This window comes from Marinomonas lutimaris (assembly GCF_019426345.1).
GTDB lineage: Bacteria > Pseudomonadota > Gammaproteobacteria > Pseudomonadales > Marinomonadaceae > Marinomonas > Marinomonas lutimaris.
Genome location: NZ_JAHLLW010000014.1, coordinates 57672 through 108387 on the forward strand (window position 1 = coordinate 57672; position 50716 = coordinate 108387).

Annotated in this window: 53 protein-coding genes; 30 read left to right on the top strand and 23 right to left on the bottom strand. The window is 41.6% G+C overall.

All coding sequences use genetic code 11. The annotated features are described in order from the left end of the window. Positions 1-73 precede the first annotated feature (73 nt). The 3 genes from KPL72_RS15240 to KPL72_RS15250 all read right to left on the bottom strand — a co-directional run bounded on the left by KPL72_RS15240 (position 74) and on the right by KPL72_RS15250 (position 4080). A complete protein-coding gene (locus tag KPL72_RS15240; protein ID WP_249422288.1) occupies positions 74-394 on the bottom strand; it encodes a DUF5329 family protein in 321 nt (106 codons plus the stop codon). A 38-nt stretch (positions 395-432) separates the two neighbouring features. Beyond that, a complete protein-coding gene (locus tag KPL72_RS15245; RefSeq protein ID WP_219703527.1) occupies positions 433-1500 on the bottom strand; it encodes an MBL fold metallo-hydrolase in 1068 nt (355 codons plus the stop codon). A gap of 159 nt (positions 1501-1659) precedes the next feature. Further along, positions 1660-4080, bottom strand: coding sequence for a sensor domain-containing protein (locus tag KPL72_RS15250; RefSeq protein WP_219703529.1), 2421 nt, complete (start codon positions 4078-4080; stop codon positions 1660-1662). A 278-nt stretch (positions 4081-4358) separates the two neighbouring features. Here KPL72_RS15250 and KPL72_RS15255 point away from each other — a divergent pair, with 278 nt between their 5' ends. Together KPL72_RS15255 and KPL72_RS15260 are read left to right on the top strand one after the other, a co-directional pair. Beyond that, a complete protein-coding gene (locus KPL72_RS15255) occupies positions 4359-4574 on the top strand; it encodes a YgaP family membrane protein (RefSeq protein WP_219703530.1) in 216 nt (71 codons plus the stop codon). Between the two features lie 80 nt (positions 4575-4654). Beyond that, positions 4655-6568, top strand: coding sequence for a putative bifunctional diguanylate cyclase/phosphodiesterase (locus KPL72_RS15260; protein WP_219703531.1), 1914 nt, complete (start codon positions 4655-4657; stop codon positions 6566-6568). A gap of 206 nt (positions 6569-6774) precedes the next feature. On the opposite strand, the gene KPL72_RS15265 is transcribed toward KPL72_RS15260, so the two are convergent. From KPL72_RS15265 to KPL72_RS15280, 4 genes are all read right to left on the bottom strand, one after another. Beyond that, a complete protein-coding gene (locus tag KPL72_RS15265; RefSeq protein ID WP_219703533.1) occupies positions 6775-7947 on the bottom strand; it encodes an EAL domain-containing protein in 1173 nt (390 codons plus the stop codon). 352 nt (positions 7948-8299) lie between these two features. Next, positions 8300-9094, bottom strand: a complete 795-nt coding sequence (locus KPL72_RS15270) for an SHOCT domain-containing protein (protein ID WP_219703534.1) — start codon at positions 9092-9094, stop codon at positions 8300-8302. A 302-nt stretch (positions 9095-9396) separates the two neighbouring features. Continuing rightward, positions 9397-10260 carry a glutathione-dependent disulfide-bond oxidoreductase gene (yghU, locus tag KPL72_RS15275; RefSeq protein WP_219703536.1) on the bottom strand — a complete coding sequence of 288 codons (864 nt, stop codon included), beginning with the start codon at positions 10258-10260 and terminating at the stop codon, positions 9397-9399. A 67-nt stretch (positions 10261-10327) separates the two neighbouring features. Next, complete coding sequence (locus tag KPL72_RS15280) at positions 10328-11104, bottom strand: ferredoxin--NADP reductase (protein ID WP_219703538.1); 777 nt, start codon at positions 11102-11104, stop codon at positions 10328-10330. Positions 11105-11579: 475 nt separating this feature from the next. Here KPL72_RS15280 and msrA point away from each other — a divergent pair, with 475 nt between their 5' ends. Beyond that, on the top strand, positions 11580-12206 hold the full coding sequence (gene msrA / locus KPL72_RS15285; RefSeq protein WP_219703540.1) for a peptide-methionine (S)-S-oxide reductase MsrA: 627 nt from the start codon (positions 11580-11582) through the stop codon (positions 12204-12206). A gap of 288 nt (positions 12207-12494) precedes the next feature. Beyond that, positions 12495-13067, top strand: a complete 573-nt coding sequence (locus KPL72_RS15290; RefSeq protein WP_212916545.1) for a porin family protein — start codon at positions 12495-12497, stop codon at positions 13065-13067. A gap of 68 nt (positions 13068-13135) precedes the next feature. Here KPL72_RS15290 and KPL72_RS15295 read toward each other — a convergent pair whose 3' ends face one another. Both KPL72_RS15295 and KPL72_RS15300 read right to left on the bottom strand, forming a co-directional pair. Further along, entirely contained in the window at positions 13136-13813 is a 678-nt protein-coding gene (locus KPL72_RS15295) for a 4'-phosphopantetheinyl transferase family protein (RefSeq protein WP_219703541.1), read from the bottom strand. Between the two features lie 184 nt (positions 13814-13997). Then, positions 13998-14435 carry an excinuclease gene (locus KPL72_RS15300; RefSeq protein WP_249422284.1) on the bottom strand — a complete coding sequence of 146 codons (438 nt, stop codon included), beginning with the start codon at positions 14433-14435 and terminating at the stop codon, positions 13998-14000. A 383-nt stretch (positions 14436-14818) separates the two neighbouring features. Between KPL72_RS15300 and KPL72_RS15305 the strand changes: the two genes are divergently transcribed. The 19 genes from KPL72_RS15305 to KPL72_RS15395 all read left to right on the top strand — a co-directional run bounded on the left by KPL72_RS15305 (position 14819) and on the right by KPL72_RS15395 (position 30960). Continuing rightward, positions 14819-15535, top strand: a complete 717-nt coding sequence (locus KPL72_RS15305) for a beta-ketoacyl synthase chain length factor (RefSeq protein ID WP_219703544.1) — start codon at positions 14819-14821, stop codon at positions 15533-15535. Between the two features lie 6 nt (positions 15536-15541). Beyond that, positions 15542-16309 carry a lysophospholipid acyltransferase family protein gene (locus KPL72_RS15310; protein WP_219703546.1) on the top strand — a complete coding sequence of 256 codons (768 nt, stop codon included), beginning with the start codon at positions 15542-15544 and terminating at the stop codon, positions 16307-16309. Beyond that, positions 16302-16565, top strand: coding sequence for a phosphopantetheine-binding protein (locus tag KPL72_RS15315; protein WP_219703547.1), 264 nt, complete (start codon positions 16302-16304; stop codon positions 16563-16565). The genes KPL72_RS15310 and KPL72_RS15315 overlap by 8 nt, the downstream gene beginning before the upstream one ends. 9 nt (positions 16566-16574) lie before the next feature. Then, positions 16575-16823: an acyl carrier protein gene (locus KPL72_RS15320; RefSeq protein ID WP_219703549.1), complete on the top strand. Its 249-nt coding sequence runs from the start codon at positions 16575-16577 to the stop codon at positions 16821-16823. Positions 16824-16835: 12 nt separating this feature from the next. Next, entirely contained in the window at positions 16836-17375 is a 540-nt protein-coding gene (locus KPL72_RS15325; RefSeq protein ID WP_219703550.1) for a COG4648 family protein, read from the top strand. Next, on the top strand, positions 17372-19069 hold the full coding sequence (locus KPL72_RS15330; protein ID WP_219703552.1) for an ApeI family dehydratase: 1698 nt from the start codon (positions 17372-17374) through the stop codon (positions 19067-19069). The genes KPL72_RS15325 and KPL72_RS15330 overlap by 4 nt, the downstream gene beginning before the upstream one ends. Next, entirely contained in the window at positions 19047-19811 is a 765-nt protein-coding gene (locus KPL72_RS15335) for a glycosyltransferase family 2 protein (protein ID WP_219703554.1), read from the top strand. The genes KPL72_RS15330 and KPL72_RS15335 overlap by 23 nt, the downstream gene beginning before the upstream one ends. Beyond that, a complete protein-coding gene (locus KPL72_RS15340) occupies positions 19804-20766 on the top strand; it encodes a lysophospholipid acyltransferase family protein (RefSeq protein WP_219703556.1) in 963 nt (320 codons plus the stop codon). The genes KPL72_RS15335 and KPL72_RS15340 overlap by 8 nt, the downstream gene beginning before the upstream one ends. 30 nt (positions 20767-20796) lie before the next feature. Next, on the top strand, positions 20797-21204 hold the full coding sequence (locus KPL72_RS15345; RefSeq protein ID WP_219703559.1) for an acyl-CoA thioesterase: 408 nt from the start codon (positions 20797-20799) through the stop codon (positions 21202-21204). Continuing rightward, positions 21201-21764 carry a LolA family protein gene (locus KPL72_RS15350; RefSeq protein WP_219703561.1) on the top strand — a complete coding sequence of 188 codons (564 nt, stop codon included), beginning with the start codon at positions 21201-21203 and terminating at the stop codon, positions 21762-21764. Before KPL72_RS15345 ends, KPL72_RS15350 begins: the two co-directional genes overlap by 4 nt. Beyond that, positions 21761-24079 carry an MMPL family transporter gene (locus KPL72_RS15355; RefSeq protein ID WP_219703562.1) on the top strand — a complete coding sequence of 773 codons (2319 nt, stop codon included), beginning with the start codon at positions 21761-21763 and terminating at the stop codon, positions 24077-24079. The genes KPL72_RS15350 and KPL72_RS15355 overlap by 4 nt, the downstream gene beginning before the upstream one ends. Then, positions 24080-25309: an NAD(P)/FAD-dependent oxidoreductase gene (locus KPL72_RS15360; protein WP_219703563.1), complete on the top strand. Its 1230-nt coding sequence runs from the start codon at positions 24080-24082 to the stop codon at positions 25307-25309. Next, positions 25297-25851 (top strand): DUF3261 domain-containing protein, encoded by a 555-nt coding sequence (locus KPL72_RS15365; RefSeq protein ID WP_219703564.1) that lies wholly within the window; start codon positions 25297-25299, stop codon positions 25849-25851. Before KPL72_RS15360 ends, KPL72_RS15365 begins: the two co-directional genes overlap by 13 nt. Continuing rightward, positions 25848-27014: a beta-ketoacyl-[acyl-carrier-protein] synthase family protein gene (locus tag KPL72_RS15370; RefSeq protein ID WP_219703565.1), complete on the top strand. Its 1167-nt coding sequence runs from the start codon at positions 25848-25850 to the stop codon at positions 27012-27014. The genes KPL72_RS15365 and KPL72_RS15370 overlap by 4 nt, the downstream gene beginning before the upstream one ends. Next, complete coding sequence (locus KPL72_RS15375; RefSeq protein ID WP_219703569.1) at positions 27014-27472, top strand: hotdog family protein; 459 nt, start codon at positions 27014-27016, stop codon at positions 27470-27472. The genes KPL72_RS15370 and KPL72_RS15375 overlap by 1 nt, the downstream gene beginning before the upstream one ends. Then, a complete protein-coding gene (fabG, locus tag KPL72_RS15380; RefSeq protein WP_219703570.1) occupies positions 27465-28190 on the top strand; it encodes a 3-oxoacyl-ACP reductase FabG in 726 nt (241 codons plus the stop codon). Before KPL72_RS15375 ends, fabG begins: the two co-directional genes overlap by 8 nt. Then, positions 28190-29419 (top strand): beta-ketoacyl-ACP synthase, encoded by a 1230-nt coding sequence (locus tag KPL72_RS15385; protein ID WP_219703571.1) that lies wholly within the window; start codon positions 28190-28192, stop codon positions 29417-29419. Before fabG ends, KPL72_RS15385 begins: the two co-directional genes overlap by 1 nt. Positions 29420-29654: 235 nt before the next feature. Beyond that, positions 29655-30392: an oxygen-insensitive NADPH nitroreductase gene (gene nfsA / locus KPL72_RS15390; protein ID WP_249422285.1), complete on the top strand. Its 738-nt coding sequence runs from the start codon at positions 29655-29657 to the stop codon at positions 30390-30392. A gap of 43 nt (positions 30393-30435) precedes the next feature. Next, positions 30436-30960: a peroxiredoxin gene (locus KPL72_RS15395; RefSeq protein WP_212916547.1), complete on the top strand. Its 525-nt coding sequence runs from the start codon at positions 30436-30438 to the stop codon at positions 30958-30960. A 121-nt stretch (positions 30961-31081) separates the two neighbouring features. Here the strand turns inward: KPL72_RS15395 and KPL72_RS15400 are convergent, their stop codons facing one another. Both KPL72_RS15400 and KPL72_RS15405 read right to left on the bottom strand, forming a co-directional pair. Then, positions 31082-32314 carry an NAD(P)/FAD-dependent oxidoreductase gene (locus KPL72_RS15400; RefSeq protein ID WP_219703573.1) on the bottom strand — a complete coding sequence of 411 codons (1233 nt, stop codon included), beginning with the start codon at positions 32312-32314 and terminating at the stop codon, positions 31082-31084. Positions 32315-32362: 48 nt separating this feature from the next. Further along, positions 32363-33235 (bottom strand): LysR substrate-binding domain-containing protein, encoded by an 873-nt coding sequence (locus tag KPL72_RS15405; RefSeq protein WP_219703574.1) that lies wholly within the window; start codon positions 33233-33235, stop codon positions 32363-32365. 104 nt (positions 33236-33339) lie between these two features. Here KPL72_RS15405 and KPL72_RS15410 point away from each other — a divergent pair, with 104 nt between their 5' ends. Continuing rightward, positions 33340-33765, top strand: a complete 426-nt coding sequence (locus tag KPL72_RS15410; RefSeq protein WP_212916550.1) for a VOC family protein — start codon at positions 33340-33342, stop codon at positions 33763-33765. A gap of 74 nt (positions 33766-33839) precedes the next feature. Here KPL72_RS15410 and KPL72_RS15415 read toward each other — a convergent pair whose 3' ends face one another. Continuing rightward, positions 33840-34322, bottom strand: a complete 483-nt coding sequence (locus KPL72_RS15415; RefSeq protein WP_219703575.1) for an Hsp20 family protein — start codon at positions 34320-34322, stop codon at positions 33840-33842. A 188-nt stretch (positions 34323-34510) separates the two neighbouring features. Further along, positions 34511-35473 carry a LysR family transcriptional regulator gene (locus tag KPL72_RS15420; RefSeq protein WP_212916552.1) on the bottom strand — a complete coding sequence of 321 codons (963 nt, stop codon included), beginning with the start codon at positions 35471-35473 and terminating at the stop codon, positions 34511-34513. A 175-nt stretch (positions 35474-35648) separates the two neighbouring features. Between KPL72_RS15420 and KPL72_RS15425 the strand changes: the two genes are divergently transcribed. Beyond that, positions 35649-36305 carry an NAD(P)H-dependent oxidoreductase gene (locus KPL72_RS15425; RefSeq protein ID WP_212916553.1) on the top strand — a complete coding sequence of 219 codons (657 nt, stop codon included), beginning with the start codon at positions 35649-35651 and terminating at the stop codon, positions 36303-36305. Between the two features lie 59 nt (positions 36306-36364). Here KPL72_RS15425 and KPL72_RS15430 read toward each other — a convergent pair whose 3' ends face one another. Continuing rightward, positions 36365-37372 (bottom strand): LacI family DNA-binding transcriptional regulator, encoded by a 1008-nt coding sequence (locus KPL72_RS15430; RefSeq protein ID WP_219703576.1) that lies wholly within the window; start codon positions 37370-37372, stop codon positions 36365-36367. Between the two features lie 218 nt (positions 37373-37590). On the opposite strand from KPL72_RS15430, the gene KPL72_RS15435 reads away from it, so the two are divergent. From KPL72_RS15435 to KPL72_RS15445, 3 genes are all read left to right on the top strand, one after another. Continuing rightward, positions 37591-38544: a sugar ABC transporter substrate-binding protein gene (locus KPL72_RS15435; protein WP_219703577.1), complete on the top strand. Its 954-nt coding sequence runs from the start codon at positions 37591-37593 to the stop codon at positions 38542-38544. Positions 38545-38742: 198 nt separating this feature from the next. Further along, entirely contained in the window at positions 38743-39522 is a 780-nt protein-coding gene (locus tag KPL72_RS15440; RefSeq protein WP_219703578.1) for a TIM barrel protein, read from the top strand. A 16-nt stretch (positions 39523-39538) separates the two neighbouring features. Beyond that, positions 39539-40555, top strand: a complete 1017-nt coding sequence (locus KPL72_RS15445; protein WP_212916557.1) for a Gfo/Idh/MocA family oxidoreductase — start codon at positions 39539-39541, stop codon at positions 40553-40555. Between the two features lie 78 nt (positions 40556-40633). On the opposite strand, the gene KPL72_RS15450 is transcribed toward KPL72_RS15445, so the two are convergent. The 9 genes from KPL72_RS15450 to hutU form a co-directional block, all read right to left on the bottom strand. Next, positions 40634-41167, bottom strand: a complete 534-nt coding sequence (locus KPL72_RS15450) for a cysteine hydrolase family protein (protein ID WP_219703579.1) — start codon at positions 41165-41167, stop codon at positions 40634-40636. Positions 41168-41175: 8 nt separating this feature from the next. Then, positions 41176-41418, bottom strand: a complete 243-nt coding sequence (locus tag KPL72_RS15455) for a DUF2442 domain-containing protein (RefSeq protein WP_219703580.1) — start codon at positions 41416-41418, stop codon at positions 41176-41178. A gap of 9 nt (positions 41419-41427) precedes the next feature. Beyond that, positions 41428-41964, bottom strand: a complete 537-nt coding sequence (locus tag KPL72_RS15460) for a DUF924 family protein (protein ID WP_219703589.1) — start codon at positions 41962-41964, stop codon at positions 41428-41430. A gap of 39 nt (positions 41965-42003) precedes the next feature. After that, positions 42004-42294, bottom strand: coding sequence for a NadS family protein (gene nadS, locus KPL72_RS15465; RefSeq protein ID WP_219703581.1), 291 nt, complete (start codon positions 42292-42294; stop codon positions 42004-42006). Beyond that, complete coding sequence (locus KPL72_RS15470) at positions 42291-42608, bottom strand: type II toxin-antitoxin system RelE/ParE family toxin (RefSeq protein WP_212916562.1); 318 nt, start codon at positions 42606-42608, stop codon at positions 42291-42293. The genes nadS and KPL72_RS15470 overlap by 4 nt, the downstream gene beginning before the upstream one ends. Before the next feature lie 256 nt (positions 42609-42864). Next, the gene (gene hutG, locus KPL72_RS15475) at positions 42865-43680 is read right to left on the bottom strand and encodes an N-formylglutamate deformylase (RefSeq protein ID WP_219703582.1); all 816 of its coding nucleotides are present in this window, start codon (positions 43678-43680) and stop codon (positions 42865-42867) included. A gap of 11 nt (positions 43681-43691) precedes the next feature. Beyond that, entirely contained in the window at positions 43692-44912 is a 1221-nt protein-coding gene (gene hutI, locus KPL72_RS15480; RefSeq protein WP_219703583.1) for an imidazolonepropionase, read from the bottom strand. Between the two features lie 32 nt (positions 44913-44944). Then, complete coding sequence (gene hutH / locus KPL72_RS15485) at positions 44945-46480, bottom strand: histidine ammonia-lyase (protein WP_219703584.1); 1536 nt, start codon at positions 46478-46480, stop codon at positions 44945-44947. A 155-nt stretch (positions 46481-46635) separates the two neighbouring features. Then, the gene (gene hutU, locus KPL72_RS15490) at positions 46636-48324 is read right to left on the bottom strand and encodes a urocanate hydratase (RefSeq protein WP_219703585.1); all 1689 of its coding nucleotides are present in this window, start codon (positions 48322-48324) and stop codon (positions 46636-46638) included. Between the two features lie 303 nt (positions 48325-48627). On the opposite strand from hutU, the gene KPL72_RS15495 reads away from it, so the two are divergent. Continuing rightward, complete coding sequence (locus tag KPL72_RS15495) at positions 48628-50028, top strand: formimidoylglutamate deiminase (RefSeq protein WP_219703586.1); 1401 nt, start codon at positions 48628-48630, stop codon at positions 50026-50028. Further along, positions 50021-50620: a HutD/Ves family protein gene (locus tag KPL72_RS15500; protein ID WP_219703587.1), complete on the top strand. Its 600-nt coding sequence runs from the start codon at positions 50021-50023 to the stop codon at positions 50618-50620. Before KPL72_RS15495 ends, KPL72_RS15500 begins: the two co-directional genes overlap by 8 nt. Positions 50621-50716: the final 96 nt, after the last annotated feature.

Below are 50716 nucleotides of genomic sequence, written 5' to 3' on the forward strand. Positions count from 1 at the left end.
CCAACTCGTCGAGAGGTGTGAAGAAATCTCGACGAGTTGGCTTTTCAAGAAAGCATGTGACAGTTTGCCCATTCTATTTATACTCGGCTCTAAAACGCTTGAGTTCAGCAGCTAACCAGTCACTGCTTTTCACTACCTTGTTCCCCTCACAATGAATGAGATACTGCTTTCCAGATATCGCGCTTTTGCTAGCAGAATAATCGATAAAATCCTCTGCCGATTTGATTTTATCCTGATAATAATCGTACTTGCGTTGTATATGATCAAACGCCTCCTTACCATTATACATGGAACCATTTCTTTCATATTGGCAATTTGTTTTTTCGACATACTCCAATAGATGATTTATTTCATCTTGTGTCGAAGCAAAGACACTTGTTGTTAATATAGTCATAATTAGAAAAAATAGTATTTTCAATAGTACATTTCCTCTTATTGATTATCAGATTTAACATTATTAAAAAAAATAGTTTGACCATTTTTCTGCGCTATAAATTCTTTTGGATCAAGTTTTTCAGCAGCCAGTTCCTTGGCTAAATCCATCACGGGATCATCAATACCCTCATCGGTCAATTGAAACGTACCAAAATGCATTCCCACGCTTAATTTAGACTTAAGATCTAGGTGAGCCTGAATCGCTTCTGCAGGATTCATATGCTGATTTTTCATAAACCAACGTGGCTCATAAGCACCAATAGGCAAAATACTCAGATCCATCGGCCCTATTTTTTCTTGCACTTCTTTAAACTGACGATTGTAAGCGGTGTCCCCTGCAAATAAGACTTTTAAATCTGAGGACTCAATGACATATCCTCCCCAAAGCGCTTCAAAGCGATCGAATAGCCCTCGGGTAGACCAGTGCTGCATTGGAATAAGTGTAATAATAGAACCATCTTTTGATGAATAGTTTTGCCACCAGTCGAGCTCTACAACATTTTTAATGCCTTTATCTTCGAGGTATTTTTTATTCCCTAAAGGCACAATAAAGGTGGGATGATCTTTCTTGTTGATAGCGACTAATGAATCAAGATCCATATGGTCGTAATGATTATGGCTAATAATAACGACATCCACTTTTGGCAATGCTTCTATAGAAGCCCCCGGACTTCTGTGTCGTTTCGGCCCTATCCATGAAAATGGACTGGCTCTCTCGGAAAAAATAGGATCAGTTAATACGGTAAGACGTTCAAATTGAACAAGCTCTGTTGCATGATTAATAAAAGTAACCATGCCTTCACCCGGCATAAGGGGCTGAGTAAAATTAGGTTTCCAATTATCATCAACGAATTCAGGCCATGGCTCGGCATCGCCCCATAGTTTCCACTTAATTACGTCAAAAAGACTCTTCCCGACCTCAGCCGTACGGTCTTCATTATAGAAAATCTTTCCATCGCTATGATCCGATACAGGAATACGATTACCGGAGCATGCTGCAAGGGATATTCCGCTTATTATGAATAACAGAACCTTTGATAATGATATAGGCATGCAGTTCAGCATAGAATCCTCACCATGATATAAATAGAAACCTTTATATCAGCAGAATAAGATTGGAGACACTGATCAAGCAAGACGCAAATAAGGTTATTCAAATCAAATTTTGCGTTTCTCAATAAAAACTAATTAGCCCTTTATCTATTTATAAAGGGCTGATGTTTTTTATAACTCTTCATCTCTGACAAATATCGAACGATTTGTCGGGAAAATAATTTTATCGGCTGGCACAGCAGGAGAAAAATAGTAGCCTTGTATGATCTCGCACCCTTTTGATTGTAAATAATCAAATTGAGCTTGAGTTTCCACACCCTCAACCACGATGACTAAATCCATATTGCTAGCGAGCTGTAGAATTGTATCTGTCATTTGGCGTTGTGCTTTGTCTTCGGGTAGACGATTGATAAAGCTGCGATCAATTTTTAACGTATCCCAAGGCAATATAGCAACATAGGAAAGTGAAGAATATCCTGTACCAAAGTCATCGATTGCTAACTGAATACCCAAGGCTTTTAGCGCAACAAGTTGAGGAATGACGTCTTGCTCACGCTCAATAAACGAGGACTCCGTTAACTCAAGTTGTAACATCGAAGCAGGTAAGCGACTTTTTAACAAAGTATGTTTGACCGTATTCATAAATTGACCAAAACGCAGCTGATGAGCGGACACATTCACCGACATTTTAATATCCTTTATACCGCTATCAAGCCAAGCTTTACCCTGCTTACAGGCGGTCAACAAAACCCATTCACCAAGCTTTTCAATTAAGCCCATTTCTTCTGCGACTGGGATAAACTCATCCGGTCCAATCCACCCTAGCTCGGCATCATACCAACGCACTAAAGCCTCAACACCAACAATTTTTTTCGTGGCGCTGGCGTATTGAGGTTGGTAGAAAACTTGTAATTGTTCGGCTTCAAGTGCCTGCTTTAGCTTCACACTCAACTGTATTTTTCTCTGGCTCACACTAGTTAACTTTTCTTCATAATAGCCAATACTGCCTCGCCCCTCACTTTTAGCTGCATACAAAGCAGAATCAGCTTTTTGTAATATATCTCCTTTATCACTAGGGCCTTGAAAACTAACGCCTAAGGTTGCAGATACATAAATTTCACTTCCTTGTGGAAGCGTTATCACTGACTTGCAAGCACCTTGAATAGTTTGGCTTAATTGATCAATCACCTCTTTATCTGATGTAACAATCAAGACCGCAAATTCATCACCACCTGTTCGGCACACATGAGCCGTAAATGTCGGAATGCTACTTAACGTGCCCAACAATCGCTGGCCAACCACAGACAACACCATGTCACCTGCACCATGCCCATAACTGTCATTTACATCTTTAAAATGATCGAGATCGACAACAATCAAACATATGCTCTCTGCAGAAAGGTCGGTGATTATCTCATCCAATACACGCCTATTCTCTAAGCCTGTTAATGGGTCATGGCGCGCTAAGTAAAAAAGTTCATTTTGTGTTTCCTTCAGCTCATCTATGTTTACTAATGAATAAACATAGGTTTCAGCCTGACTAGATTCAGCGCCAACAGGTGTAATTGTCAATAATCCTTGAGAAGCCTTACCAAACTTAACCTCGCCACGCCAATGACCACTTTTATCAATAGGGAGCATATCTGAATCTGCGGATGAAAAGAGTGTATGAATAGGTGTCACGCCAGGAATTAACCCTTTAGATAGACCAACCATAGAGCAAAACGCAGGATTCGCCTTGATAATCAGACCACTTGTATCAACAACTGCAAGACCTTCTTTTACGTTATTAAACACGGTAGCGGCTTGCTTCAGGCCATAATTTTTCTCGGATAATTCACGTTTCAGCTGACGGTTAATCGTAAATAATGAAGACCATTTTACCGTGTCGTTTGCTAGGTAAGCAGACAAAGAACGATGGCCTATGATGGCAAAAAAGATGAGAGGAATACTAAAGGAACAAGCCATGACTATTTTGCCACTCAATCCGCCGATAACAATATCAAGCACGACAGGATTGATGCCGAAAGCAATAAATGGGAACAGCACACCATCTAGACACAAGGTAAAAATAAACAGCAAAATATAAACAGCAGTCGTCACTGGATAAGACCATTGACGTTTTTTCACTGCATCAAAGCAATAAAACAGAAACAGCAGCTCCGCAATAATCAGCGAGCCACCTAATATAATAAAAGCAATAGAGACATCAAATAATGCTGCAGAAATACTGTGAGGGTTGATGATGCCTGGTGTCGTAAGAATTTTGCCCACCAGCAAGGACAGCGATACATTGAACACATTAACCAACACAACAAGGCGTACTAAATGGCGAAGTATAAAAATGTCTCGTTCAACAAACACAAACAGAACAGATGCCATCATAAAAGCACCGTAACAAAGATTTCCGCCAGAAATATTAATCTTTTCTGTAATTGGAAGGCTGTACACATTGCCAAAAAAGCCACCAATTAGCAGTACTAAAGCAATGTAAGTATAAAAAGATGTGCGCCGTAAGCTACCGCTAAGAAAAGAAAAATACAGAGGAAAAATAGAAAATAGAATTACCTGAGCAAGAAGCAGTACGACCATAAAAGCATAACCTTGTATTAGAACGGTAAAGTCTATCCTAAAACCATAGAAGTGATTAGCACGTATAACGAAAAACAACCTACACCTGAAAAAGCATAGTCTATGAGCTTCTAAAAAAACATTGCTCACAATAAATTATCAAAGGAGTTTAATAAAATTAAACTGCTCAGACTTACATTGCGATGCAATTCCTTACAGTCTTAATCTTGTTTCTTATCTGCCCAAAGTCGACTATCTCATAGTAGTCGATATATTAATCAATAAGAGGCCGTCCCAAAATGAAGAAAAACTTACACCCTTTAGATAGAGCGATTCGAGGTGTTGTTGGGATTGTGTTTACTGGTTTTGCTGTTTTCAACGGCGACTATCTACAGGAACCCATTTTAGAGGTACTCATAGGTATATTTGGCGCCCTCAATTTAATATCTCTACTGTTTGGATGGTGTCCCGTCTACCATTTTGCAGGTATTAGTACTGAGAAAAGTAAAAAATAAAAATACGCTTATCTTTCAAGGTTTTTATGCCACCACTATCAGAATTGCAAAGGGATAAATCTTTTCGCTTAAAGTTGATAATGATTTGTCTGAGTGTTGCGTTATCTGTCTCTACAATTTATGTGGTTGTATCTTATCGCCTTGCCGCTGACTTAGGATTAAAAACAGAACTGGATTCACTGCACCGCCAAGCCATGCTACTGCAAGGCGAACTTCTATTAACAGATAAAGAAGATTCAAAAGAACGGGTATCTGAGCTTATCGAACTGGTGTATTTCAATGATAATTTAGACTCATCAGAATTTTACTTAAACCTCTCCGGCCCGAATTTACAGTGGTCTATTACTAATAAAATATCCCCCTTTCAGTTAGAACGTTTGATGCCAGCATTAGCATCACATACCTACAAGCGTATGCCTATGAAAGATATGCCGAACGGTGTGGAAGTATTGGACGATAAGCAATTTATTTGGCAGATGATTCTAGGAGAGCAATACCAAATCACCATTATTAAGACCTCGAAAAATATCGATGACACGCTAAATTTTGTCATGAAACGCCTAATCATTACCTCCATTATCGTCTTCTGGTTAGCAACTTGGTTCGCCCTCACCCTATCATCGTGGATGAATAAACGTGTTCAGGGTAAAAACGATGCACTTGCTCATTTGGCCACTCATGATTCGTTAACAGGCCTACCTAACAGACTATTTCTGACCAATATGATGCAAAACGTCATCCCCAACCCAATAGACACAAAACCGTTAAAATCAGGTTATATTGACAAATTAGCGCTTCAGCAAGCTAGCCTCTTCGTTATTGATTTGGATAAATTCAAAGAAGTAAACGACTCATTTGGGCATGCGGCGGGGGACACGCTATTGATAAAAGTAGCGCAGAAACTAAAGCAAGCGCTAAATGAAACACAAACTCTTGTTCGTATTGGCGGCGATGAATTTATTATTTGGTCTCCTGAATTAAGCATAGAAGAAGCCTATAAATTGGTTCAGAAGTTAATACTTATCTGCAATGAGCCGGTTATGGTAAACAATCTTTCAATCAGTACAGGAGCCAGCATAGGTTTTTCACACTACCCAAGCCACGCAATAGATGCTGAATCCCTAATCATTTGCGCGGATACCGCCATGCATGAAGCAAAGCAAAAACGCAGTGGTTGGAGTATGTTTAGTGAAAGTAATAAAAAGTGCGGTCGCCAACGTTTAAAATTGCGTGCGGATCTCGATAATGCATTATCAGACAGACAAATTAAACTGCACTATCAGCCAAAAGTGTCACTTAGAAATGGCCATATTATTGGCGTAGAAGCATTAGCTCGTTGGCATCATCCCACCGATGGACTTCTTGCTCCAATACACTTTATTGACCTTATAGAGCAAAGTGGACGCGTTCAAGAGTTTGGACGCTATGTAATTCTAAATGCCATTGAACAACTTGATATTTGGCACACTCAGGGCATATTGACACCAATCGCGATCAACCTATCACCATACAACTTACTTGACCCAAGTCTATTAGAATTCACCATTACGCTGCTTAAAAAGCATAAAATTGATCCAAGTAAACTAGAAATAGAACTAATCGAATCTTCTACCAGCATTAACATAGATGACATATCGAGTCGTTTAAGTGACTTTAAAAATGCTGGAATCAAATTGGCCATAGACGATTTTGGGACAGGTATGAGCTCTCTGTCTTATATCAGCAATCTCAATGTAAACCACATAAAAATTGATCGCTCTTTTACCAATGGCATCGAACAAGATTCTAAAAAACAAGCTGTTGTGTCTACTGCCATCATGCTGGCGAATTCTTTTGGCAGCGAAGCTATTGCAGAAGGCATCGAGAATAAAACTCAAGCCGATATGCTGATCAAAATGGGTTGTCTTTACGGACAGGGCTATTATTACGCCAAACCAATGACGGCAGATAACATACAAGCCATGTTACAGGTTGATGCTATTCTACCGCTCTAACTTGGTCCCATCTTTTTTAGTCTCCAATAATTCCAAAGCTACACTGGTCTGTCTTACGCTATTATTCTAATGCCCACCTCCGCCCTAAAGAACAAGACATCAGTGTGCCATTCACACAATGCTAAACTTTGTTAATAGCTCATTCCTTCAAATGCAAGAATCGGGATAAATTCAAGCCGCCTTTAACCACTAAAAAAATTAGCGGATTAAGCATAAGCTGAATTTTGAAAAGACAGTCCCTTCAAAAGACCATATTGACATTCTCTCGAATAGACGTGTTGTAATAACGTATTAACAGCACTACTTTTTTCAAAAAAATCAGGTAATAACTTATCAATAAGAGCCTGATCACCGACGCTTTTTGCATTTAACATCATCTTTGCTAATTCATAGCTGCGGTTATATTGTGTATTCAGCTCATCGTACACATCAACATCGACACTGCTGATAATCTCCAACAAGAACTTCCCTGTCGGGGCATATTCTGCTTCAAATGGTACGATTCTATTGTTACTTGTCATGTATAGGGAAGAATGGACTTTCCTCACCCATTCAATATAGTCGATCATCGCCTTGTAGATATACCCATGGAGAAAAGTTGACCATACGTGCTTTTCATTTATAAATTCGATAAAAGAAGATAACGCTAATGGCTTGCTTATGTAATAACCTTGTACATGCTCGCATCCGATCCCCATCAAATATCCTATAATATCTGGGTTTTCTACGCCTTCAGCAATAGAGTCCATGTTAAGTTGATGTGCTAGTTTCACGCTGTGGTCCAAAAGAGTCAGTCCATCTGGCGTGGCCATAGCATTGCTTGTAATACTAAAGTCTATTTTTAACGCTGTGAAAGGTAGGTTTCTCAACTGCGCGAACGTAGCATAACCCGTACCAAAATCGTCAATAGCTAACCCTATATTATTGGCTTTCAACTCAGCAATTTGTTGTAAACCAGTATCGCTAAGCGATAAGACAGAACTCTCTGTCAATTCAATTTTTATTTTTGAATGTTTCACACCAGAATCATGGATAAGATGAAATAATGTAGGCAGGAAGGTATTGTCACTTAGGTCTTTAGCAGAAATATTCAGCGATGAGACAATCGAATCATCCGTCTCAAAAATCTTTTTTTGATCCGCTAAAAAACGTGGGATCATGGCTTTGGTTATCTCAGTTATAAAACCTGTTTCTTCAGCAAAAGGGATAAAATCACCAGCGAAAACAAGCTCTCCATTGCTTCTTTGCCATCGAATAAGCGCTTCTGCGCCATCTATTTTTCCAGATCTTAACGACAGGATAGGCTGATAATGAAAGATAAATTCATTGTTTTTTAATGCATCAGATAAACATTTAACCGTTAATTCATCGCTAACCATACAATAATCCTTGATATCTCATCAGCCTAATACTTTAAGTGCACACATACCCGAACATATTCAATCGCTACGCATTGTCACCAAAGCAGAGCCGATAAAACTCCATCGCCAAACATATTAGAATCCTTTTTCATTTTTCACCAGAACAAAAAGTACCCTGCCTATAAATTCAGTAATCTGACTCACTGGGCTTTTGTAATTGTTCTTACTTAAGCCATCGACCAAACCATGGTAATACCTAAGACGATAAAGAGAGAAAATGACACATTAAAGTTAAGAGCTCATATTAAGACCAAAAAAAAGAGAGGCTCATCGTGAGCCTCTCTTTTCATATTAGTAACAATCTATTCAATCAAATGCGATTCAGTAGATCGGTCTTTTTTGAATTATATTCGTTATCCGAAATTGCGCCCATATCTCGCAATTTCGCTAATTTTTCAATCAACTGGATAACTTCATCGACCGATGCTGTATTCGTCAAGTTCTGAGGCGTTTGCATTGCAGGAGCCTGCGTAAACGCCATTGGCGCAGGCGCAGCCACAAAGTTGTTTTGTGGTGCTGGTTGTTGTGGCGCTTGAATATGGGCATTTGAATTAGATGAACCTGGCCCCGAAACAATGGGTAAGGTATTCACAGGAATCGTGCCGTATTGGCTGGAAAAAGTCAGTGAAGAATTACCGCCCTGCTGCTGGCTAATGCCACCGATGTTATTGTCTAACGTATCGTAAACCGTCACATTGCCGTTCACTTCAACCGCAAGGCGATTCGGAAAAATAGCATAACGAGTGCTGTTTTGTGCACCGCTGCTAAAAGGCTGGCCAAGATCGCCCGGCCACCATTGATTACTGGATTTCGATCCCTTTGGTAACGGCATGAATACTTGCATATTGGCAAGGCCATTAGCCAATTCATTACACAAGTTATCCACTGTCGATTTCAAACCATAGTTGAACATATCTCCAACCATGGTCATTCCGCCACGCATCCACTGACCGCCACCGCCTAGCTCAGGGCAGTTGAACTGCGCCATCGAACCACTACCGTTGTTTACGGCAATCAGCATGTGCATCACTGCATCAAAGCTTAGGTTGTAACGACGGGAAAGGGAATTAACTAGGTTTTGTCCATCTTGCGTTAAATTTTGCATGGTAAAGCTCTCTAAATAAGACGTAGAGCTGTTCTCTTTTATCTAGCCGCTGCAAAAAAAGGCAAACATCGCCTAGTACATGGACACAAACAAAGAGTAGGTTGCAGCATCATGCTGGCCAACAGGTTTCGTAGACCTCTACTCTAACACAGACACGTCTTACAAAATCGTGACAAGCAGCAGAATAGACGCAAATAACTGTTTATTTTTCGAACACATCTTATTTGTCGCCAATAAAAAAAAGAGGCAAGTCATTTGATGACTTGTCTCTTAGTATAAATGCGCCATTACAGGTTTATATTTTATTCAATAAGACCGTCGAAATCAGTGGCATCGTGACGCTCTTGAAGCTTAACTCCATCACCAAAAGCTTTATTTACAATTCGACCGCGCTGTACCGCTGGGCGCTGCTCAATCGCTTTTGCCCAACGTAAGACATTCTTATAACTAGCAACGTCTAAGAACTCAGCCGCGCTGTACAAATTACCTAATACTAAACTGCCATACCAAGGCCAAATCGCGATATCAGCGATAGAATACTCTTCGCCTGCTATGTATGTATTATTCGCTAACTGCTTATCTAACACATCTAATTGGCGCTTGATCTCCATGGTAAAACGGTCAATAGGATACTGCATCTTGGTCGGTGCATAGGCGTAGAAGTGCCCAAATCCACCGCCTAAATATGGCGCAGAACCCATTTGCCAGAACAACCAGTTACGACACTCCGTTTTTGCAGCTAAGTCTTTTGGCACCAAGGCATCAAATTTTTCAGCTAAATATTGCAGGATAGAACCAGACTCAAATACACGAGTCGGTGGCGTGGTACTGTGATCCATCAAAGCAGGGATTTTGGAGTTAGGATTGATCTCAACAAACCCTGAACCAAACTGATCGCCTTCACCAATGTTAATCAAGTAAGCATCGTATTCTGCTGCACTGATTCCCATAGCCAAAAGTTCTTCCAGCATGATAGTAACTTTTTGGCCATTCGGTGTCGCCAAGGAGTGTAGCTGTAATGAATGCTTACCCACTGGCAGGACTTTTTCGTGTGTCGCACCTGCTATTGGACGGTTAGTACTGGCAAATTTACCGCCATTTTCAGCATCCCATGTCCAAACCTTCGGAGGAACGTAATCTTGATTCGATTTGGTATCAGAACTCATAAAATCTCCTAAAATTATTTGTCAACGAGAACATCTCTCGCTATTAATGTTCGACAAACGCTCGCTATTAATGTTCGACAAACGCTCGCTCAATAACATAATCCCCTGGCACACCGATTTTTGGTGATTCTTTAAAACCAAGCTCATCAAGCAAAGCGGACGTGTCTTTTAACATACTTGGACTACCGCAAATCATGGCTCTGTCATGAGCAGGATTTAATTGAGGCAAACCAATATCTTCGGCCAATTTGCCACTGCGAATCAAATCGGTCAGGCGGCCTTGATTGCGGAACGGTTCACGCGTCACAGTTGGGTAATAGATTAGCTTGTCTCTTACTTGCTCGCCAAAAAATTCATTTTCAGACAGTTCTTTTTCAATAAAGTCTGCATAAGCCAATTCACTCACATGGCGAACACCGTGAACCAGCACAATTTTTTCGTATTGCTCGTAGGCATCAAAGTCTTGGATCACACTTAAAAAAGGCGCTAAACCTGTGCCAGTAGATAACAAATACAAGTTTTTGCCTGGGTGTAAATCACGAGTTACCAAAGTGCCAGTCGGTTTACGGCTTACTAAAACATCGTCGCCAACTTTTAAATGCTGCAAACGCGACGTTAACGGACCATTAGGTACTTTTATACTAAAAAACTCTAAATGCTCTTCATAGTTAGGGCTAGCAATACTGTAAGCACGCATCAAAGGACGAGTTTCCGTTTCCAAGCCAATCATAACAAATTGACCATTATCGAAACGTAAGCTTGGATTGCGTGTGGTTTTGAAGCTGAATAAATTTTCATCCCAGTGGTGAACGCTTAAAACGCGCTCAGTAACAAATGCACTCATGACTACCCCATAAAAATTTGTAACAAAGAATATTTCTTTTCAAACCTCAAACCGCACAGCGGTAAAACTAGCTTACCTATCAGTACTAGCTAGCAGTGATCGTATCCATGAACAGGAGAGTTGAATTGACTGATAAACATACTATAAGACAACTCTATATTTGTTTAATTGATTATCTAGATGTCTTTAATATGCTCAGCATATATACAGTCGAACAGCGACTAACCTTAGATGCCCAACTAGTCTGACATTCAAATGTACAAAAAATAGGTCATTAAGTAGGAAGATAACGTATTAAATTGGCTATTGCCTTAACTAGCATTCGAAATCTTCATATCCTTAACTGTTTACTTCTACTATATAAGCGTAAGAAAAATAGAAATAAGAAATAAGAAATACATAAGTGTAAGAAAAGCATTCCCCAGAACGTCAAAGTACGACGTAACATCTTTCTTATGACCAAAGGACATACTAAATGATTATCCGAAACGCACTCAGCAGCGCCTTAGGTTTGCTACTTCTTTCTGGAGTAACAGCTTTTAGTAGCGCGTCGCAAGCCGCACCACAAACCATGATCGTCGCTGGTGGTTGTTTTTGGTGTGTAGAATCTGATTTTGAATTGGTTCAAGGCGTCAGCGATGTTATCTCTGGCTATACAGGAGGTCACACTGAAAATCCCACTTACAAACAAGTCTCTTCAGGAAAAACTGGACACTTCGAGGCTGTCGAAATTCACTTTGATGATGACGTGGTTTCATTAAAAGCGTTAGCAGACTATTACTGGAGAACCATCGACCCTACGGACGCTGAAGGCCAATTTTGTGATAAAGGCTCTCCTTATAAAACAGCAATGTTTTACCAAAACGATCAACAAAAAGCGGTTTTTGAAGCATCGTTAGCCAAGGTCAAAGAAACAAAGCCCTTTAAGAAAGACGTTGTAACCGAGATTATCCCTGCCACTCCCTTTTACCCTGCCGAGGAATATCATCAAAGTTACTATACAAAAAATCCCATTCGTTACGCTTACTATCGCGCCAGCTGCGGTCGAGATAATCGAATAGAAAGTCTATGGGGAGAAATTGCTAGTCATCAATATCATTAAACGCCACCAATAAAGACCGCTTAACGGCTCTTAAGCGACAAAGCATAAGAGACTAAAAAAATGCCAGCCCTACTTTCAAAGCTGGCATTTTTCGTTTTTGAAGAACACTTTCTTTCAAGTGATCTCCATCTGAAGTATCAGTAAAGCGTCTTATATCTAGGCTTAACGCATAGAAAATGAAGCAAATAGGTAACTCACACCGAAAACCTAGCCATTCTGAAATCGATGTACCAGAGTAGTAACTCAACTCGCGAAGTTCTCAATTAAGTAACTAAAAGGAGTTATACAATGAAAAAGTTTATTCCAGTAATCGCAGGTAGTATCGCTATAGCCTCATTCAGCGCAGCAGTAAAAGCAGAAGACATGGCAGCTGAAAACAACAGTGGCTTTTATGTTGGCGGTAATTACGGTTACCTTAAAGTGGAAAACGATGATGACTTTGATGACGACAACGATGTAGCACAAGGGATTGTCGGTTACCGATTCAACTCTTTTCTTGCCTTAGAAGGTAGCTACATTGACTTTGGTAGCTATGGCAACAGTGCTGCCAGTGCAGAAACAACGGGTTACACCGCTGCGCTGAAAGGTACGATTCCTATCACGCAAACAGTTGAGATCTTTGCGAAAGCAGGTCAACTTTGGCACGACACCGACTATAACATCGCTTCCGTTAAAGGCAGTTCAGACGACAAAAGTTTATTTGCAGGCGCAGGTGTTAACTTTAAAGTTACAGAAAACTTACTTGTTAATGCTCAGTACACCTGGTACGACGTTGATCTAGACGCAGACAATGTGGATTCTGATTCAGACTTCGACTCTGACTTCCAACAAGCCAGTGTCGGTGCAGAATATCGTTTCTAAGTTATTGCGTTTCCCTTACTAGAAAGACTTAGCCTGCTTGGCTAAGTCTTTCGTTTCTATTTACAGATTCAACATCCAACTATCGCGACACTATGAATAAGATCAACAGAAATTAACCGAACCTGTCGCTCTCCCCCTCCGTAAGCGAGAGATAAATGGTAGTTATCTATCTCTTGTTGAAAGAGTGACCACTTCCCCTTTATGAAGAAATCAGGGAAATGAATAGACATCAAGGTTGTCTTTTTTTGCTCAGAAAAATCCAATGCTTTAAATGCTGCCTCTTTTGCACACCAAACCTGATAAAAATATTCTTTTTGGCTACCTTCTTGTACCAATTTCTTTAGTTCTTCTAGTTCTTCTCGGCTCATAAAAAAGCCGCTTTTTTCAACAATATTTTGTCTCGATTTCTTATATTCAATATCAATCCCAATAGAATATTTGTGTAATACACAACAGACAATGTCATTACTATGAGAAATTGAAAGATAAATGTCATTAAAACCGCTTATAGAAGGCGCTTTATCAGGTTGTTCTAATATAGAAGAAAGAGTCGAAAGCGGATAGTTTTTTAGTAAGGCATGAATAAGGAGTGTTCGGCCAACAATAAAGTCTTTTTTTTTCTTTTTACTTTTAAGTTCCAATGCCTTAGCTTTTTGAGCGGCAGGAAGTACATCTAAAAGACGCTGTTGAAGCTCATCAGATAACATTTCAGTATTGGCAAAAAAAACATGTATATCACTCTGCATAAAAACTCATATAAATCTCGATATTAGTTTTTGACCACAACACTAAGACTTACTTGGCGGAGGTGCAAACATGGTTCATATACACACTAGCTCCTGAAACAAAAAAACCGTTTTACACGGCTTTTCATTTGAAAAATATCACGCTATAACATCGTCAGACACTAACCATTCAATTAAGTATGAATTATTTTAATGTTACAACCTTACCTGTCAAGGCAACACCAGCCATAACAGCACCTGCGCCACATTGAAACGTTTCGGGGTTGGAAGTCAGGTTATTTTTATAATTCGATTTGATATCCACTACAGCATTACCGCCTTCTTTTATGGCTCTTTCTTTAAGTGCAATCATTGCTGACAAGAAAACCCAATTGCAGGCTTCTTCATCACTTTTTCCAAAAGCATTCGTTTTTTTATTGGTCTTAAACTCACCAAAACTTTTAAGAGCTTTACCGTAAGACTGGTCACCAAAATAAAATGATACATCTGTTCCTAACTTTGACTTAGCTAAATCAGAACTCATTATATTAGGGATGGAATAAGCCCGAACGTCATCGCGAGCAAAGGTGTGAGATGAACATAGTACAAGAGCTGAAAGAGCTATAATTCCGACTGTCTTCATAATAGTAATTTCCATTTAAATATTAATATAGCCGAATGATAACCCTCAATGAATCTAGCAGCAATACACGGACAGTAACCTCATTTAGCAGACTAGGTAGATCACAAAATACATAAGTTTAGTAGATATAATCTGATCGTTATAAATGACTGGGATAAGTTACTAACATACGAGAATCAAGCGTATTTTCCATCATTTTCTGGGCATCAAAATTGTCATCGAACATTTTTGACGACAAAAGTTCCCATCTACGAATATTTTTTATTACACAAGCCCTTAAGTGAGTAAATTCTATGTAAATAACACTGGAAATCCAGTATCCTTATCTCGGTTAAAGTTCAGGGTAGCAGTGTAAAACACAACGAAATTAGGGAATGGTATAAGTGTTAAGCTTTAAATTACGCGGGTGGAATACCTATACTCCAGGCTTAGAATCTGCAGAGTCCTGGAAGGATTGGCTGCTTAGCCAATACGAATTGTCCACTGACGCCGTCAAACCTGAATTGAAAAACATTCCAGCAATGCTCCGCAGGCGTTTTACTGCTATCGGCAAGTGCTCAGTCGAAGCTGCAACGCCACTTTTAAATGAAAACGAAAAAATCCCCCTAGTTTTTGCTTCTCGCCATGGCGATGTGGATTTAACACTGTCGTTACTCAAATCAATTGCAAACAATGAACCTCTTTCCCCTACAAGTTTTAGTCTAGCTGTCCATAACGCAATCAGCGGGTTATTTTCAATAGCACGTAAAGACAGATGTGAAACAACTGCAATATCAGCAACAGAAAACTTAATACCATTTGCTGTGCTAGAAGCTGCGACTCAGTTACAAGAAAGTAAACATGTGCTATGTATCATTTGCGAGTCCGTCTTACCTGACCTCTATAAACCATTTGCTTCTTCCCCTCCATTTACTTACGCCATTGCAATGGTGTTAAGTCGAGAAGAAGGCGATACATTTTATTTAAATAACACACATTCAAAGAAAACTACGCTAAATACAAAAAATGAGTTTGAAGAGCTAATTTCTTTACTTTTATATCAAAGTGATTGCGCACACTTCCCTAGTACTAAGAATATCGAATGGTCCATTCAAAGGTAAGATATTATGTTCGATATAATCAAATATTCTTGGCGCTGGGCGGCAACAGCCTTTAGTTTTTTCATTTTTGGTATTGGGGGGATTTTACTCCCTTTTATTGCGCTGCCCATTTTATATTGTATCCCTGCAACCACATTAGTCAGGGAAGGCAAAGCTCAAGCAGTTATTCATAACACTTTTCGTTTTTATATAGGAATGATGAAACGCTTAGGGGTTTTAAGTTATGAAATTGAAGGTGAATCCAAACTAAAAGATGCCCAATTAATTCTGGCAAATCATCCATCACTTATTGATGTAGTATTTTTGATTGCATTAGTCCCGAATGCAAACTGCGTTGTGAAAGGACGTTTAGCTAAGAATATATTCACTCGTGGCCCAATACGTACAGCTGGATATATTATTAATGATAACAATGAACATGTGATTGGCATGGCCGAAAAAGCTTTTTCAAAAGGACACGCTTTAATTGTCTTTCCTGAAGGAACACGATCTACACCTGGGCAAACATTAACATTGAAGCGAGGTGCAGCAAATATCGCTATTCGCGCGAAGGCAGCAATAACTACAGTGTTGATTGAATGCAATCCAACGACGCTCACCAAAAGTGATCGCTGGTATCAAATTCCAAAAACTAAAGCCCACTTTAAGATCCAAGTAAAAGATAAGATTGATGCACGCTCTTATTTGGTTGAAGACCCGCCTTCTGTGGCAGCAAGAAAGTTAACATCAGACTTACAAAACTATTTCAATAAGGAGTTAATACTGAATGACTAACTTAAAGTTAGAACTAAAAAATATGATTATTGATACGCTAGAATTAGAAGATATTTCAGCGGATGAAATCATAGATTCTGAGCCACTGTTTGTCGATGGACTAGGACTTGATTCCATTGATGCTCTAGAAATTGGTCTAGCACTACAAAAAAAATACGGAATTAAACTTAAAGCAGACGCCAAAGAGACCCATGCCCACTTTGCCAGCATAAACGCATTGGCGGCGTTAGTTGAATCTTATAAAGAAACGAATTAAGAGAAGATTATGAATAGCATTAATCAGGAAGTATTTGAAAAAGTATCTGGTGTTTTACAAGAGTTGTTCGAACTGTCTGCTGATGACATCCACCCCTCTTCAAATTTATATCAAGACCTTGATATTGATAGTATTGATGCCGTTGACTTAGTAGTCGAACTAAAAAAAATGACAGGTAAAAAAATCAACCCAGAGGACTTCAAGTCAGTTCGAACAGTTGAAGATGTCGTTGTTGCCGTAGAAAAACTATTTGCATAAGGTTGGAACTAGGTGATTCTCAAAATTATTTTAGTGATAGTCACCATTGCTTATCCCTTTATTGTCTATTTTGGATTAACGCACTTTGATTCAACGGTCGTCATGTTTTTTATGATTACATTGTTAACAATAAAAGGTCTTACCGAGAAACAGCGCAATGCACGTAAAGTCATTTTTGTGGCGGTTTTGGGGGTCTTGGTAATAGCGTATTTTTGGGGCAATCAACAAGGGCTAAAACTTTACCCAGTTTTAGTAAATGCCGCTATGTGGCTACTTTTCACATCCAGTCTATATGCCAAGCAATCAATTGTTGAACGAATGGCACGCCTCAAAGAACCAGATCTGCCAGAAAGCGGTGTTCGATATACAAGAAAAGTAACTATAGTTTGGTGTGTGTTTTTTACCTTGAACGGTCTTATAGCCTTATTTACCGCCCTATGGGCATCGAATGAAATTTGGTTATTTTACAATGGCTTTTTAGCTTATGTGCTTATCGGTATATTGGTAATTACAGAATGGATCGTAAGATATAGAGTTAAGCATAGAGCATGAAAAAATTGACGCCTTTATCAAGATGGTTATTGGATGTTGCTGGTGATCAGCCAATCGCCATCATGAATGAAACCATCATTACAAAAGAGCAAATATCTGAAAAAGTCGCCATGTGGCAAACTATTCTGCCCCTGTCTTCGGGGCAGAAATGGGCGGTATACCACAGTGATGCTATAGAATTTTTCACCCTTATATTGGCCTTATGGCAATCAGATTGCACTGCTTGTGTACCTGGGGATAATTGTACGGCGACAGTTGAACGCTTAAAAACATCTGTTACTGGTTTTCTTGGTGAGTTTGAACAAGTTAGTCCCCAATACAAACACATTGAACAGGTCACTAACCAGCCCTTCTCTTGGGTAGAAATTGAACGAAGTTTTCCAGCCATTGAAGTGTATACTTCTGGATCAACTGGGGAGCCTAAACCTATCAAGAAAAGCATGGCGCAAATTGATGATGAACTGTGCAGCATTGAAGAGTTATGGTCTTTTTCCGAGAGATCTATCGTTTTATCAACCGTAACGCATCAGCACTTATTTGGGCTAACCTTTCGCTTATTTTGGTCATTGGCAAAAGGCCGGCTTCTACTTACTAAACACAGCGCGTTTTCAGAAGACATTTATCATCTTGCGTCTCAATATGATCAATTTATCCTGATTTCAACACCAGCTCATCTAAAACGCTTAAACCACCAGCTCGATTGGTCAAATTTACAAGGAAAGTGTGAAGCAACCATCTCTTCCGCAGCGCCTTTGCAGTATGAAGATAGTCTGTATGCAGCCAAATTACTTCATGCACCGATATTAGAGATCTATGGTAGCTCCGAAACTGGCGCCGTCGCTTGGCGCAACCAAGCTAAGGTAGAGACTGATTACTGGACTTTATTACCTAATATAACCTTAGATGAGACAGATAAAGGCTTTATTGTAAAAGGTCCTCATATCGCTGCGGAGCACCAAACACTTTCAGATAATATAGAATGCCTTTCAGCCAATAGCTTTCGATTACATGGACGCACAGATCGCATTGTAAAAGTCGAAGGAAAACGATTGTCTCTTTCAAAAATGGAAAAGTGTTTAGAGCAAAGTACTTGGATTACTCTAGCCAGAGCGTTAGTTGTCACCAAGAAACGAGAAGAAGTCGCCATTGTCGCTGAGCTTAATGACAAAGGAAGAGAATTAGTACAACAACACTCACAAAAATGGTTAGCAGCCCAACTAAAAGAATCGTTGAAAACATCGTTTGAACTAGTCTTACTCCCTAGAAGATGGCGCTTTGTCAACACGCTCCCCTACAATCAACAAGGTAAGCTTCCTATGGAATCATTACAGGCATTATTTGAAACGACTGAAGTAAAATGGCCTCAAGAATTAGCTCGAACGCATATAGACGATAATACTTGGCGATTCAGTTTTTATGTTCCTAAAGAATTAATTTATTTTGATGGTCACTTTGAGGCAAATCCTATTCTGCCAGGCATAGCTCAAACACATTGGGCTCAACATTATGGGAGGGAAGTATTTGCTTTTGAAGGGCGTTTTAATCGCTTAGAAGCGGTTAAGTTTCAATCCGTCATCTTCCCAGATTCTGAAGTGACATTAGAGTTGGAATATAACCCATTTAAAGGCAAGCTAACCTTTCAATATATTTCGAAAAAAGGAGTGCATTCTAGTGGCAGAATCTGTTTTGAATAACGAATTTAAACCGGCAATCGTAATTCCAGTCTACAACCATGAAGATGCCATCAAGCACACACTAAAACAGGTGCTTGAGTATGGCTATCCGGTCGTTCTCGTGAATGATGGCAGTCATGCAGAATGCACAGAAGTACTAGGAGAGCTAGCACAAGAGCATAGCGACATGGTTCATCTGGTTCAACTTGACGTTAACAGCGGCAAAGGTGGAGCCGTGAAAGCTGGAATTCGATACTTACTTGCTCAAGGCTTTAGCCATGCGCTACAAGTAGATGCAGATGGGCAGCACAATATTAGTGATTTACCTCTTTTTATACAAACAGCAAAAGCTGAGCCAGCCATCCTAGTTTGTGGTGTGCCGGTTTATAATGAAAGCATCCCAAAGCACCGTTATTACTCTCGCTATTTAACTCATGTTTGGGTGTGGATAAACACGCTGTCTTTAACAATTCAAGATTCAATGTGTGGTTTTCGAGTCTATCCCTTGCAAGAAACTTGTAAGCTAATTGACCGCAACTCTTGTGGTAACCGCATGTCATTTGATACCGAAGTTGTTGTACGCTGGCTATGGTCTGGCAATAAAATAAAGAATATCCCAACGAAGGTTCTCTATCCTGAAAATGGGGTGTCTCACTTCAATGCAGTAAAAGATAATGTTTTGATTTCATGGATGCATACTCGATTATTTTTCGGCATGCTTGTGCGCTTACCTATTTTATTATGGAATAAACGACATGGATAATCCGTCAAAACATTGGTCTACCATGACGGAAACAGGAACCGTTGTTGGCATGCGTATCTTATTGATATGCTACCGATTATTTGGACATAAGGGTTTTCGCCTATTTCTTGCCCCTGTCATTCTATACTTTTACTTAAAAAAACACTCTATACGATCCGCTTCCAAGGAATACATAGAAAAAATCACCCCTTTTTTACCTGAAAGTGAGCGCATAAAGCTGACTCCTTTTCGTCATTTTTGGATGTTTGGTGAAATTCTATTAGATAAGTTTTTAGTCTGGATGGGGCAAATAAAACCTCAAGACGTTGTATTTGAAACTCCAGAAACCTTCCAGAAATTAGAAGCCTCTAAACGTGGCGGTGTCATTGTTGTATCCCACCTAGGTAACACTGAAATTTGCAGCGCTATTGCTCACCAATTACCTGATGTTAAAGTCACCATGTTGGTGTACACCAAGCACGCACAAAAATTTAACAAAATGATACAGCGCACCAATTCTAATGCCGCAATTAATCTCATCCAAGTAACGGATATGTCTCCAGCAACCGCAATGATTCTTTCTGAACGGGTTGCTGCAGGAGAATTTATCGTGATAGCAGGAGATAGGACACCAGTTAATAATGGAGGACGTTTTTCCATTGTTGATTTCCTTGGCGCTCAAGCAGCATTACCACAAGGTGCATTTATATTGGCTAGCCTCTTACGCTGCCCAGTTTACCTAATGTTCTGTTTAAAACAGAATTCTGTTTACCATATTTATATGGAAACTTTTTCTGATGAACTCACCATTGCCCGCAAAGAACGAGAACAGAAACTAGAAGAAGCCGTTGCCCTTTATGCCAAGCGCTTGGAATATTATTGCCAATTAGCCCCTTTACAGTGGTTTAATTTTTTCCCATTTTGGCAAATAAACTCACAGGACCAACAAGTGTTAGTGGATAACCACACTTCATAGTTTTGTCGTCAATGACAGCAGGATAAAGTAATGATAAATGTTGAAATAGAGTTAGAAGTGCCCTTTCACGATGTAGATGCTATTCGAGTTGCTTGGCACGGTCATTATGCCAAATATATGGAAATAGCCCGCTGCAAGTTAATGGACAAAATCAATTACAGCATTGTCGAGATGGAAGCCAGTGGCTACGTTTGGCCAGTCATAGATATGCGCGTTCGTTATGCTCATCCATTAATATTTGGACAAAAATTCAAGGTCAGAGCAACCTTAAGCGAATGGGAAAATAGGCTAAAAGTAGATTATATCTTTTTTGATGCCGAAACAAATAAGCGCTTAACTAAAGCTTATACAGTTCAAGTCGCAGTCGAAAAAGAGTCTGGCGAGATGCAGTATGCTTCCCCTTCTATTCTCCTTGAGCGACTAGGAGTTTCTGAATGAAAAAAACCTTTCTTAGCATCATATTATTCACACTAAGTCTCTCAGTATTCGCCAATGACTTAGATAAATTAAAAGCGGTAACGACCACACCTGAAAAACTGACAGGTATATTTGCGCAAACAAAATTCCTAGCGCAACTGGACACTTCAATAAAATCTACTGGAGCGTTTAACTATATACGCGATACCAAGATTGTTTGGCATACGCTAACCCCTATTGATAGCACTTTGGAGCTCACACCAAAAACCATATTGAATTATCAAGATGGCGTGCAGGTCAATAAACTTGATAGTAATACAAACTCTATAGTCGCAGTATTTAGTGATATTTTTTTTGGGGTAATGACCGCTCAATGGCAAGTTCTAGAAGAGTACTTTTCTGTTAGTGCCGAGGTTTCTGAAGGACATTGGAAAGCAACACTTATCCCCATAGACAAAAACATTGGAGGATTCATTAGCAAAGTTATTTTAGAAGGCGATAAATACCTCAAACAAGTCACTTTATACGAACCTGAAGGGAATCTAACTCACATTGAATTCGATCAATTGCAGCAAAAATGAAAATAAATTTTAAACTAGGCGCTCTCATTTGGGCCATTTTTGTTATTGTAATTTGTCTCTTTGCAGGAACAAAGCAAACCGCTGTTGATACCAGCATCATGGCTCTATTACCAAAATATGAGCAAAAACCTCTCGTTCATGAACTGCAAGAACAACAAACTGCAGAGTACGCTAATCATGTATTTATCATGGTATCAGCCAATAATAAACAAAGCGCTCGAACTGCCATTAGCACTATTTCATCGCAGTTAGGCACTCTTGCTGGAGTAGCAGACCTTACCACATTAGTTAGTTCAGCAAGCACTCAGACTAATGCGCTATACCCTTATCGATTTGCTTTATTAAGCGAGCCGGTCGCCAAAAAACTACAAGAAAAAGATTATGACAGCCAATTCCGCTCCGCTTTAAGCAAGCTATTTTCTCCCATGGGAGCAGGAAAAGCAGACCCAGTACAAGATCCGTTCTTTTTGTATTCCGATATATTGTTGGGACAAACAATGAACGTTCAGGTGAAAATAGAAGAAGGCCTTTTACGTTTAACCAATGTAGAAAAACCGAGTTATCTTTTAGTACTTGAATTACATAAAAACCCGTTTGATTTACCCACACAAGATCAAGTTATGCCTGTGTTGCAGTCGATCAAACAACAAATGAGCAAGCAAGGCGTCAGTGTTTCTTATTCAGGTTTATTGCTCCATGCCGCAAAGGGCGCTGAACAAGCCAAATTCGAAATTTCCACCATAGGATTAGGCTCAATTCTGGGCATTGTTATCATCATTATATTGGTATTCCGCCGAATTGTTCCCCTGCTACAAATTTTGCTCCCAGTCATGGTTGGCTGCCTTGTTGCGGTAGCTGTTACTAGTCTATGGTTTGAACGAGTTCATTTAATTACAATTGCTTTCGGTGCTGGATTGGTTGGCGTCGCTGTTGATTATTCTATGCATTTTGTCTGCGAGAGCTATTTGCATACGGGCACAACGGTCGTGCGTAAGCTTTTCTCAGGTTTATTATTAGGTTTGGTTTCCAGTGTTCTGGCTTACGGTGGTTTAGCATTAACACCATTTCCAGGTCTTCAGCAAATAGCGGTCTTTTCTGCAACTGGCTTAATTGCGGCTTGGTTGAGTGTATTACTGTTTTTACCCTTAATAACAACCAAAAACACACTGCAAAATAAAGAGAATTACCTACCTACGGCGCTTTTATTAAATCGCTGTAAAGAAACTTTTCCAAAGCTAGATCAGCTTCCCAAGGTAGCTAGTTTATTTATTATTGCTATCGCTGCAACGTCTCTCAGTTTGTTTTTCTGGGCCACACCACAAGATAGTGTTCGCTTACTTCAAACCTCTCCCCCATCCTTGTTGAAAGAGGACCAACAAGTACAGCAGGCTTTAGGCAATAGCGTTAATTCTGCTTTTTTAATTGTTTCAGGAAACGGTGCTGAAGCGATGTTAGAAAATGAAGAACTCTTTCGCCTACAATTAGACGCATTAATACAAAATGGTACGTTAGCAGGTTATCAGGCAGTTAGTCAGTCGATACCATCTTTGCAGCGTCAAAGACAAAATATAGATCTAGTAAAGCAACTATACCAAGCAAAGCTGGATAGTTATGCTCAGGCGATAGGTCTATCGGCGCAACAAAAAGCAATCGCGAATAATTACGTGCAAGAAAATCCACCAACCTTGTCTCCTGAAAGATGGTCCACTTTAGCTATTAGTGCTCAATGGCCAGGAGTATTTACACCTCACTCGACAGGTGAATATGCTTCGATAATTAGACTAAAGGGACATTTGTCTGAAGATTCTATTCAACAGTTACAAGCCGCTGCAGCGACTGATCACAATATTGACTATGTTGACCAGATAGCTGATATCAGCGCAACCTTGGCTCGCTATCGAACTAAGGTTGCTGATTGGTTGTTCGTTGCCTATGGCATCATCACAGTATTATTATTTTTCCGTTATCGACTTAATGTCTGGCGAGTAATGTTGCCGCCAATAGCAGGTTCCATTATTGCCTTAGCATGTACTGTATTTATTAATGGTGGATACAATATTTTTAACTTGGTTGCCTTGATGCTGGTATTTGGAATCGGACTCGATATGGGTATCTTTTTACAAGAGTCTCGGGGCAGTGCACATACATGGCTAGCGGTATCGCTATCAACACTAACCAGTTTACTCGCCTTTGGCTTATTAGCCCTGAGTAAAACGCCTGTCCTGTACCATTTTGGCATCATTGTTCTGCCTGGATTATTACTTATTTGGTTGTTATCCCCCTTTATGCAAACTAGTCGATTGGAGACACAATAAATGGAAAACCCTCAAAATTGTTATGATGTGGTGGTGATTGGGGCAGGTCCAGCCGGTGCTGTCGCTTCATCAATGTTATCGACAAAAGGTTATCGAGTATTAGTGTTAGAAAAACAACACTTTCCTCGTTTTTCAATTGGTGAAAGTTTATTGCCTCAGTGCATGGAGATTTTAGAATCGGCGAGGATGCTTAAAGCGGTAGTTGAAGCAGGGTTCCAATATAAAAACGGTGCTGCTTTTGCAACCAAGGATCAATACAACTTTTTCGATTTTAGAGAAAAGTTTTCTGCAGGCTGGGGCACAACCTATCAAGTTCAGCGCGCTCAATTTGATAAAGTTCTTGCTGATTGCGCAGCGGAACATGGGGCTGAAATACGTTATGGCCACGGCGTTGTTTCGTACAAAGACGTTGGAGAACATGTTCAACTCAACGTTGTTGCCGAAAACGAGGCTTATCAGGTAGAAGCCAAATTCATCTTAGATGCCAGTGGTTTCGGGCGAGTTTTACCGAAGCTCCTAGAATTAGAAAAAGAGTCGACGCTATCTCCTCGTGTTTCTCTTTTTACTCATATTGAAGACGGTATCGATCATCCAGAATACGACCGTAATAAAATATTAATTTCTGTTTGCCCTGAAAATAATCAAATTTGGTATTGGCTAATACCGTTTAGCAATGGCAGAGCATCAATTGGCGTCATTTTGCCAAGGGAAGTTTACGATAAAAATCAGATAGATAATAAAGAATTACTACGCCAATACATTGCAAAAACGACAATGATGAATGAGTGCTTAAAAGACGCAAAATTCGATACTGATGTTAGAAAGCTAGATGGCTATTCTTGCGACGTAACTAGCCTATACGGCGATAAATTTGCCTTGTTAGGTAATGCTGGTGAGTTCCTCGATCCTGTTTTTTCTTCTGGCGTAACAATTGCTTTGAAGTCTGCCGACTTAGCGACAAAAGTACTAGATAAGCAACTTAAAGGTATTGCTGTTGATTGGGAAATAGAATACGCGCAGCCATTAAAACAAGGTGTTGAGACTTTCAAAGTGTTTGTAGAAGGCTGGTATGATGGGTCTTTGCAAGATGTTATCTTTGCTGAAGATAAATCGATGAAAATCAAAGAAATGATTAGTTCTGTATTAGCGGGTTATGCTTGGGATACAAAAAACCCTTACGTAAAAGACCCAAATCGACTAAAGGTGCTGACTGAATTATGTCGATCTTAGTTCGAGTTCTCGTATTATGTAGTGTCATTATTCTAGCTGGCTGTAGTACATTTCGTGGGGTTGAAAAACCAATTGACGGTTTAATATTGCTACCACCTGTTGCAGACACGGCTACACGAGTGCTAAAACAAAAAGTAACGTTAGAAAAATACGCTCAAACAAAACAGTTCCTTGCGGTAACTCGATTTTCAGCACAAGAGACTAAGCTTGTCGCCCTCTTACCAACAGGGCAAGTTTTTCTTTATTTACTTTACGATCAACATGGCTTTGAAGAGAAAAATGAGGCGGGTATCGCGCTCCCTAGCAAAGACATTCTAGCCATGATCCAATTCACTTTTTGGCCAGAATCCGCCATCAAGCAGGGATACCCAAGATCCTTAGGATGGCGTATAGAAGCCACGCCTAAAAAGCGAAATTTGTATTATAAAAATGCCTTACTATTAGAAGTAAAAATAAATGATGAGAACGTATTCATAACTCATCATGGCGATAATTATAATGTCGACATTCACACATTCGACCAAGAGGTTTTACCACTTTGACTCATTGTTTTTTAAACTCAATGTCGATGATCAGTGCACTAGGTACAGATAATAATGACGTAAAAGCGCGTTTACTAAGCGGTCATCCACAGCTTGTGTTATCTAAAAAGTATCATCCGACAGGAAACGCATTGCCTTTAGCTTTAGTCCAAGAAACATTGGCACCCATTCCCTTTGATGATAAAAAGTGGCATAGCAGAAACAATCAAATGGCTTGGACAGCAGCCCAGTCAATTTTGCCAGATATCAAAGCGTTAATTTCTAAGTTTGGAAAAGAGCGCATTGGCGTGATAATTGGAACTTCTACTTCAGGTATTGGTGACAATGAAAGGGATATGCAAATACACGCTCAATCAGGCGTATTACCTGAGTCTTATCATTATGGTAAACAGGAAATGGGCGAGACAGCATCATTTCTAGGCACAGTTTTTGATGTTTGCGGTCCCACTTTTGGCATATCAACCGCCTGCTCCTCTGGTGCAAAGGCATTAGCTTCTGCTCGCAGACTGGTTCGTTCAGGTATTTGTGATGCAGTAATTGCAGGTGGCGTTGATACTCTGTGCAAACTAACCGTTCAGGGATTTTCATCTTTAGAAGCGGTGAGTGAAGAACAATGCAATCCATTCAGCGTCAATCGAAAAGGTATTAATATTGGTGAAGCCGCTGCCTTGTTTATCGTATCAAAAGAGACAAGTGATATTGAATTAGCCGGTGTCGGAGAAAGCTCTGACGCTCATCACATCTCTGCTCCTGATCCATCAGGCCAAGGTGCAATAAGCTGCATGACGGCAGCGTTAAAAGATGCCAAAGTCAGCTCTAATGAAATTGATTATGTAAACCTACATGGCACAGCAACTGAACTAAATGATCAAATGGAAGCAAAAGCCGTAGCGGAAGTATTTGGTAGCGACACACCTTGCAGTTCAACCAAACCGTTTACCGGTCATACTTTGGGTGCAGCTGGCGCACTTGAAGCCGCTATTTGTTGGCTAGCACTAAAAGAAGGAATTATTCCAAAACACCTTTGGGATGGTTGCCAAGATGACAAGTTACCTAAAATTGATTTGAGCAACGGTGAGCAAAATCGCACTCTACATTACGCTCTCAGTAATTCTTTTGCATTTGGTGGAAATAATATTTCGCTTATTTTGAGGAAAGTGTAATGGCGTCGGATTATAGCGTAACAGAATTAGTACCTCACTCTGGTCGTATGAGCCTATTAACCAAAATTCTAGATTATGGTGATGGCTGGTTAGCTGCAGAAGTTGAGATAAAAACAGATTCCATGTTTTCTGATGAATTCGGTGTCCCCTCTTGGGTTGGCTTGGAATATTTAGCTCAAGCAATCGGAGCTTACGCGGGTTTACAGGAACGCCTTCACGGTGGCGCACCAAAACTCGGTTTTTTACTAGGAACAAGAAAGTACACGAGCACAAAAGAATACTTTTCTATTGGCTCAATATTAACAATTAAAGTAATTAAGAATTTACAGGCTGAAAATGGATTGAGCGCTTTTGATTGCATACTACATAGCTCAGACGATTGTGATGCATCAGCTCGATTAAATGTATTTCAGCCAAAAAATGCAGATGAATTTTTAAAGGGTGCAAAGAGTGAATAAGACAATATTAGTAACAGGGTCAAGTCGAGGCATTGGTAAAGCAATTGCACTCCGATTAGCAAAAGATGGCTACGATATTGTATTGCATTGCCGTTCTAAAATTGAAGAAGCTCAAGCCGTTGCAGAGCAAATCAAAGAATTAGGGCAAGATGTTCGTATTTTACAATTTGACTTATCTGATCGGATTCAAGCTTGTACCATTTTAGAACAAGATATGGAAGATTTTGGCGCTTACTTTGGCGTTGTTTGTAACGCTGGTGTTGCTCGCGACAACGCTTTTCCTGCGATGCCAGGAGAAGAATGGGATGAAGTATTAAGAACCAACCTCGATGGTTTTTATAATGTGCTTCACCCTGTCATTATGCCGATGATTCGTCGCCGAAAACCTGGTCGAATTGTCACCATGTCATCTGTTTCCGGTGAAATGGGAAATCGAGGGCAAGTGAACTATAGCGCAGCTAAAGCTGGCATCATTGGTGCGACAAAAGCATTATCTGTAGAATTAGCCAAACGTAAAATCACAGTGAATTGTGTTGCTCCAGGTATTATCGAAACCGATATGACTGAGCATTTACCCTTAGAAGAGGCGTTGAAAATGGTTCCTATGCAACGAGCAGGCAGCACCAGCGAAGTCGCGGGAACTGTAAGTTTTTTAATGTCTGAAGATGCGGCTTATATAACGCGTCAGGTAATCTCAGTAAATGGTGGAATGTTTTAATGAAACGAGTAGTAGTAACTGGAATAGCAGGCTTCTCTCCTATCGGTAATGATTGGGAAACTATTTATGCTAATTTGAAAAGCTTTAAAACTGGCATCAAACGCATGGATGACTGGGATAAATACGATGGGCTGAATACACGATTAGCAGCCCCTGTTACTGACTTTACTTTACCAAAGCATTACTCTCGTAAAATTTTACGCAGCATGGGTCGAGTTGCTCAGTTTGCTGTCTGTAGCACCGAACGCGCACTAGAAGACGCTGGACTACTGAACACTCCCTTACTTGGCAGTGGTCAAATGGGCGTAGCATATGGCTCTTCTGCTGGAGATTCTATCTCCTATATTGATTTTGGTAATATGCTCACCAAAAACTCGACTGATGGTTTAAACGCTAACTCCTATATAAAAATGATGGCCCATACAGCGCCTGTCAATATCGGTGTTTTCTTTGGTCTACATGGTCGAGTTTTTACTACCTCTAGTGCCTGTACTTCCGGTAGCCAAGGTATTGGTTATGCCTATGAAGCAATTAAATATGGCATGCAAACGGCCATGGTAGCAGGCGGTAGCGAAGGCTTATGTGCAACCGAATCTGCGGTTTTCGACACTCTGTTTGCCACGAGTGTAAAAAACGATACGCCACATTTAAGCCCAAGCCCTTTTGATAAAGATCGTGATGGTTTAGTTATTGGTGAAGGTGGCTGTTCTTTAATTCTTGAGGAATTAGAACACGCGAAAAACAGAGGCGCTAAAATTTATGCCGAAATCGTAGGTTTTGGCACTAACTCAGATGGTAGCCATGTTACTCAGCCTAATGCAGAAACAATGCAAGAGGCCATCCGTCTATCCCTGACTGATGCGAAAATATCTCCGTCAGATATTGGTTACATCAACGCTCACGGCACAGCCACAGATCGAGGGGATATTGCAGAAAGCCATGCTACAGCGAAAATAATGGGTAACAAAGTACCAATCAGCTCATTAAAAAGCTACACAGGCCATACATTGGGAGCTTGTGGTGCCTTAGAAGCTTGGTCCTCAATTGAAATGATGAGAAACAATTGGTTCTGCCCTACTGTAAACCTAACCACAATTGATCCAGAGTGTGGTGATTTAGACTACATTATGGCGGAAGGCCGTGAAATAGAAACGGACTATGTGATGAGCAACAACTTTGCATTTGGCGGTATCAATACCTCCTTGATTTTTAAACGCTACGCTCACTAATCGCTGAAGCAAGTCAGTTAAGATAAGACTCTTATCTGGCTTGCTAACAATATTCTAGTCGCTACATGGGTACAGAAAGCGGGGGGCATTCATCTTGCTAAGTGCTTAATAAATTACTAATTACATCAACAAATTGCATTAAACAACCAAGATACGTACTTTTTATTAATCTACTTTGACCCTTCATCACTAAGTCTCTAGTATCTATACATCTCATTTTCAAAAGATGTCGACTATGAACCCAATTCTTCAAGCTCAGTCAAATCACAAGTCAATTCGTCAATACACAAACAAAGCCATTGATGAAACATTACTTAAGCAACTAATCCAGTGTGCACAAGGTGCAGCCTCTTCAAGTTTTATTCAGGCCTATTCCCTTGTCCAAATCTCTAACAAAGAAAACCGCCAAAAAATTGCGACGCTGGCTGGCGGCCAAAAATGGGTCGAATCTGCGCCAGAGTTTTTTGTTATTTGTGCAGATCTTACCCGTGTTGAATATTGCAGCTTAGAGCAAGGTTTAGGTGAGTTAGAAGGTAACGCGGAACACTTTATTGCAGCGACAACCGATGCAACGTTTTTTGCACAAAATCTAATGCTTGGTGCAGAATCTGTTGGCCTTGGTGCCGTGTTTATCGGTGGTATTCGCAACGATCCAAAACAAGTTGTTGAAATCTTAAATCTTCCTGATCAAGTCTATCCAATCTTCGGCCTTTGTCTTGGCTATCCTGACGCACAGCCTGATTTAAAACCACGACTACCTGTTGATGTTATCCTTCACAAAGACAGCTACAACAGCAGCCGTTGTGCAGAAGATGTTAAAGCATATGATGCGCAGATGCAGGCTTACTACCAAAGCCGTGGAGATAATCAGAAAAGCAGCAATTGGTCAGAGCAAACCGCTGCCGCCGTACAGAAAAAGAAACGCGAACATATGCTAAGCTTCTTACAGAAACGCGGTTTTTTGAAACGCTAATACGCAAGAATACTAATTATTAACCTAAAGAAAAGGAAAACACATGATCACTAATGTACCTAATGTTGTCTTTAAAACCCGTATTCGTAACGAAGAACTAGGTGGACCAAACCCATTTGAATGGAAAGATGTTACTACTGCAGACTTGTTCAACAACAAAAAAGTCGTTGTTTTTTCTTTGCCTGGCGCATTCACTCCAACTTGCTCAACATCTCACTTACCACGCTACGAAGAGCTTTACGAAGAATTCAAAGCACAAGGCGTTGATGCAGTAATTTGTATTTCTGTGAACGATGCGTTTGTTATGTTCCAGTGGGGCAAAAGCCAAAACGCGAAAAACGTTTTCCTTCTACCCGACGGCAACGGTGACTTCACTCGCCAAATGGGTATGCTTGTCAAAAAAGACAACCTAGGTTTTGGCATGCGTAGCTGGCGTTATTCTATGCTAGTTGAAAACGGTGAGATCAAGAAAATGTTCTCTGAAGCGGGCTACCAAGACGATGCACCAAGCGATCCGTTCGAAGTGTCTGATGCTGACACTATGCTCAACTACTTGAAAAGCAACTAATTCAAGGCGTTAATGAATTGGTCAATAAAAAGCAGACGTTTTCACAAACGTCTGCTTTTTTGTTTTTACTTTTTTCTTTTCTTTTCTTTTCTTTTCTTTTCTTTTCTTTTCTTTAGATTGATTACAAACGATTAACTGGCGCAAGCGCTTCTAGTAACTCACTAGATTCGCCATCTATTGCTTGAATCAACAACTCTGACGTTGTTGGCCCAAGCGTGAAACCTTGATGCCCATGACCAAAGTGAAACCATAAGCCTTTATGATTTGGCGCCTCACCGACAAGTGGCAACATGTCAGGCATACAAGGACGAGTTCCCATCCATTGCGGCTCTTCTACTTGCTCGCCTAAATCAATAATTTCATTCAATGCGAGAACTCCACGTTTAAGCTGGCTAGTATCAATAGCTGAATTAAGCGGCACCAAAGCAGCACCAGTCGTCACTCTTAAACCTTTAACCATGGGCGCTGCCAGCACACCATTTGCCACGTCCAGAAAAGGACGCTGAAGCGTTTTAGGTGCGAGAAAATGTCCATGATAACCACGCTTGTACACCATCGGAATTCGATAACCAAAGCGCTTTAATAACTCTGGTGACCAAGGCCCAAGTGCTACGACCACTTGCTCGACCTTCAACTCGCCATCACTGGTGAGAATCTGCCAACCTGAAACAGTATGTTGCAAGGTACTTGCGTCACCAGTGACAAAGCGACCACCTCGTTTGACGAATAAATCACAATAGGCCTTGGTTAAATCCCCCGGAGAAGAACAGCTCCAACTTTGCGTATAATGCACAGCACCCGCTGGCGCTTTCTTCAAGGCAGGCTCTTTTTGCTGGTAGCTTTTGCCATCAAAAATATCAGACGTGACGCCATATTCTTTCATGAGAAATTCGGCTTTTTTCGAAGCTTTCTCAAATTCCTTTTCGTCTCGATGCAGCATGACAAGTCCACAATGAGTGATCAAATGCTCAGACTCGGAATCGCGAATCAACGGCTCATGATCAGCCGTAGACCGAAAAGTTAGTTGAGAATGAACACGAGAAATCTTAGCGTGTTTTTCTGGTGAAGAATGGCAAAAATATGAACATAAAGCTGGCGCCATTTGTAGCGCACCGTTCACCTTCCAAGTCACATCATTGCTAATTTCAAGCGCGTATTTAAATAAGGTTGCCATGTCCCTTGGCAACGCATAGGGCTCAGCCGCCTCGACTTGGATCATGCCCGCATTACCATAACTGGTTTCACGACCGGCACCAGTACGATCAACAATGGTTACTTGATGGCCACGAGCTTGTAGCGCCAGTGCACTACTCACACCAACCATTCCTGCACCTAAAACAAGAAAATCCGCCATATCCCTACCTCGACATCATTCCAATGGAAAAACAATTGATTCTCATCACTATAGCAACTCACGTGACATTTTGATCAACTGAATTAACCCCTTTATATCAAGATCAACAAGTGAGTGTTTTTTATAAACCAAGCCAATTTCACGCTGTATATTATGATCGCCGAGTTTTAACGCTTTAACAGACTTAGGCCAAGTTCGATGTTCTTCTGTTTGCGGCACAATGGCAACGCCAGCACCTAACTCTACCAGCTTAACAATCGCACCTATCTCATCAACTTCACACCTTTCATCAAGATCAAAAGGCAGATGCTGTAGCAACTTATCCACTTGCCGCCCACCAAACGAGGTTCGATCGTAACGAATAAAGGGGGATTGCTTGAGCGCAATTTGCCAATCATTAACGTCATAACTACGAGGAACGATTAGGACAAACGGCTCCTCTATCAAGGCCTCCCATACCAAATCAGAATGCACCACGAAAGTAGGTTTAATCATTACAGCAAGATCCAACTCTCCTGAATCTACTTGATCCAACAACGCCATCGAAACACCGGGGGAAATTCGAGTTCGACAATGAGTATGTTGCTGATGAAATTGCGCTAGAGCTGCAGGTAAAAGCGTTCTTTGTATCGAAGTAATCGCACCAACATTAATGAGCTTAACGCCTTCCGATACTTGCGGCGTAGTGCCTAATTGACGACAACGCTCTACGATATCTTTCGCCTGTTCTAATACAGACAATCCTGCATGATTAAGATGAGCAGAACGCCCTACTCGATCGAACAAAGCCAAGCCTAACTCATTTTCCAATCGTTGTATTTGAGCACTAACCGCCGCTTGTGTTAGGCCAATTTTATTACCCGCTGCTGCGAACGTCCCTTCCTCTGCCACGGCAATCAGTGTTTTGAGCTCTTTAATCATTGATCAATTTTTCTTATCAATTATAAAAATATTCATTGATATTATTGTTCTATTTGTCGATTTACAATATTTAAAATTAGTCGAGACCTTTGCAGGAGATAAAAATGAGTGTACAACCTTTCCACCTTGCTATTCCCGTTTACGATGTTCCGCTAGCACGGGCATTTTATCGTGATGTTTTCGGTTTAGAAGAAGGACGATCCGCCGAGGCTTGGGTAGATTTCAATTTCTTTGGTCATCAACTGGTGATCCATCATCACCCAAAAATGCCATATCAGGAAGCTGCTGGAACGAACTCAGTGGATGGACATGATGTACCGGTTCCGCACTTTGGTGTGGTATTAACTTGGGAGCAATGGGAAGCATTAGCGAAGCGACTTAAGGCAGCTGAGACAGATTTTATTATTGAACCTTATATTCGATTTAAAGGCCAAGTGGGTGAACAAGCCACTATGTTCTTCCTTGATCCGTGTGGCAATGCTCTAGAATTCAAAGCGTTTAAAGATATGAAGCAACTGTTTGCAAAATAACATTGATGACTAAAAACAGATAAAAAAAGGGCCGTGATTCCTCACAGCCCTTGCGCTTAATAAACGATTTTTGCTTAAGCTACTTTAGACTTACTTTCGCTCGAGCCTTGTTTATGATGTTCAAGTACACCATTGCTTGCTTGATTAATGGCAATACTTCTTGGCTTCATTGCCTCCGGAATTTCTTTAACCAAACTAATGGTAAGCAGCCCATTTTTTAGCTTGGCATCCGTCACCTCAACATAGTCAGCAAGATTAAACTTGCGTTCAAACGAGCGGTTTGCAATGCCTTGATGGAGATATCTGCGCTCACCAGAATCCGCTTTCTCACCACGGACTGTTAACACATTTTTTTCCACCTTAATATCTAGATCGCTTTCTTCAAAACCTGCTAAAGCAAGCGAAATGGCGTAGCGGTTATCATCGACTACTTCGATATTATAAGGTGGATAACCAGCTGACACATTGTCCGTTGTTAGGGCGTTGTCGAGTAAAGATGCCAAACGGTCAAAACCAATGCTGCTGCGATAAAGTGGGGTAAAATCAATTGAGTTCATAATAAGTCCTCCTAATTGAAGCAAAATACTAATCATCAAAAGGCGTAACAGAAGTTCTCTTTAAACTAGACGAACCTGTTACATTGCTAAAAATAGGATCACCAAGCAAATTTTCAAGTACTTTTTTTAGAAAAAAAAGTCCTATTTAAATAAGCATTTTTTATAAAACATGCCGCAAAGAAGGGCATTTAATCCTCTAGTACACTTTGCTCTAACAGCCCTTTATCTACCAATTGAGTTAAAAGCCCCCTGGTGCGCTCTCGAAACATATCTCGCAAAAGGCGCACTGTTGGCGTAATAGATTGACGACTCGGACTAATTAACCAAAGTTCACCTTGAGGGATTTTATAGTCCGGCATCAGCGATACTATACGACCAGTAAGCAAGTCATTGGCAATATCCAGCGAGGACTTTATTGCCACGCCTTTCCCAGCCACGCACCAACGCCGAACCAAATCACCATCGTTCGCTGCACAATAAGCTTTGGGCTTAATTTTATAAGAGCGCTCTGCACCAGGATTTTCATCTAACTCTTTACATGTGAAGTGCCAGGTATCGTTCAAGATATTTTGTAGCTGATAAAACAAACCTTGATGATTGAGCAAGTCTTTAGGATGTTCTGGTGTACCATGTGATTCAAGATAGCTTGGACTCGCCACTAATAATCGAGGCACATTACAAATTTTAAAACCGTATAAATTTGAATCTGCAGGCGCACCATAACGCAGGGCAATATCCAACGCATCACGATAGAAATCAATATTGCTGTCGCTAACATGTACTCTTAAGGTTACTTGTGGATACTGCTCCATAAAATCATCCACCCAAGGAATCGCGATATTTCGCCCCAAATCAGACGAAACAGCCAAACGAATCTCGCCACTAATGATATCCAAATCATTGTGAATAGTTTGTTTGGCTTGATCCAACATAGACATGGCGGCAATACATTGTGGCAAATAGCGTTCACCGGCACTGGAAAGACGCAAGTGACGTGTTGTACGCACAAACAGCTCAACACCAAGTGCAGCCTCTATTCGCTTAACGGCCGCGCTTGCTGTCGCCATTTGCATATCTAAATGTGTTGCAGCAGCCGTGATGCTACGAAACTCTGCGACTTTCAGAACGACTCGAAGATCTTCAAGTTGCATGACTTAGCCCTTATCAAAAAAGAAAGTTACTACCCATTATCAAATAATATTTGAGAATAATTCAATAAAAACCCTGTTCTTCATTTAATAAAGTCTCGCTACTATAGCGCCATTATTTTTAGCGCTTCTAGTTTCATAGAGCGCCAAACACTTTTACTTATTGTGGAGATAGAAGATGTCACACCAGATTATTGCCGACTTAGAAAAGCGTCATACAGCAAAACAATACGACGCTTCAAAGAAAATTTCTCAGGCCGACCTAGAGGTTATTTATGAAGCAATGCGCCTATCGCCTTCTTCTATTAACTCTCAACCATGGAAATTTATCGTGATTGAAAGTGAGAAAGCAAAACAACGCTTTCACGATACTTTTGCGAACAAGTTTCAGTTCAACCAAAAGCACGCCAAAGATGCATCGCACATCATCTTATTTGCTCACAAAACCCATTACAGCCGAGAAGACTACGCAAAAGTTGTCGATAAAGGTATTGAGGATGGTCGCACCAAGCCTGAAAACAGAGAGCAGGCATTTGGTGGTTTTGCTTTCGCAGAAATGAACATGGATAAGAGTGGTAACAATGCTGCGTGGACAAAAGCGCAAACCTACATAGCCCTTGGCAATGTCATGCACACCGCAGCTCGCCTAGGTATTGACTCCACACCGATGGAAGGTGTTGATCCAGAACTAATTGGTGAAATTTTCAATGCAGAACTTGAGGGTTACCAGTGCGACGTAGCACTCGCTATCGGTTATCACCACAAAGACGAAGATTACAACGCAGCCTTACCTAAATCACGTCTAGCAATCGAAGATGTGCTAACAGTACTATAAAATCTAAATAACCGCTTACAGAATCAGATAACCTTTATCTGATTCTGTAAATTAAAACATCATTTTCGCTTATGCGACTCTCGCACAACTAACTTGCCTTTCATAACGGTCCGTTGAACATCATCTCTAAGCATGGCTTGTACAGTTAACCCAATCAGCTCAGTCACTGGCGGCGCATAGGTTGTTAAATTGTAGGAAGGACTTTTTGCAAAAGAAATATCATCAAATCCAACAACCGCAATAGATCCTAAGCAGTTATGAACTCTTAACGCATCAATTACACCGAAAGCAATTGTGTCATTTTCACAGAAAATAGCGTCAATTCTGTCTTTTTTAGCTGTTCTTTCTAGATAATCACAGAAAACGTCATAAGCAATAAATTGATCATAATTTGTCGCACTCAAGATGAGATTAAGCGTAAAGCCATTTTCCTTTAAATGACTTTCGTAGCCTTCGCGACGATTGACGCGGGTAGATATACCAGAAGGCCCTGCAATATAACCAAAACTTAATGCGCCTTCATTGAGCAATAGCTCAGATATTTCCCTGCCAGCCATATAATCATCTGTATTGAGCACCAATGGTTCAGGTAAATTACAGTCACGAAAGCTAATCACAAGCGGGATTCTTTTAATTCTACTGGCTAACGAAACAAAATCTCCGGTTAGTGTTGCACCCAGAAAAATAACCCCATCTGTTTGTAGTTGATCGGCATGTTCAACCAGATCCGCAACACTGTCTTCATCCATGACATTAATCAGCAATGCCCTCAACCCATGCTTTTGTAACTCGACCGTTAATTGGTCGAGTAGCTTCATCACATTATAGTTTTGGAATGTATCAACAACGACAGCGATAACACCTGTTTTATGAGTAGAAAGGCTTCGAGCCAACAAATTAGGTTTATACCCGAGCTGCTCTGCAGCAAGAAGAACCCGTTGGCGTGCCTCTTCAGAAATAGGTTTATCTGAAGTAAAAGCACGAGACACAGTCCAACGTGAAACACCGGCTAACTCAGCTACTTCTACCGAAGTGACTTTTGAAGACTTAATTTTATTATTTTTCATGCGGTTACGACTTAATGAATATTCATTCTATTTTGTCATTGAATCCCTAGGACTGCCATCCAAATCATGCATAAAAAATATTTTATTTCTTTTTTTAACAATTTGAAAAAAACATTCCAAATATTATTGACGCCCTTCTGCACTCGGGTGCATACTCATCACCACTGACTCTGCACGCGAGAGCAAATTCAGCAAAAACACACTAGGAGAATAAAAATATGAAAAAGCTAGTAACTATCGCCTTATCATCCAGCATCACTTTAGGTGCCACTTTCTTGAGCCCTACAGTCCTTGCTGAGAATTTGCGAATAGGTGTCTCTATGGCAACCTATGATGACAACTTCCTCACCCTACTACGTACAGCTATTGAAGCGCGTGGAAAATCCATAGATGACGTGGACTTACAAATCGAAGATGCCAAAAACCAAGTTGGCACTCAACTCAACCAAGTTCAAAACTTTATCGCTTCAGGTGTTGATGCCATCATTATCAGCCCTGTTGATACAGACGCCACCGTGTCAATCAGTGATGACGCTCAAGCCGCAGATATTCCTCTTGTTTACGTTAACCGCCAGCCAATCAACATAGACCTTCTCCCTGATAATCAAGCATTTATCGCCTCTAATGAAGTTGATTCAGGAACCTTGCAAACTAAAGAAGTTTGTCGACTACTTGGTGGCAAAGGCGAAATAGCCGTTTTAATGGGCGCCTTAACCGACCAAACAGGCATCCAACGTACTCAAGACATTTACGATGTAATAGATACACCTGAGTGCAAAGGCATGAAAGTCGTTATCAAAGACACTGGCCTATGGCAGCGCTCTGTTGCGAACAACATCATGACCAACTGGCTTTCTGCAGGCACTAAATTTGATGCCCTTATTGCTAACAACGACGAAATGGCAATCGGTGCTATTCAGGCTATGAAGGCAATCGGTATGGACATGGATAAAGTGGTAGTAGCTGGCGTTGATGCAACACAAGATGCACTGCAAGCAATGCGCGAAGGCGATTTAGATGTCACCGTTTTCCAAGATGCAAAAGCACAAGGCGCTGGCTCAGTTGACGTAGCAATTAAACTCGCAAGAGGCGAGGAAGTGCCACAAAAAGTGTGGGTTCCATTTAAATTAGTCACTCCAGCAAATATGGAAGAGTTCGCTAAGCTAAATTAACCCTAAAGAATCTATCAAACTAGTGGTTTTTTATCGGAATTGATCACTTTTTTGATGGATATGTCAGATAAATATTTTCTGACTGTATTTTCTCGAAAATTTTTGCAGCGGTAATTTCAAGCCGCTGCGTTTTTTCGAACTACTTATTCAAATAAAAATCCCATGTTTTTTTCCAGCCCCTTTAAAGAGGTCATAGTCATGTCTACATTTTCGCTTTCCTGCTGCGCAGAAACCTTATTTACCGAACTTCCTATCGCTGAACGCGTACAAAAAATTGCCAGCTTAGGATTCTTACCAGAACTTTGGGATTGGACTAAACACGACATAGATGCGTTAGTTGCAACAGGTGTCGAATTCTCCTCTATGACAGGCTACATCGAGGGCGACTTTATAGAAAATAAAGATAAGCTCATCGCCACCATCCATGAGTCCGTTGCGGTTGCAAAACGTCTTGGCGTACCACGCTTAAACCTACATGGAACAGGCTTAGATAATAAAGGTTTACCGGTGAACCCTCGCCCGATTGTATCTGGACGCGATTGGCTTCAAGCCTACAAAACACTGTCTGAAATAGCGCAAATTGGCGCCGACAACAACGTTATGTTTGTACTAGAAAACCTTAATCGTAAAGTGGATCACCCAGGGGTTCCATTTGCCACTGCAGAAGATGTCTACACACTAATTTCTGAAGTTAATCACCCGAATCTAAAAATGATGCTGGACCTTTACCACCAGCAAATTGATGAAGGTAACCTAATAGAATCACTTACTCGTTACCTGCCTCATATTGGTGAAATCCAAGTAGCAGATGTTCCAGGTCGACAAGAACCTAGCACTGGTGAAATGAACTATCCAGCCATCTCTGCCCACCTTGAAAATATAGGCTACCAAGGCGTCATTGGCTTTGAAGGTTTCCCTGAAAGCGACTCAGAACTTGCTCTTACTCGTTTTCGCAACGCATTTTCTCAAAAAAAATAACAAAGGACTCAACATCATGACAACAAAACCTGTCAACCTAGTACTGGTAGGCGCTGGGCGCATGGGTTCTCACCATGCAGAAAACATCGCATTTAATATCAGCAACGCGAATTTATTCGGTATTTTCGACCAGAACCTAGAAGGCGCCAAAAAGCTAGGCGAAAAACTAGGTTGCGATTTCATTACTGATAACATCGACGAAGTTGCCAACCACCCAGATATAGATGGCGTCGTTATTGCCGCCCCTGCACGTTTTCACGCTAATCTTTCAAAATATTTTCTGGAGCGAGGTAAAGCGGTATTCTGCGAGAAACCAGCAGGTTTAACACTTGCAGAAATCGATGAAGTATCTGCCGCAGCTGAAGCCGCTGGCCTTCCTTATCAAATCGGTTTTAACCGTCGCTGGGATAGAGCGTTTGCCGATGCAAAAGCGAAGATTCAAGAAGGCGTTATTGGTACGCCTCAGCAACTACGTTCATTGACTCGTGATCCTGGCCCTTGGGGTGGTGATCCGTTCAAAATCCCTACATGGACAATTTTTTACGAAACACTAATTCACGATTTTGATACCCTACTTTGGTTGAACGAAGGTGCCAATGTCACTGAAGTTCGCGCAATTGCTGATGCGCTTGTACGTCCAGACGCAAAGTCTCATGGCCATCTAGACGTAGCAACCGTCACGCTACGCTTTGACAACGGCGCTATCGCTGTAGCAGAAGCAAACTTCTGTGCCATGTATGGTTATGACGTGCGAGCTGAAGTACTGGGTTCTTTAGGCATGGTTCAAATGGGTGATGTTCGTAAAACCAACATGACCTGTTTCGACAAAGATGGCGCCAAAGATGATACTTGGCGCATGGACTCTCATATTTTTGCTAGCGGCTACACAGCCCAAGTTCGTGCTTTTGCAGATGCCATCCAAAGCGGCAAACAAACGGGACCAAATGGTCGAGACGCTCATCGAGCACTGGCTATCTCTCTTGCCTGTATCGAATCCATCGAATCTGGAACAGAAGTTAAGACCAACATCTAACACTTAAATTTCAGATCAACCCTACAAAACCTACATTAGCCTTTAGCAGCGTCTAATGTAGGTTTTTCTTTAAGACCTCTACCTGACCAATTCATTAGATGAAATGGCTGAGATCTTGACGCCGAAGCTCGATATATTCGGCAAAGTGGCATTATGATGAGATCGTATCTGCTCGGCACTTGCATGAGGTTTATCATGCGTTGTATGAGCATCCGAGACCAGTTCAACTGAATAGCCCAAGCCTGCAGCGCGTCTAATTGTAGTATCGACACAAAACTCAGAGGCATACCCACAAACAATCAAATGCTCAACGCTATGCTGCTTTAACAAAGCTTCAAGATCAGTTCGCAAAAAAGAATCCGGTGTTGTCTTGCGAATAAACTCATCACCCTCTTCTACCTTTAACCCCGCCTGTAACTGCCAACCAGCAGAGCCAAATTCGATAACAGAACCTGCTTGTTCATGCTGCACATGGATCACCAAAACATCACTCGCTCGCGCCCAAGACGTGACACGGTTTATCCGCTCAACAGCAAGATCCGCCTCAAAAGGACGAGGTGCTGGATCGAACAAAATACTTTGTACATCAATGATCAGAATGGCGGATTTCATCATTATCCTTAAATATCTTCGGGGAAACTTAATAAATACAAGGTATCTTTACTGAAGTCCTGCTCGTGAGGCCATTGAACACCACCAAACGCTACGGAAACCAGCCTAAAGTAACTCTCATCTTTTAGCTCTTGGAAAATACCTTTCTCCAAAAAAAGAGATACATCAAACATACGGACATCATTATCCTCAAACGTAAGCTTAAGAACATAAAAGCTCATTAGTTCAACAGCAGTCACTTTGGGGTCCATAAAACAATCTTAGAAACTAGAATTTGGCTCAGCTAAAAACTCCAACTCTTCTGCAGAAGACTGACGACCTAAGATGGCGTTTCTATGTGGATAACGGCCAAAACGATCCACAATTTTTTTGTGTTTTAATTCGAAATCCAAGTTGTTAACAATGCCCAAATCTCTAAAGAGCTTTACCGCTTCTTCATGAATCACAGCGGATTCACTGTGCATATACGGCATGTATAAAAAGCTTCGCTCTGAAAGCGATAACTCTTGATCAAAACCCTTTTGAATTGCCTCCTGAGCCAGCACTAAAGCCATAGGATCAGCCGCAAAGGATTCAGGTTGATCGCGATAGATATTACGAGAAAATTGATCAAGCACGATGATTTCCGCCAAAGCACTTTTGGCGCAATGACGCCAAGAAGACAGCTCCCCTTGAACGGCTTGGCGATGGAGCTTGCCAAATCGAGTGATGATTTTATTATCAAAGTCGATGTCTTTCTGAAACCACTGTTTTGGCTCAATATCGTTAAACCAAAAATCCAATACTTCTTGATGCATCACTTCAGCTCCAAATTGACCAAGCACTATATGCTAAACCTACCCATGCAGCGCTTTTAGCGCATATTCTGGATCAGCATCAACGATTTTAAGTAAGGCGCGAGCTGGCCCCGTTGGGTGACGACGACCTTGCTCCCAGTTTTCTAGCGTACGCTTACTGACACCAAGCAGATTAGCAAAACGACTTTGGCTTAAACCTGTTTTGGTGCGAATTGCCTTCACTTCTGGGTCTGCAAATTCTGTGATTCGTGCAGCCGTGGCTTGGCCTTTTATGATGCTATCAGCTTGTTGTACGCTTTCTAGCAATTCATTGAACATGTCGTCATTCATTGTGACCACCTTTCTACTATTTGTCTTAGCGCTTTGGTTTGCGCATCGGTTAAATTCTCTTGAGTGCTTTTGGGAAAAATATACATCATGTAAAGTTGCTCATTCTCTGTCATCCAGTAATAGATGATTCGTACGCCGCCCCTTTTTCCACGACCATCCACAGACCAGCGAATTTTCCTTAAGCCGCCACTGTTTTTAATCAATACACCAAGATCGGGCTTTATAACCAAAGCCTCCTGCAACTCTTTATATTCATCGTCGCTCATTATTTCATTAATGAGTTTGGTAAAAATAGGCGTTTCAACAATTACCATGACACCTCCAAATTATACGCCAATGGCGTGATTTGTCGATTAATAATTGAGCAACGATTGATAACAGCAGAAGACGCTAAAAAATAGCCTTTGAACATATAAGAATTCCTTTTCCTATGAAGTTTGATGTAACAACGATGACGCTACGTGACACTACCGTCAAGAAAAAAGAGACTAGATATAGCATCAAAAAAAATCCCCATGCCGTTTCCACAACATGGGGACTCTTGACTCTTAAACTATAAAACAGCTGATTTTATAAACTAAGGTGCTGACAAGCCTCAATCACGTCTTTCAGCTGCTGTGTAATCAATGGCTGTTTCTTTTCATCCAATTGATATTCTGACTGTTTTGCCAACTCATCATTTAAATACGTTGCTTGAGAAAGTTCGAGTTGGATCGCGTGAATGTTGTTATCAGGCTGGCCGAAATGACGAGTAATGTAGCCGCCTTTAAAACGTCCATTGAGTACTTGCGTGTAGTGTGGTCGCAGTATTTGCGTGACGGCGTTTGCGATTGTCTCGTCACAAGCTTTGCCTTCGTTGGTGCCCCAGTTGAAATCAGGAAGAACACCATCAAACAGCATAGGCACTTCAGCTGCAATGCTGTGGGCATCGAACAAGATAGCATAGCCAAATTTGGCTTTTAGTCGCGCGAGTTCTTGCTCAATCGTGCCGTGATAGGGTTTCCAAATATGCTCTTTACAAAAGGTTTTATGCTCGTCACTTGATGCTTTGCCTTCAGCAAAAACAGGCGTGTCTTCAAATAAAATGTCGGGGAACAAGCCCGTGGTTTTCGTCGCGTAAAGTGGCTTGTCATCATAGGGACGATTAAGGTCGATGACATAACGAGAGTAGTTAGCCTTAATAAAACCCACACCCAACGATTCTAAAAAATCATAAAGCTCAGGGATAAACCAATCGGTATCGGGCAGTTTTTTAGCTTGATCTGTCAATCCAGCTTGTACCTCAGCCGTTAAGTTCAAACCAGAATGCGGCATGCTGACCAGCAAAGGCGAATCGCCCTGAATAAAATCAAATGCCGGTACGGTTAATACGTCATGCGTTGTCATTATGTTTCCTCTTAACTACTTTTGCCTTCATAGATTCTATTTTTTACTAGGTTGCCGCCAAGCCAATAACTTAACTCGCCAGGGCTTTCTACATCCCAGCACACAAAATCGGCAACTTTCCCAATTTCTAAACTACCATGAGTATCTGCTATACCCAATGCTTTTGCTGCATAAATGGTCGCACCCGCCAAAGACTCTTCTGGCGTCAGTGCAAACAAGGTACACGCCATATTCATCATCAGTCGAAGCGACAATGCAGGCGATGTTCCGGGGTTTGCATCCGTGGCAATTGCCATCGGCACGCCATATTGGCGCAGCAAGGCGATCGGCGGTCGTTGAGTTTCTTTTAGTGTAAAAAACGCCCCCGGCAATAACACGGCAACCGTGCCGGAATCCGCCATGGCTTTTACGTCTGATTCTTCAATAAATTCAATATGATCCGCCGACAACGCCTTGAACGACGATGCCATAGAAGTTCCACCTAAAGAAGACAATTGCTCCGCATGGATTTTCACTGGCAAGCCCAATAACTCTGCGGTTTTAAAATAGCGCGCCACTTGCTCGGTGCTAAAGGCAATGCCTTCGCAAAAAGCATCCACTGCATCAGCCACGCCAAGCTCAGCCACTTTTGGTAGAACCGTGTCACATAGGTAATCAATATAAGCGTCTTTATCGTCATATTCTGGCGGCATGGCATGTGCTGCCAAACAAGTACGTTTTACCGTCACGGGAAATTGCTTTCCTAGTTCCGTCGCTACGCTAAGCATTTTCAATTCTGAATCGAGGGACAGACCATAGCCAGATTTGATCTCAACTGTGGTCACACCATCGGCTATTAAGCTTTTCAGACGACGAGAAGCGCTAGCGATTAACTCCACTTCGCTGGCGTCACGAGTTGCCTTCACAGAGGAAGCGATACCGCCGCCCTGCTTGGCGATTTCTTGATAACTTACGCCATTCAACCGTTGTTCGAATTCACCTGCGCGATTACCACCAAACACAAGGTGCGTGTGGCAATCAATCAACCCCGGCGTGATCCATCCGCCGCCCAGATCGTGTTCGTTTTGAGTGTCGTAGTTTGGTAATTCTTGAGCTTCACCAATCCAAACGATACGGCCGCCGACGACGCCTATCGCTGCGTTTTCAATCACGCTATACAGGCCATCTTCCATGGTGGCGATGTGAGCGCCGTGCCATAGGCTGTCTAACTTCATTGGAGTATCGTTTGTCATAGCTTTTCCTTTTCTTAAACCACTAAACTTGGCTATTTAATACTAGGCAATAGCCCTTCTGGCATCGTCTCGTTATGCACCGCTTCTAATAGCAATTCATTGGCCTTTTCGATATCTGGCGCGAAATAACGATCTTTATCGTAGAAAGGCACACGAGCGCGCAATGTCGCACGAGCGTTTTCTAGACGTTTGCTGGATTTCAATGGTGCGCGGAAGTCCAAGCCTTGTACCGCAGACAAAATCTCAACCGCCAAAATACCGCGTGTATTTTCCGCCATATCTTTCAAACGGCGCGCAGCGAAGGTCGCCATAGAAACGTGGTCTTCTTGGTTCGCTGATGTTGGCAAACTGTCTACTGACGCTGGGTGCGCGTAGCTTTTGTTTTCGCTCGCCAATGCCGCCGCCGTTACTTGCGCAATCATGAAACCAGAGTTTACACCGCCGTTGTCCACCAAGAATGGCGGCAATTTACTTAGGTTACTGTCGATCAGCAAAGCCATACGACGTTCAGACAAACTACCAATTTCAGCAATCGCCAAAGCAAGATTATCTGCGGCCATAGCCACTGGTTCTGCGTGGAAATTACCACCTGAAATGATGTCACCTTCAGCGGCGAATACTAATGGATTATCGGATACGGAATTGGCTTCAACACACAAGACTTTCGACGTGCTGCGAATTTGCTCTAGGCATGCACCCATAACTTGCGGCTGACAACGAAGAGAATACGGATCTTGGACTTTTTCACAGCCTTGGTGAGAATCGCCCAACTCTGATGTTTCGCCTAATAGGTGACGATACGCTGCCGCTGCATCGATTTGCGTTTGATGACCGCGCACTTCATGAATTCGCGCATCAAATGGGCTACGGCTACCAAGCGCAGCTTCCACAGACAAAGAACCACAGACAATCGCGGAAGCAAATAGATCTTCTGCTTCAAACAGTCCCTCTAATGCAAACGCTGTAGAGGCTTGAGTACCGTTCAATAGCGCTAGACCTTCTTTTGGCGCAAGAGCAATTGGCTCTAATCCAGCGATAGACAAGGCCGCTTGACCAGAAATCACTTCGCCACGATAACGGGCTTTACCTTCACCTAATAACACAGTACTCATGTGAGCCAATGGTGCTAAATCACCCGATGCGCCTACAGAGCCTTTTTTCGGAATACATGGATACACTTCTTTGTTAATCAAGGTCAGCAAAGCTTGAATCACTTCAAGGCGAATACCAGAGAATCCACGGGCAAGGCTGTTTACTTTCAGCGCCATAATCAGTTTGACGGTTTTGTCTTCCATCAAAGCACCGATACCTGCAGCGTGAGACAATACAATGCTGCGCTGTAACTCATCCAAATCTTCTGGTGCAATACGCGTATTCGCCAACAAACCAAAGCCAGTGTTAATACCATACACAGTGCGATTTTCTGCAATTACATCATTAACAACTTGTGTACTGGCGTGAATCGCGGGGAAAGCGCTTTCGTCTAGCGTCAGCTTAACGTGACGACGGCTAATTTGACGCAATTCGTTTAGAGTCAATTGACCTGGTTTTATGGTTAATTCAAACATAGTGTTCTCCAATTTTGATGTCATATTTTGCCATCAAATAATTTTTATTATATTGTTTTACGCCCTTGTGAGGCTTCTTCTATACGCATTACGCAGCACTTAAAACAAATAATATTTAAGTGCTACGTCATATCTAAAGACCAAGTAATTATCTATTACTTACCAGTGATCATAGGTAAATTTAACCCCTGCTCTTTCGCGCAATCGATAGCAATATCATAACCTGCGTCCGCATGACGCATCACACCAGTCGCTGGATCGTTATGAAGAACACGAGCAATACGCGCTGCCGCATCGTCACTACCGTCACACACAATTACCATGCCGGAATGCTGAGAGAAGCCCATACCTACGCCACCGCCGTGGTGTAAAGATACCCAAGTCGCACCAGATGCTGTGTTCAACAAGGCATTCAATAGAGGCCAATCTGATACGGCATCTGAGCCATCTTTCATGCCTTCCGTTTCGCGGTTCGGGCTAGATACAGAACCAGAGTCAAGATGGTCACGACCGATAACGATTGGCGCAGACAATTCACCGCTACGCACCATTTCATTAAAAGCTAAGCCAAGTTTGGCACGTTGACCAAGACCGACCCAACAAATACGCGCTGGCAAACCTTGGAATTGAATACGCTCACGAGCCATGTCTAACCAACGGTGTAAATGCTCATCATCAGGAATCAACTCTTTTACTTTGGCATCGGTTTTATAAATATCTTCTGGATCACCAGACAAAGCCGCCCAACGGAAAGGCCCAATACCACGGCAGAACAACGGACGAATGTAAGCAGGTACGAAACCTGGGAAATCAAAGGCGTTTTCGACACCTTCTTCCATCGCCATTTGACGAATGTTGTTACCATAATCAAACGTTGGCACACCCATTTTTTGGAAATCCAACATGGCTTGTACATGTTTCGCCATGGATTTTTTCGCAGCAGTTACGATTTCTTTTGGCTGAGTTTGTGCTTTCTCGCGGTACTCTTCCCAGCTCATGCCTAGTGGCAAGTAGCCGTTTAATGGATCATGAGCCGATGTTTGGTCTGTCACCATATCTGGGCGAATACCACGTTTTACCATTTCAGGTAGAATTTCTGCAGCGTTACCGCAAAGCGCGATAGATACCGCCTTGCCTTCCGCTGTATATTTTTTGATGCGAGCCATTGCATCGTCTAGATCAGTCGCTTGCTCATCCACATAGCGAGTACGTAGACGGAAATCTATACGGCTTTGCTGACATTCAATATTCAATGAACACGCGCCAGCCAAGGTTGCTGCTAGTGGCTGAGCACCACCCATGCCACCAAGACCCGCCGTTAATACCCAGCGACCAGCCAATTTACCATCGTAATGCTGACGACCTGCTTCAACAAAGGTTTCGTAAGTGCCTTGTACAATGCCTTGGCTACCGATGTAAATCCAAGAGCCCGCTGTCATTTGGCCGTACATCGCCAAGCCTTTCGCGTCTAGCTCGTTAAAATGTTCCCAGTTGGCCCAATGTGGCACTAGGTTTGAGTTAGCGATTAATACACGAGGTGCGTTGCTATGGGTTTTGAATACACCCACTGGCTTACCTGATTGCACCAACAAGGTTTCGTCTTCTTCTAGCTCTTTTAGGGATTCAACAATCTTGTCATAACATTCCCAATCACGCGCCGCACGACCAATACCACCGTAAACCACCAATTCTTCTGGGTTTTCCGCTACATCAGGATCCAGGTTGTTCATCAACATACGCATTGGCGCTTCAGTGAACCAAGATTTAGCTGTCAATGTTGTTCCAGTTGCTGCTTTTACGACACCTGCGCGGTAACGTTTTTGAGCGAGTGTTTGCTTAGTCATTTTTTCACCTATCAAAGAATGTCTTTTGATTCTGATTAAAAGGAAGATTTAACGAACATGTATATACAATTCATCTAAAGATAAAATCTAATTTTTCTAGATGCAAGCCATTTTTGAAAATAAATCCAACGAATTCAAATTAAAAAGGACAAGTGACACACACTAAAAAGCAAAAAAACCTTAACAATCAAGCACGACATAAGTGAATCACCGGATGAAAAAGAAACTCATAAAAAACACACTTGTATATACATTATATTTTCCATTACACTCAAAGCATCAATATTCATTAGGACAGGACTTGTGACTAGCCATAACCCCACTCATTGCGATAGCACTCAATACTATTTTGCGCAACGCGCTTTGCTCTCTTCTGGCTGGGCGAAAGATGTGCTTTTCTCTGTTAAAAATGGTCAATTTCACTCTTTTGCAGCAGACAGCGTGCCAACAACAGACTGCCATGTTTTATCTGGCCCCGTCTTACCAACACTTGCCAACGTGCATTCTCATGCCTTTCAGCGAGTAATGGCGGGAGCCGCAGAAGTCAGCTTAAATCCGAATGATAGTTTTTGGAGTTGGCGCGATTTGATGTACAAGATCGTGCAAAAGCTTACGCCAGATGATGCTCATATCATTGCCAAACAGCTTTATATCGACATGCTAAAAGCCGGTTATACACAAGTCGGGGAATTCCACTATCTACACCACGATGTTGGCGGAAAGCATTATGGCCAGCTCGGAGAAATGTCGAATCAGATCATCGCTGCAGCAGACGAGTCTGGGCTAGGCTTAACGTTGCTACCTGTGCTGTATTCTCACTCTGGTTTTGGAGGACAAGCACCGAACGCCGGACAAGCGCGCTTCATCAACAGCACAGATTCTTATTTGGCGTTACATCAAGCCTGCGATAAAGCGTTAGCAAATCATCCTCGCCATAAATTGGGGATCTGTTTTCACTCGCTGCGCGCTGTGACCAAACCACAAATTGAAACTGTACTTTCTGCGTTAAAACAAGACGTTCCGATACACATTCATATCGCCGAGCAACAAAAAGAAGTGCAAGACAGCTTAGCTTTCAGCGGGCAACGTCCAGTGGAATGGCTACATAATGAAGTCGGCCTAAATGGTCGCTGGTGCTTGGTTCACGCCACTCATCTAACCGATACAGAACGCCAAGCCATCGCCAGCAACCAAGCGGTAGCAGGGCTTTGCCCGACGACAGAAGCAAATTTAGGCGATGGCATTTTCCCAGGCGTAGCATTCGAACAAGACGGAGGCCGTTGGGGTATTGGCTCAGACAGCCATGTGAGCTTGTCGATTGTCGAAGAATTACGAACTTACGAATACGGGCAGCGCCTACGCGACCAACAACGCAATCGTTTATATCGTGCCGACCAAACCAGTATTGGTGACAACCTTTATCAGCAAGCTTTGTTGGGTGGCAATCAAGCCTGCGATGTGTCATTAGGGTTAAGCCAAGGTAACCGAGCAGACTTTATAGTACTCGACGAATCTCATCCTTTTATCGCCGCAAGTGAAGCAAAAGACCTACTCAATCGCTGGCTATTCGCCACTAATGAAAACCTTGTGAAAGACGTTTTTGTCGCTGGCAAACACACCATAAAAGACTTCCACCACCAGCATGAAGACAGTAGCCGTATGGCCTTTACTCAAGTCATTAAAAAGGCCATGTACCATGCCTAATGTCATTATTATCGAGCAATCACAATACTTGCGAATGCCATGGAAAAACGGCCTTGGCGAAACCCTAGAGATTCAACGTCATGAAGATAAAATAGGCCTACGTTTTCGTATCAGCCAGGCATCGGTTGTGGAAAACGGCATGTTTTCCGATTTCAGCGGATTGCATCGCACCTTGGTGTTGTTATCTGGTGAAGGCATGACACTCGAACACACAGATAGTAGCAGCAAAAGCAGTCATATTTTAAACAAGCTACTAGACATAGCGCGCTTCTCAGGTGGTGATGAAACTTATGCCACACTGAAAAGTGGCAAAATTGAAGACCTGAACATCATGGTGCGAGACACCGACACTCAAGCAAAAGTAGAAGCATACTCAGCACCTTGCTCGCTATTACTTTCAAATAACGATACCTCGATCTCAACTAGCGACACCTTGTTCAGTGGTTTTTATGCTGCTGAGGACACTGTGATGGATATAGAGAGCGCAACTCCTTTGCTAATCAAAGCACACAGCATGGTAATTTTTTCAGAAGAAACCAATGCGACATTGGCTCAAGGAAACGGCATATTGATAAAAGTGACCGCGATTTAACGCTTCATTCGGACAAGCATACACTTTAAAAAAGTACTCCCTTGACCCTTTCAACCATGAAGTGACCCCCAATAGTTGGACAACCAATATTGGGGG

What these genes read in the sequence shown, in the direction of transcription:
- KPL72_RS15245 (WP_219703527.1), bottom strand. Translation starts at nt 1,500, where the DNA reads ATGCTGAACTGCATGCCTATATCATTATCAAAGGTTCTGTTATTCATA.
- KPL72_RS15455 (WP_219703580.1), bottom strand. Translation starts at nt 41,418, where the DNA reads ATGGACCCCAAAGTGACTGCTGTTGAACTAATGAGCTTTTATGTTCTT.
- KPL72_RS15265 (WP_219703533.1), bottom strand. Translation starts at nt 7,947, where the DNA reads ATGGTTAGCGATGAATTAACGGTTAAATGTTTATCTGATGCATTAAAA.
- KPL72_RS15410 (WP_212916550.1), top strand. Translation starts at nt 33,340, where the DNA reads ATGAGTGTACAACCTTTCCACCTTGCTATTCCCGTTTACGATGTTCCG.
- KPL72_RS15375 (WP_219703569.1), top strand. Translation starts at nt 27,014, where the DNA reads ATGGCGTCGGATTATAGCGTAACAGAATTAGTACCTCACTCTGGTCGT.
- KPL72_RS15350 (WP_219703561.1), top strand. Translation starts at nt 21,201, where the DNA reads ATGAAAAAAACCTTTCTTAGCATCATATTATTCACACTAAGTCTCTCA.
- KPL72_RS15445 (WP_212916557.1), top strand. Translation starts at nt 39,539, where the DNA reads ATGACAACAAAACCTGTCAACCTAGTACTGGTAGGCGCTGGGCGCATG.
- KPL72_RS15460 (WP_219703589.1), bottom strand. Translation starts at nt 41,964, where the DNA reads ATGCATCAAGAAGTATTGGATTTTTGGTTTAACGATATTGAGCCAAAA.
- KPL72_RS15280 (WP_219703538.1), bottom strand. Translation starts at nt 11,104, where the DNA reads ATGAGTGCATTTGTTACTGAGCGCGTTTTAAGCGTTCACCACTGGGAT.
- KPL72_RS15360 (WP_219703563.1), top strand. Translation starts at nt 24,080, where the DNA reads ATGGAAAACCCTCAAAATTGTTATGATGTGGTGGTGATTGGGGCAGGT.
- hutH (WP_219703584.1), bottom strand. Translation starts at nt 46,480, where the DNA reads ATGTTTGAATTAACCATAAAACCAGGTCAATTGACTCTAAACGAATTG.
- msrA (WP_219703540.1), top strand. Translation starts at nt 11,580, where the DNA reads ATGATTATCCGAAACGCACTCAGCAGCGCCTTAGGTTTGCTACTTCTT.
- KPL72_RS15440 (WP_219703578.1), top strand. Translation starts at nt 38,743, where the DNA reads ATGTCTACATTTTCGCTTTCCTGCTGCGCAGAAACCTTATTTACCGAA.
- KPL72_RS15240 (WP_249422288.1), bottom strand. Translation starts at nt 394, where the DNA reads ATGACTATATTAACAACAAGTGTCTTTGCTTCGACACAAGATGAAATA.
- KPL72_RS15295 (WP_219703541.1), bottom strand. Translation starts at nt 13,813, where the DNA reads ATGCAGAGTGATATACATGTTTTTTTTGCCAATACTGAAATGTTATCT.
- nadS (WP_219703581.1), bottom strand. Translation starts at nt 42,294, where the DNA reads ATGAATGACGACATGTTCAATGAATTGCTAGAAAGCGTACAACAAGCT.
- KPL72_RS15310 (WP_219703546.1), top strand. Translation starts at nt 15,542, where the DNA reads ATGTTCGATATAATCAAATATTCTTGGCGCTGGGCGGCAACAGCCTTT.
- KPL72_RS15355 (WP_219703562.1), top strand. Translation starts at nt 21,761, where the DNA reads ATGAAAATAAATTTTAAACTAGGCGCTCTCATTTGGGCCATTTTTGTT.
- nfsA (WP_249422285.1), top strand. Translation starts at nt 29,655, where the DNA reads ATGAACCCAATTCTTCAAGCTCAGTCAAATCACAAGTCAATTCGTCAA.
- yghU (WP_219703536.1), bottom strand. Translation starts at nt 10,260, where the DNA reads ATGAGTTCTGATACCAAATCGAATCAAGATTACGTTCCTCCGAAGGTT.
- KPL72_RS15330 (WP_219703552.1), top strand. Translation starts at nt 17,372, where the DNA reads ATGAAAAAATTGACGCCTTTATCAAGATGGTTATTGGATGTTGCTGGT.
- hutG (WP_219703582.1), bottom strand. Translation starts at nt 43,680, where the DNA reads ATGACAACGCATGACGTATTAACCGTACCGGCATTTGATTTTATTCAG.
- KPL72_RS15405 (WP_219703574.1), bottom strand. Translation starts at nt 33,235, where the DNA reads ATGATTAAAGAGCTCAAAACACTGATTGCCGTGGCAGAGGAAGGGACG.
- KPL72_RS15415 (WP_219703575.1), bottom strand. Translation starts at nt 34,322, where the DNA reads ATGAACTCAATTGATTTTACCCCACTTTATCGCAGCAGCATTGGTTTT.
- KPL72_RS15270 (WP_219703534.1), bottom strand. Translation starts at nt 9,094, where the DNA reads ATGCAAAATTTAACGCAAGATGGACAAAACCTAGTTAATTCCCTTTCC.
- hutU (WP_219703585.1), bottom strand. Translation starts at nt 48,324, where the DNA reads ATGACTAAGCAAACACTCGCTCAAAAACGTTACCGCGCAGGTGTCGTA.
- KPL72_RS15500 (WP_219703587.1), top strand. Translation starts at nt 50,021, where the DNA reads ATGCCTAATGTCATTATTATCGAGCAATCACAATACTTGCGAATGCCA.
- KPL72_RS15425 (WP_212916553.1), top strand. Translation starts at nt 35,649, where the DNA reads ATGTCACACCAGATTATTGCCGACTTAGAAAAGCGTCATACAGCAAAA.
- KPL72_RS15290 (WP_212916545.1), top strand. Translation starts at nt 12,495, where the DNA reads ATGAAAAAGTTTATTCCAGTAATCGCAGGTAGTATCGCTATAGCCTCA.
- KPL72_RS15250 (WP_219703529.1), bottom strand. Translation starts at nt 4,080, where the DNA reads ATGGTCGTACTGCTTCTTGCTCAGGTAATTCTATTTTCTATTTTTCCT.
- KPL72_RS15430 (WP_219703576.1), bottom strand. Translation starts at nt 37,372, where the DNA reads ATGAAAAATAATAAAATTAAGTCTTCAAAAGTCACTTCGGTAGAAGTA.
- KPL72_RS15340 (WP_219703556.1), top strand. Translation starts at nt 19,804, where the DNA reads ATGGATAATCCGTCAAAACATTGGTCTACCATGACGGAAACAGGAACC.
- KPL72_RS15315 (WP_219703547.1), top strand. Translation starts at nt 16,302, where the DNA reads ATGACTAACTTAAAGTTAGAACTAAAAAATATGATTATTGATACGCTA.
- KPL72_RS15255 (WP_219703530.1), top strand. Translation starts at nt 4,359, where the DNA reads ATGAAGAAAAACTTACACCCTTTAGATAGAGCGATTCGAGGTGTTGTT.
- hutI (WP_219703583.1), bottom strand. Translation starts at nt 44,912, where the DNA reads ATGACAAACGATACTCCAATGAAGTTAGACAGCCTATGGCACGGCGCT.
- KPL72_RS15385 (WP_219703571.1), top strand. Translation starts at nt 28,190, where the DNA reads ATGAAACGAGTAGTAGTAACTGGAATAGCAGGCTTCTCTCCTATCGGT.
- KPL72_RS15365 (WP_219703564.1), top strand. Translation starts at nt 25,297, where the DNA reads ATGTCGATCTTAGTTCGAGTTCTCGTATTATGTAGTGTCATTATTCTA.
- KPL72_RS15320 (WP_219703549.1), top strand. Translation starts at nt 16,575, where the DNA reads ATGAATAGCATTAATCAGGAAGTATTTGAAAAAGTATCTGGTGTTTTA.
- KPL72_RS15345 (WP_219703559.1), top strand. Translation starts at nt 20,797, where the DNA reads ATGATAAATGTTGAAATAGAGTTAGAAGTGCCCTTTCACGATGTAGAT.
- KPL72_RS15395 (WP_212916547.1), top strand. Translation starts at nt 30,436, where the DNA reads ATGATCACTAATGTACCTAATGTTGTCTTTAAAACCCGTATTCGTAAC.
- KPL72_RS15470 (WP_212916562.1), bottom strand. Translation starts at nt 42,608, where the DNA reads ATGGTAATTGTTGAAACGCCTATTTTTACCAAACTCATTAATGAAATA.
- KPL72_RS15450 (WP_219703579.1), bottom strand. Translation starts at nt 41,167, where the DNA reads ATGAAATCCGCCATTCTGATCATTGATGTACAAAGTATTTTGTTCGAT.
- KPL72_RS15420 (WP_212916552.1), bottom strand. Translation starts at nt 35,473, where the DNA reads ATGCAACTTGAAGATCTTCGAGTCGTTCTGAAAGTCGCAGAGTTTCGT.
- KPL72_RS15260 (WP_219703531.1), top strand. Translation starts at nt 4,655, where the DNA reads ATGATTTGTCTGAGTGTTGCGTTATCTGTCTCTACAATTTATGTGGTT.
- KPL72_RS15435 (WP_219703577.1), top strand. Translation starts at nt 37,591, where the DNA reads ATGAAAAAGCTAGTAACTATCGCCTTATCATCCAGCATCACTTTAGGT.
- KPL72_RS15400 (WP_219703573.1), bottom strand. Translation starts at nt 32,314, where the DNA reads ATGGCGGATTTTCTTGTTTTAGGTGCAGGAATGGTTGGTGTGAGTAGT.
- KPL72_RS15300 (WP_249422284.1), bottom strand. Translation starts at nt 14,435, where the DNA reads ATGAAGACAGTCGGAATTATAGCTCTTTCAGCTCTTGTACTATGTTCA.